Origin of the sequence: Brevundimonas aveniformis DSM 17977 (assembly GCF_000428765.1) — a bacterium.
GTDB classification, from domain to species: Bacteria; Pseudomonadota; Alphaproteobacteria; order Caulobacterales; family Caulobacteraceae; genus Brevundimonas; species Brevundimonas aveniformis.
On sequence record NZ_AUAO01000003.1, the window covers coordinates 502,804 to 556,005 of the forward strand.

Annotated in this window: 44 protein-coding genes and 1 tRNA gene (1 of these 45 only partly in view); 20 read left to right on the forward strand and 25 right to left on the reverse strand. The window is 64.4% G+C overall.

Going from position 1 to position 53,202, the window contains the following annotated elements:
* Positions 1-238, forward strand: the 3' portion of a protein-coding gene (locus tag G391_RS0111015; protein ID WP_029087565.1) for a DUF3597 domain-containing protein. 182 nt of this gene lie to the left of the window's left edge; only the last 238 of its 420 coding nucleotides appear in the window; its start codon lies off the left edge, out of view; it ends in the stop codon at positions 236-238.
* Positions 239-258: 20 nt separating this feature from the next.
* Here the strand turns inward: G391_RS0111015 and G391_RS0111020 are convergent, their stop codons facing one another.
* Positions 259-1,092 carry a hypothetical protein gene (locus tag G391_RS0111020; protein WP_029087566.1) on the reverse strand — a complete coding sequence of 278 codons (834 nt, stop codon included), beginning with the start codon at positions 1,090-1,092 and terminating at the stop codon, positions 259-261.
* A gap of 82 nt (positions 1,093-1,174) precedes the next feature.
* Between G391_RS0111020 and G391_RS0111025 the strand changes: the two genes are divergently transcribed.
* Positions 1,175-2,584 (forward strand): SLC13 family permease, encoded by a 1,410-nt coding sequence (locus tag G391_RS0111025; RefSeq protein WP_029087567.1) that lies wholly within the window; start codon positions 1,175-1,177, stop codon positions 2,582-2,584.
* Here G391_RS0111025 and thiS read toward each other — a convergent pair.
* The gene (thiS, locus tag G391_RS0111030) at positions 2,581-2,778 is read right to left on the reverse strand and encodes a sulfur carrier protein ThiS (protein ID WP_029087568.1); all 198 of its coding nucleotides are present in this window, start codon (positions 2,776-2,778) and stop codon (positions 2,581-2,583) included. The two genes, G391_RS0111025 and thiS, sit on opposite strands and share 4 nt — an antisense overlap.
* A gap of 68 nt (positions 2,779-2,846) precedes the next feature.
* Between thiS and G391_RS0111035 the strand changes: the two genes are divergently transcribed.
* The 4 genes from G391_RS0111035 to aat are packed head-to-tail and all read left to right on the forward strand — an operon-like array spanning position 2,847 to position 5,834.
* Positions 2,847-3,296 carry a type II 3-dehydroquinate dehydratase gene (locus tag G391_RS0111035; RefSeq protein WP_029087569.1) on the forward strand — a complete coding sequence of 150 codons (450 nt, stop codon included), beginning with the start codon at positions 2,847-2,849 and terminating at the stop codon, positions 3,294-3,296.
* 22 nt (positions 3,297-3,318) lie between these two features.
* On the forward strand, positions 3,319-3,840 hold the full coding sequence (accB, locus tag G391_RS0111040) for an acetyl-CoA carboxylase biotin carboxyl carrier protein (protein ID WP_029087570.1): 522 nt from the start codon (positions 3,319-3,321) through the stop codon (positions 3,838-3,840).
* A 9-nt stretch (positions 3,841-3,849) separates the two neighbouring features.
* Positions 3,850-5,193 carry an acetyl-CoA carboxylase biotin carboxylase subunit gene (gene accC / locus G391_RS0111045; RefSeq protein ID WP_029087571.1) on the forward strand — a complete coding sequence of 448 codons (1,344 nt, stop codon included), beginning with the start codon at positions 3,850-3,852 and terminating at the stop codon, positions 5,191-5,193.
* A 44-nt stretch (positions 5,194-5,237) separates the two neighbouring features.
* Positions 5,238-5,834: a leucyl/phenylalanyl-tRNA--protein transferase gene (gene aat, locus G391_RS0111050; RefSeq protein ID WP_245572095.1), complete on the forward strand. Its 597-nt coding sequence runs from the start codon at positions 5,238-5,240 to the stop codon at positions 5,832-5,834.
* On the opposite strand, the gene G391_RS0111055 is transcribed toward aat, so the two are convergent.
* Entirely contained in the window at positions 5,783-6,406 is a 624-nt protein-coding gene (locus G391_RS0111055) for a DUF2155 domain-containing protein (protein WP_029087573.1), read from the reverse strand. The genes aat and G391_RS0111055 overlap by 52 nt on opposite strands.
* On the reverse strand, positions 6,403-6,801 hold the full coding sequence (locus tag G391_RS0111060) for an NADH:ubiquinone oxidoreductase subunit NDUFA12 (protein ID WP_211226503.1): 399 nt from the start codon (positions 6,799-6,801) through the stop codon (positions 6,403-6,405). The genes G391_RS0111055 and G391_RS0111060 overlap by 4 nt, the downstream gene beginning before the upstream one ends.
* Before the next feature lie 173 nt (positions 6,802-6,974).
* Here G391_RS0111060 and G391_RS0111065 point away from each other — a divergent pair, with 173 nt between their 5' ends.
* From G391_RS0111065 to G391_RS14665, 3 genes are read left to right on the forward strand one after another with little or no spacing between them, the layout of a single operon-like run.
* Complete coding sequence (locus tag G391_RS0111065; protein WP_029087575.1) at positions 6,975-9,719, forward strand: TSCPD domain-containing protein; 2,745 nt, start codon at positions 6,975-6,977, stop codon at positions 9,717-9,719.
* A 36-nt stretch (positions 9,720-9,755) separates the two neighbouring features.
* Positions 9,756-10,238, forward strand: a complete 483-nt coding sequence (locus G391_RS0111070; RefSeq protein WP_029087576.1) for a pentapeptide repeat-containing protein — start codon at positions 9,756-9,758, stop codon at positions 10,236-10,238.
* A gap of 51 nt (positions 10,239-10,289) precedes the next feature.
* Entirely contained in the window at positions 10,290-11,120 is an 831-nt protein-coding gene (locus G391_RS14665; protein WP_051257310.1) for a pentapeptide repeat-containing protein, read from the forward strand.
* A 198-nt stretch (positions 11,121-11,318) separates the two neighbouring features.
* On the opposite strand, the gene aspS is transcribed toward G391_RS14665, so the two are convergent.
* Entirely contained in the window at positions 11,319-13,160 is a 1,842-nt protein-coding gene (aspS, locus tag G391_RS0111080) for an aspartate--tRNA ligase (protein ID WP_169719107.1), read from the reverse strand.
* A gap of 227 nt (positions 13,161-13,387) precedes the next feature.
* Here aspS and G391_RS0111085 point away from each other — a divergent pair, with 227 nt between their 5' ends.
* Both G391_RS0111085 and G391_RS0111090 read left to right on the forward strand, forming a co-directional pair.
* Positions 13,388-13,597, forward strand: coding sequence for a hypervirulence associated TUDOR domain-containing protein (locus G391_RS0111085; protein ID WP_029087578.1), 210 nt, complete (start codon positions 13,388-13,390; stop codon positions 13,595-13,597).
* Positions 13,597-14,157: a DUF488 domain-containing protein gene (locus G391_RS0111090; RefSeq protein WP_035304291.1), complete on the forward strand. Its 561-nt coding sequence runs from the start codon at positions 13,597-13,599 to the stop codon at positions 14,155-14,157. Before G391_RS0111085 ends, G391_RS0111090 begins: the two co-directional genes overlap by 1 nt.
* Here the strand turns inward: G391_RS0111090 and metH are convergent.
* The 7 genes from metH to G391_RS0111125 are packed head-to-tail and all read right to left on the reverse strand — an operon-like array spanning position 14,139 to position 22,264.
* Complete coding sequence (gene metH / locus G391_RS0111095) at positions 14,139-16,784, reverse strand: methionine synthase (protein ID WP_029087580.1); 2,646 nt, start codon at positions 16,782-16,784, stop codon at positions 14,139-14,141. The genes G391_RS0111090 and metH overlap by 19 nt on opposite strands.
* Before the next feature lies 1 nt (position 16,785).
* Positions 16,786-17,445: a hypothetical protein gene (locus G391_RS15270; RefSeq protein WP_029087581.1), complete on the reverse strand. Its 660-nt coding sequence runs from the start codon at positions 17,443-17,445 to the stop codon at positions 16,786-16,788.
* Positions 17,445-18,521 carry a homocysteine S-methyltransferase family protein gene (locus tag G391_RS0111105; RefSeq protein WP_029087582.1) on the reverse strand — a complete coding sequence of 359 codons (1,077 nt, stop codon included), beginning with the start codon at positions 18,519-18,521 and terminating at the stop codon, positions 17,445-17,447. The genes G391_RS15270 and G391_RS0111105 overlap by 1 nt, the downstream gene beginning before the upstream one ends.
* On the reverse strand, positions 18,518-19,366 hold the full coding sequence (gene bla, locus G391_RS0111110) for a subclass B3 metallo-beta-lactamase (protein WP_029087583.1): 849 nt from the start codon (positions 19,364-19,366) through the stop codon (positions 18,518-18,520). The genes G391_RS0111105 and bla overlap by 4 nt, the downstream gene beginning before the upstream one ends.
* A 17-nt stretch (positions 19,367-19,383) precedes the next feature.
* A complete protein-coding gene (gene metF / locus G391_RS0111115) occupies positions 19,384-20,331 on the reverse strand; it encodes a methylenetetrahydrofolate reductase [NAD(P)H] (RefSeq protein WP_051257312.1) in 948 nt (315 codons plus the stop codon).
* A 1-nt stretch (position 20,332) separates the two neighbouring features.
* Complete coding sequence (locus G391_RS0111120; protein ID WP_029087585.1) at positions 20,333-21,295, reverse strand: ArsR/SmtB family transcription factor; 963 nt, start codon at positions 21,293-21,295, stop codon at positions 20,333-20,335.
* Between the two features lie 39 nt (positions 21,296-21,334).
* Complete coding sequence (locus tag G391_RS0111125) at positions 21,335-22,264, reverse strand: 2-hydroxyacid dehydrogenase (RefSeq protein WP_029087586.1); 930 nt, start codon at positions 22,262-22,264, stop codon at positions 21,335-21,337.
* Between the two features lie 84 nt (positions 22,265-22,348).
* On the opposite strand from G391_RS0111125, the gene G391_RS0111130 reads away from it, so the two are divergent.
* Positions 22,349-24,571: a S9 family peptidase gene (locus tag G391_RS0111130; protein ID WP_029087587.1), complete on the forward strand. Its 2,223-nt coding sequence runs from the start codon at positions 22,349-22,351 to the stop codon at positions 24,569-24,571.
* Between the two features lie 21 nt (positions 24,572-24,592).
* On the opposite strand, the gene sppA is transcribed toward G391_RS0111130, so the two are convergent.
* Positions 24,593-26,377, reverse strand: coding sequence for a signal peptide peptidase SppA (sppA, locus tag G391_RS0111135; protein WP_029087588.1), 1,785 nt, complete (start codon positions 26,375-26,377; stop codon positions 24,593-24,595).
* Between the two features lie 137 nt (positions 26,378-26,514).
* Complete coding sequence (locus G391_RS0111140) at positions 26,515-27,252, reverse strand: SIMPL domain-containing protein (protein ID WP_029087589.1); 738 nt, start codon at positions 27,250-27,252, stop codon at positions 26,515-26,517.
* Positions 27,253-27,415: 163 nt separating this feature from the next.
* On the opposite strand from G391_RS0111140, the gene G391_RS0111145 reads away from it, so the two are divergent.
* Positions 27,416-27,488, forward strand: a tRNA-Ile gene (locus tag G391_RS0111145).
* A gap of 139 nt (positions 27,489-27,627) precedes the next feature.
* Here the strand turns inward: G391_RS0111145 and G391_RS0111150 are convergent.
* Positions 27,628-30,669, reverse strand: coding sequence for a TonB-dependent receptor plug domain-containing protein (locus G391_RS0111150; protein WP_051257313.1), 3,042 nt, complete (start codon positions 30,667-30,669; stop codon positions 27,628-27,630).
* Positions 30,670-30,984: 315 nt separating this feature from the next.
* On the opposite strand from G391_RS0111150, the gene G391_RS15275 reads away from it, so the two are divergent.
* From G391_RS15275 to G391_RS0111165, 3 genes are all read left to right on the forward strand, one after another.
* Entirely contained in the window at positions 30,985-33,015 is a 2,031-nt protein-coding gene (locus G391_RS15275; RefSeq protein WP_169719108.1) for an alpha/beta hydrolase family protein, read from the forward strand.
* A 144-nt stretch (positions 33,016-33,159) separates the two neighbouring features.
* Positions 33,160-35,193, forward strand: a complete 2,034-nt coding sequence (locus tag G391_RS14675) for an alpha/beta hydrolase family protein (protein WP_211226494.1) — start codon at positions 33,160-33,162, stop codon at positions 35,191-35,193.
* Positions 35,194-35,321: 128 nt separating this feature from the next.
* Positions 35,322-36,485, forward strand: a complete 1,164-nt coding sequence (locus G391_RS0111165) for an aspartyl/asparaginyl beta-hydroxylase domain-containing protein (RefSeq protein ID WP_084169222.1) — start codon at positions 35,322-35,324, stop codon at positions 36,483-36,485.
* 164 nt (positions 36,486-36,649) lie between these two features.
* Here the strand turns inward: G391_RS0111165 and G391_RS0111170 are convergent, their stop codons facing one another.
* The gene (locus G391_RS0111170) at positions 36,650-39,646 is read right to left on the reverse strand and encodes a TonB-dependent receptor plug domain-containing protein (RefSeq protein ID WP_245572089.1); all 2,997 of its coding nucleotides are present in this window, start codon (positions 39,644-39,646) and stop codon (positions 36,650-36,652) included.
* A 300-nt stretch (positions 39,647-39,946) separates the two neighbouring features.
* Between G391_RS0111170 and G391_RS0111175 the strand changes: the two genes are divergently transcribed.
* The gene (locus G391_RS0111175) at positions 39,947-40,465 is read left to right on the forward strand and encodes a hypothetical protein (RefSeq protein ID WP_029087593.1); all 519 of its coding nucleotides are present in this window, start codon (positions 39,947-39,949) and stop codon (positions 40,463-40,465) included.
* Positions 40,462-40,857 carry a protein tyrosine phosphatase family protein gene (locus G391_RS0111180; protein ID WP_029087594.1) on the forward strand — a complete coding sequence of 132 codons (396 nt, stop codon included), beginning with the start codon at positions 40,462-40,464 and terminating at the stop codon, positions 40,855-40,857. Before G391_RS0111175 ends, G391_RS0111180 begins: the two co-directional genes overlap by 4 nt.
* Here G391_RS0111180 and G391_RS15720 read toward each other — a convergent pair.
* Positions 40,854-41,003, reverse strand: a complete 150-nt coding sequence (locus tag G391_RS15720) for a hypothetical protein (protein ID WP_169719109.1) — start codon at positions 41,001-41,003, stop codon at positions 40,854-40,856. The genes G391_RS0111180 and G391_RS15720 overlap by 4 nt on opposite strands.
* 59 nt (positions 41,004-41,062) lie before the next feature.
* Here G391_RS15720 and G391_RS15470 point away from each other — a divergent pair, with 59 nt between their 5' ends.
* A complete protein-coding gene (locus G391_RS15470; protein ID WP_084169235.1) occupies positions 41,063-41,971 on the forward strand; it encodes an MBL fold metallo-hydrolase in 909 nt (302 codons plus the stop codon).
* Here the strand turns inward: G391_RS15470 and G391_RS15285 are convergent.
* The 8 genes from G391_RS15285 to G391_RS0111230 form a co-directional block, all read right to left on the reverse strand.
* Positions 41,861-43,015 carry a M48 family metallopeptidase gene (locus tag G391_RS15285; RefSeq protein WP_051257317.1) on the reverse strand — a complete coding sequence of 385 codons (1,155 nt, stop codon included), beginning with the start codon at positions 43,013-43,015 and terminating at the stop codon, positions 41,861-41,863. The two genes, G391_RS15470 and G391_RS15285, sit on opposite strands and share 111 nt — an antisense overlap.
* A 9-nt stretch (positions 43,016-43,024) precedes the next feature.
* Positions 43,025-44,275, reverse strand: a complete 1,251-nt coding sequence (locus G391_RS15290; RefSeq protein ID WP_156893938.1) for a DUF898 family protein — start codon at positions 44,273-44,275, stop codon at positions 43,025-43,027.
* A 76-nt stretch (positions 44,276-44,351) separates the two neighbouring features.
* Positions 44,352-45,119, reverse strand: a complete 768-nt coding sequence (locus G391_RS0111205) for a DUF1499 domain-containing protein (protein ID WP_084169223.1) — start codon at positions 45,117-45,119, stop codon at positions 44,352-44,354.
* 40 nt (positions 45,120-45,159) lie between these two features.
* Positions 45,160-46,662: a DUF389 domain-containing protein gene (locus tag G391_RS14690; protein ID WP_051257319.1), complete on the reverse strand. Its 1,503-nt coding sequence runs from the start codon at positions 46,660-46,662 to the stop codon at positions 45,160-45,162.
* A gap of 56 nt (positions 46,663-46,718) precedes the next feature.
* On the reverse strand, positions 46,719-48,347 hold the full coding sequence (locus tag G391_RS0111215) for a long-chain-fatty-acid--CoA ligase (protein ID WP_029087597.1): 1,629 nt from the start codon (positions 48,345-48,347) through the stop codon (positions 46,719-46,721).
* 161 nt (positions 48,348-48,508) lie between these two features.
* Entirely contained in the window at positions 48,509-48,748 is a 240-nt protein-coding gene (locus G391_RS0111220; RefSeq protein ID WP_029087598.1) for a hypothetical protein, read from the reverse strand.
* A 6-nt stretch (positions 48,749-48,754) separates the two neighbouring features.
* Positions 48,755-49,822, reverse strand: coding sequence for a DUF2332 domain-containing protein (locus G391_RS0111225; RefSeq protein WP_029087599.1), 1,068 nt, complete (start codon positions 49,820-49,822; stop codon positions 48,755-48,757).
* Positions 49,819-50,520 (reverse strand): RlmE family RNA methyltransferase, encoded by a 702-nt coding sequence (locus G391_RS0111230; protein ID WP_029087600.1) that lies wholly within the window; start codon positions 50,518-50,520, stop codon positions 49,819-49,821. Before G391_RS0111230 ends, G391_RS0111225 begins: the two co-directional genes overlap by 4 nt.
* 206 nt (positions 50,521-50,726) lie before the next feature.
* On the opposite strand from G391_RS0111230, the gene parE reads away from it, so the two are divergent.
* Positions 50,727-52,790: a DNA topoisomerase IV subunit B gene (gene parE, locus G391_RS0111235; protein ID WP_029087601.1), complete on the forward strand. Its 2,064-nt coding sequence runs from the start codon at positions 50,727-50,729 to the stop codon at positions 52,788-52,790.
* The last annotated feature ends 412 nt before the right edge of the window (positions 52,791-53,202 follow it).

Consider the following 53,202-nt stretch of genomic DNA (forward strand, 5'->3'; position numbering starts at 1 on the left):
CCTGACCAAGAAGGCCGAGGCCAAGGGCGAACCGCTGAACTGGAAGACCTCCATCGTCGATCTGATGAAGACGCTGGACATCGATTCCAGCCTCGAGAACCGCAAGGCGCTCGCCGACGAGCTGGGCTACACCGGCGACAAGTCCGACTCGGCCAGCATGAATATCTGGCTGCACCGGCAGGTTATGAACAAGATTGCCGAGAACGGGGGCAAGGTCCCTGCCGATCTGATCGACTAGGACAGGTGACGGCGGGGTGGTCAGCCGCCCCGCCACTCACTCAGGGCTTCGCCTGAAGGCGATTCCAGCGCCACCCGGTCAAGCTGGACAGCCGCCACACAGACCGGTGCCGCGTCCGGTCCGGCAGCGCGACAGCGAAAAGCCTGACCACCCGGAAATCCGACGACGCGCCCCTCCAATCGCAAGCGCAATCCTTCGCTCGGCCACTGGGCCGGAGCCTCGTTGTCGCCCCGCAGCGCATGGGCGTAGGCACGCCCGTTGCGACGATCAAGGCGGGAGCCTTCTTGAGAATGGACGATCGCCAGGCCGACCGTCTGGCCCGTCGGGGCCGCTGCCGCGCTTTGCAGCGGGTCCGAACGCACCACGGGGCACGCTTCCGTCTCCAGCCAGGGACGGGTCAGCCAGATGCCCTCGACCTCTTCCCAATTGCCGTTGGCCCCCGTGATCAGGGCTGAGTCCGTCCAGTTGCCCGGCGTCAGGCTGAACTGAATGACCGTCCGGTCCCCGTTCCAGGCCACGCGGGCCAGCCCGTCAGCCGCTTCGGCTGGAAGGCCGGCAGCCGGTCCGCTGCACCCGACTGGATTCACGATGGAAAAGGTTCGACCAACCAGGGCATCAACGCCTTCCGGGGCCGTGCCGGATGCATAGTCTGAGCCCGCGCGGCGGGCCGCATCAAGCAGGTTGGCACGCGTCAGGGCCGTCGCAGCCGGCGTCGGGATTTGGGCAGTCGCCGGCGTTTCGATGGGTTGAGCCGGCGGGGCGGGCTCCTCGGCATTGCGCGGACACCCACTGACCATCAGGCCCAATGCCACCGCTGCAAGGGTGCGTCCCAAGATCACAACCGAGTTAGACATGGGGATCACCCTAGCATGACGCGCGTTCAAAAGGCTATGCAATCTCAACGAGATCGCCCTTGGGCGCCGCTATCGGAACCTGATGACCTTTGATCAGATCATAGCCCTCTTGGTGCTGGTCGGCGTTGTCGGCGTCCTCATCCATGGGCGTCTTCGCGCCGATGTGGTGGCCCTGTCCGGCGCAGCGGCCCTGCTTATCCTGGGCGTGGTCCGTCCTGTCGAAGTTCAAAGCGCCTTCGCTAGTCCGGCCGTCATCGCCCTGGCCGGCCTGTTCGTCATCGCCTACGCCATCGAGTTGTCGGGCCTGCTTGGCCTGATGATCCGCCAGGCCACCAAGCTGGCGGTCCGCTTCGGGGCCACCGGGGTCTGGATGGTCATGGGCATGTGCGGAATGCTCGGCGGCTTCCTTAACAACACCCCGGTCGTCGTTCTGGCCGCACCCGTCATTCGCGATGTCGCCAAGACCCTCAAGCTGTCGCCCAAACGGTTCCTCATGCCGCTAAGCCACATCTCGGTCATGGGCGGCCTGATGACCCTGATCGGAACCTCGACCAACCTTCTGGTCAACGACATGGCCAGAAACGCGGGCCAGCCGGTCTTCTCCCTGTTCGAGATAACCCCCGTCGGCGTCAGCATCGCCCTGATCGGCACCCTTTGGCTGTACTTCGTGGGCGCGCGCCAGCTTGGCCGGATTGTCGCGACCGACGAAGCCGAACAGGCCCGACTCGCCGCAGAGGAAGAAGAACGCAGGCAACAGGCGCAGAAGCAGGCCGAGCAGCGACGTCGCCGGCTGCGCTTCCGGTTTCCGCGCTTTGGGGAAGCGCGCAATCAGGAGGACGGGTCGGGCGACGCCCATCTGGGCGATGTCGAACTGTTCAGTGCTGCCGACCGACCGTTCGAGTTGCGGCGAGCCCTGATCTCCGCCGGCGTCTTTGTTCTGGTGGTCGCGTGCGCCGGACTGGGCCTGGCCCCCATCGCTGCGGCGGCCTTTGCCGGGGCTGTGGCGTTGATCCTGCTGAAGGTGATCACGCCGGAAGAAGCCTATGCCGGCCTGCGCCCTGAAATTCTGCTTCTGATCGCCGGCATGGTCGTCGTCGGCGTGGCCATCGAGGTCACCGGCCTGGCGGATGCCGGGGCCCAGGCCCTGATCCACGTGCTTGAGCCGTTTGGGCCACTGGCGGCTCTGATTGTGCTGTACGGCGTGACCTTGTTTGCCACCGAGCTGCTGTCGAACGCGACGGTCGCCGTCTTGATCACCCCGATTGCGGTGGCTCTGGCCGAGAGCCTGGGGGTCGATCCGCGCCCCTTCCTGGTGGCGGTGATGATGGCCGCCTCTGCCGCCTTTGCCACGCCCTTCGGCTACCAGACCAATGTGCTGGTCTATCAAATGGGGGGCTATTCCTACATGGACTTCGTCAAGATTGGCGTGCCGCTCAACCTCATCACCTGGGCCACAGCGATGGTGGTGATCCCCATCGTCTTTCCGTTCTAGCCGCCGCCGACGAACTGGACGATCTCGATTCGGTCGCCCGGCTCGATCAGTGTCTGGCCATGCAGGGATCGCGGCGTCAGGGCCAAATTGTGCTCAACGGCCACCTTTGCCGGGTCCAGCCCAAGTGCCTTTACCAGGTCGGCGATGGTGGCCGCCTCGGTCGTGTGCGGTTCACCGTTTAGTGTGATGTCCATCAGCGGCTTGTGACCCTGACGGCCCGGCGATACAAGGGCCGCCGAATTGACGGTCCGCTCGGAGCCTCATGGCCAGACCCCTGTATGTGCTGAACGGCCCCAATCTCAACCGGCTCGGAACCCGCGAGCCCGAGATTTACGGGTCCGACACCCTGGCCGATATCGAGCAGGCGTGCGTGCGCGTCGCTGGTGCCAGGCCGGTAGTCTTCCGTCAGACCAACCATGAGGGCGAGCTGATCGACTGGATCCACGAGGCCGGTGACCGGGGTTGCGCCCTGGTCTTGAATCCGGCGGGGTTTGGGCACACGTCCGTCGCCCTGCTCGATGCACTGAGGTCGATTTCGATTCCCGTGATCGAGTGCCATCTTTCGAACCCGGCGGCGCGCGAAGAGTTCCGTCAGGTATCCTTTGTATCGCCGGCTGCGACCGGCGTAGTTTCCGGCTTCGGGCCGGCGTCTTATGAGATGGCTGTCGAAGCGGCGCTTCGTCTGGTCGGCTCAGCGCCGTCGAAGTCCTAAAGTCCAAGAGAGGGAGACGCCCATGCCGGCGCCCAAGACCCCGAGCAAGACCGCCTCGAGCGACACCGATGCCAAGCTGGTTCGCGAACTGGCCGATATCCTGAATGACACCTCCTTGACGGAGATCGAGGTCGAACGTTCCGGCCTCAAGATCCGCGTGTCGAGGACGGTAACCGCCGGTACCACCGTCCAGCCGATGCACTTCGCGGCCCCACCCGCTGTCGCCGTGCCGGCCGCCGCAGCCGCCGCACCCCTCGCCGCCGTGGCCCAGCCCATGTCGTCTGATCCGGCCGGCCCCGCCCCGGAAGTGGGCGAAACCGTACCCTCGCCCATGGTCGGCACTGTCTATCTTCAGGCGACCCCCGGAGCCGACCCATTCGTCAAGCCGGGCGATAACGTCAAGAAGGGCCAAACCCTCCTGATCATCGAGGCGATGAAGACCATGAACCCGATCTCTGCGCCGCGCGACGGCAAGGTTCTGAGCATCCTCGTCGGCGACGCCCAGCCGGTCGAGTTCGGCGAAGCCCTGCTGGTTCTCGAATAGGACGGGACCATGTTCGACAAGGTCCTCATCGCCAATCGGGGCGAGATCGCGCTTCGCATCCATCGCGCCTGCAAGGAGATGGGCATCTCCACGGTCGCCGTTCACTCCGAAGCCGACCGCTCGGCCATGCATGTGCGCCTGGCCGATGAAAGCGTCTGCATCGGCCCGGCCCCTGCGGCCCGGTCGTATCTGAACATCCCCTCGATCATTGCGGCGGCCGAGATCACCGGAGCCCAGGCGATCCACCCCGGCTACGGCTTCCTGTCGGAGAACGCCAAGTTCGCTGAGATCGTGAAGGCCCACGGCATGACCTTCATCGGCCCGACGGCCGATCACATCCGCATCATGGGCGACAAGATTTCGGCCAAGCAGACGGCCAAGGACGCCGGCATCCCGGTCGTCCCCGGTTCTGACGGTGAAGTCGAGACGGTCGAGCAGGCCATCGAGGCGGCGAAAACCATCGGCTTCCCCCTGATCGTCAAGGCGGCTGCCGGTGGCGGCGGGCGGGGCATGAAGGTCGCCCTGACCGAAGACAATCTGGTCGAGGCGGTACAGACCGCTCAGACCGAAGCCCTGGCCGCCTTTGGCAACGGCGCGGTCTATATGGAACGCTACCTCCAAAAACCGCGTCACATCGAGATCCAGGTCATCGCCGACAGCCACGGCAATGTCGTGCATCTGGGAGAACGCGACTGTTCGCTCCAGCGTCGCCACCAGAAGGTGCTCGAGGAAGCCCCCTCTCCGGCCCTGTCGGCCGAGGGCCGCGCCAAGATCGGCAAAACCGTCACCGACGCCATCCAGAAGATCGGCTATCTGGGTGTCGGCACCATCGAGTTCCTCTGGGAAGACGGCGAGTTCTATTTCATCGAAATGAACACCCGCCTGCAGGTCGAACACCCGGTCACGGAGATGATCACGGGCGTCGATCTGGTCCGCGAACAGATCCGCATTGCCGCCGGCGAGCCCTTGAGCTTCACCCAAGAAGACATCGTCTTTGAAGGGCATTCCATTGAATGCCGGATCAATGCCGAGAACCCGGTGACCTTCACCCCTTCGCCGGGGCTGGTGAACGATTTTCACGCTCCGGGCGGCCTGGGCGTACGTCTGGATAGCGCCCTCTACGCCGGCTATTCGATCCCGCCCTATTACGACAGCCTGATCGGCAAGCTGATCGTCCACGGTCGCGACCGTGAGGAGTGCATCGCGCGTCTCAAGCGCAGTCTGGGCGAAATGGTAGTCGGCGGCATCGACACCACGGTTCCCCTGTTCCAGAAGTTGCTGGCCGAGCCGGATATCCTGTCCGGCGACTACGACATCCACTGGCTGGAAAAGTGGGCCGCTCGTCAGACCTGACCATCGAGGGGCTGTTGGGGGCCTACGCCATTGGCGTCTTCCCCATGGCCGAGGGTCGCGACGACCCCGTGCTGTTCTTTGTGGATCCCGCCCTGCGCGGGATCATCCCGCTTGAGGCCCTGACCCTTCCGCGACGGCTGGGCCGCACCGTTCGGTCCGATCATTTCGAGGTGCGTGTCGATACGGCCTTCGAGGCGGTGCTGGATGCCTGTGCCGCCCCTGGGGTCGGTGATCGCAGCGATACCTGGATCAACCCGGAAATCCGCCGCCTCTATCTCGAGCTACATGCCGCCGGCTTCGCTCACAGCGTCGAATGCTGGCGCGAAGGGCACCTCGCGGGAGGGCTGTATGGCGTCGCCCTGGGGGCCGCCTTCTTTGGGGAAAGCATGGTGTCCTTCGAGCGCGATGCCTCCAAGGTCGCGCTGGTCCACCTGATCGCCCGGCTTCGGATCGGTGGATACCGGCTGCTGGACGCGCAGTTCCTCACGCCCCACCTGACCAGCCTCGGGGCCATCGAAATCACACGCGATGACTATCAGCGGCGACTACGGAGCGCCGTTGAGCTGGATGCCGATTTCGGGCGGATGCCCTATGCGTCTGATGGGGCCTCAGCCTGGCAGGAAACAACCCAGGCATCATAGAGCGGATGCTCCAGCGGGCTCAGCGCCGGCGACGAAGCAAACATCCAACCCTGATAAACCCGCCGCGGCTCCACAGCTCCGTCGCGCGCGCGCGGCTGCGAGAAGATTTCCAGATAGGCGACCGAATCCGGCATCGGCTCGTCGGCCGCCGTCCGCTCGCAGGCCCGCACACGGAAGACCAGACCGCGCCAGCGGCGCTGTTGACCGACCGGCACTGCAAAACGGATGGACACGGCGGTCACCTTGTCCAGCGCCTGGATGATCGCGACCCCCTGACGTGGGCGCGACAAGGGGTCGGCCAGTTCCGGCATCGGATTACCAACCGGCATGCCGCCATCAACGCGCGGAGCCGGTGTGGCGGGAGCTGCCGCCGCATTTTCTGCAGGTGCCTCGTCCTCGCTGACAGCGTCGGGCGTAACCGGCGGCGGCGTCGCCGGAGCCTGAGGTTGCGGCGGCGGGATCACCGCCCCGATGGGATCGGCCGGGGGAATCGGAGCCGGTGTCGCCGTCGCTAGGCCGGCGGCTGCGATGGCGGCAAGCGCGCTGATCGTGAACCAGCGGGCGCGCTTCATTCCGGGCTCCATGCCTCATAGTCACCGGTCGCCGCCGGACGCTCTCCGGTGCGGGCCAGCGATCCCGGCGGACGCCAGGCCATCGGCGTGCCCGTCAGGTTGGGCAGATAGTCCTTTTCCCAGGCTCGCCGCGGCAGCGGGGCCTCGGTCGGGGGCTCGTCAAAGGTGTAGTGAAGCCAGCCGTGCCAGTCCGGCGAGACCTTGGACGCCTCGGCATAGCCGTTGAACACGACCCAACGGCGCTTGCGCCCGTCGTAGCTGATGTTGTCGCGGCTCTCGTAATAGATGTTGCCGAATTCGTCCTCTCCGACCTTGCGGCCGCGCTTGGCGATCGTGAAACGGGTTCCGATTGTGGCACCGTTCCACCAGGTGAGCAGAGACTTGAACACGGGCATTTCCGATTGACGACGAACCCGCAACTTATAGAGCGCGTGTCGGGTGGCGTCCATGGCCAGCCCTACATCAGGACAGGCAACATCTTGTGGGTTATTCGCCGCGCAACCCCCATATCTATTGGCGTGAGCGAATCGGGGGGCTAAACTCCTGTCAACTGTGACGGAGGCACGACTTGCGGCTCGAATCCCGCTTCGCCGTATCGGAACGACAGCCGGCCCTGACGGGTCGCCTGATCGAGCGTGCCGGGGAATGGATCCGGGTCACCGCGCCCACCGACTGGACAACAGCGCGGATCGACGCCTGGCTCGACTGGGCCGATGGCCTGCCCACGGACTATCCGGCACAATCTACGCCTCGGCTACCCAGCCCGGATGCCCCGCTCAACGGGGCGCTGTTCCGATATGCCCATCGGCTCGCGGCCTGGGGACGTGCCACGGGGGCGCTCCAGGACGAAGCCAGCGCCACCGCCTTTGTCGACGAGATAACCGCCACCCTGTTGCTCGGCATGGCCGCTCCCGGCGGGCTGTGTCAGGACGGCTACAGAATTCACCCGACGGCCGACGACCAGCTAGGCCCGGCAACTGACGCAGCCCCCGGTTCGCTCGCGGCCCCTGACCTCGAGCGCCAGCTCGACACGCGCCGGCACGCGCGCCTGTCCACCGGCCTGACTGCGGTGGCCCAGGCCCGTCTCGAAGCGGTGTTTGCCGCGACGCTACGCTGCGACGGCGCGACCTCCAGCTGTCGCGACCCGAACCAGAACTCCAGCCTGGCACGGACCATTCGCGCTGCCCAGGACGCCGGACTGGACGACGCGGCGATCCAGCTGGCGCTCAATGGCTCCATCGACGCAGCCCAGGCGGCCAACGAATGGCTCGTGCTGGCCGAACGGGCCGAAGTCGCCGCCGGCTCCCGCCCTGCCCAGCTTGTTGCCGAGGCACCCGGTCTGCGGCTGGCCTTCTCGCCGGTCGATGCCGAGGCCGTCCTGCTGGCGGAAGCGGCCCCGATTGTCGGTCTGGATGCTCGCCAGATTGACCTGGTCGACCTGGTGGCGCTGGCCCGTGTCTGGACCCTCGCCCTGGAAATCGAATCCGCCTGCGGCTTCTGCGCATCCGGCCTGCTGGCGCGTCGCCGACATGACGCCCGGCCGCTGGCGCTTGTCCTTTGCGGCCTCGGAGATCGAATGCGCGCCGAAGGGCTCGCCTACGACAGTGATGCGGCACGCCTCCAGGCTGCGACCTGGGTTGCCACTCTGGATTCAGCGGCCCTGATCGCCTCCGCCGAACTAGCCTCACAGGTGTCGCCCTGTCGCGACTGGGCCGCAGAAGGCCCCGCTGCGCTTTCGAGCCTGGATCGCAAGCGCCTTGCTGCTGATCGGATCGACCCGACGGCGGCGAAACTCTACGCCCGCGCCCTGAAGCTCGCGCGCAAGTCAGGCCTGCGGAACCTCCAGGTCACCGCACTGGACATCGATGCGGAAACGCGACTGCGGCTGGCCATGCCCAGTGACGGCATCCAGCCTGCGTCTGGCTTGACCGGCGTGGTCGAGACGTCGGACGGCGAGGTTGAGCGCGTGCTCCATCCAGACGTAGCGCGTGCGCTCCATATGCTGGACGCTGATGTCGAGGCCGCCGAGCGGCACCTGCTGGGACGCCGCACACTCGCCGACGCTCCAGGCATCGACCTTGAAGGGCTGCGGGCCTTTGGCTTCACGGACATCGAACTGAAGTCCATCGAGATGGAGTTGGACCAAGCCTCGAACCTGGCGGAGGCCTTTTCCCCTTCGGTGCTCGGGGCCGGTTTCGTCGAGGATGCTCTTGGCGTCGAAGCTGAGCTGGCGGGACAGGCCGGATTCTGTCTGTTGAGCCATCTCGGTGTGCCGAGCCACCAGATCGAACAGGCTGCCGACTATGCGCTGGGGGCCTCCGACCTGACGGAATGGAGCGGGCTGACCGACGCCATTTCCGCCGCCCTCGCCCCCCCAGGGCTGGAGGCCGAACTGGCGTTGACCACCGCCGTCGAGATCTTCTCGGGGGCACCTCGCCGCCTCACGCTTTACGCCGGTTGGGACGCCGCCACCGATGACCTCACCCGTCTGCAATCGACGGCGGCCCTGGCTGGAATCCGAGCCGTCCGGGTCGAGCGGGCATCGCCCCCCGACGGACTGGTGCTTTTCGACCTGAACCAGCCCGAGACGCACGCACCCGCGACCGTCGAGCCCGCGCCGAGGCGCGCCGAAAGCCTGCCCGCCCAGCGGCCTCAGCGCCGCAAGCTGCCGGACCGCCGCAAGGGCTATATTCAGAAAGCCGCCGTCGGAGGACACAAGGTCTATCTGCACACCGGTGAGTACGAGGACGGCGAGATCGGGGAAATCTTCATCGACATGCACAAGGAAGGTGCCGCCTTCCGAAGCCTGATGAACAATTTCGCCATCTCAGTCTCGATCGGGCTTCAGTACGGCGTGCCGCTGGAGGAATTTGTCGACGCCTTCGTCTACACCCGGTTCGAGCCATCGGGCGCGGTCACCGGCAATGACTCCATCCGCTCGGCGACGTCCATTCTCGACTATGTGTTTCGTGAGCTGGCTGTCAGCTACCAGGGGCGTTCCGACCTGGCCAATGCCCGACCGACACTGCCGACAGATGATGGCCTCGATCCCGATGCGGAAGAAGCCCCTACCCCAGCCACACGCTTCATCTCGAAGGGTCTGATGCGGGGGGGGGCCCCTGACAATCTTGTCGTAGTCCCGTTCGGGCGGCGCGATACGGATGCCGAGGCCGCCTCCTTCAGCCAGCCGCCCGTCGCTGATGTTTGCCCGGCCTGTGGCGATGCCGCGCTTCAGATGAAAGGCGGGGCCTTCGTCTGTGACACGTGCGGCATTGCTCCCACCGAAGCGGACCTGTCGACCAGCCAGGCCTGAATCTTGCATGGTAAATCGGGTCACGGAGCCCTCACCATGCGCACTCTCCTGTTTGCCGCCGCCCTGATCAGCCTGGCGGCGCCCGCCGCCGCCCAGAATGCCGGCCAAATTGCCTCGGCCCAACGGGGCGCGTCCTGCCCGGGTTGCAATCTCTTTCAGGCGGACCTGACGGGCGTGGAGGCGCGCGGGCGCAACTTTTCCGGGGCGCGTCTGCGCCAGGCCTGGTTGACCGCCTCGGTGCTCAATGCCGCCAATTTCTCACGCGCCGATCTGCGCGACGTGGATGCCTATGGCGGTGTCTTTTCCCAGGCCAGCTTCAGTGGTGCGAACCTGACCAACTCATCGTGGGTCGGGGCCTATCTTGAGGGGGCCAACTTCAGTGGTGCTGACCTTACGGGGGCCAATTTCTCCGGTGCCCAGATGCGCGGCGCGCGGGGTCTTACTCAACGCCAGTTGAATGCCGCGTGCGGCGACGGCTCCACCGAGCTGCCGGGATCTCTGTCCATCCCAAGCTGCTGAGTGCCGGACCTTACCGCGATTTAAGTGGTTCCGGCCCGCCAAATGAATGACATGGGGCCCATGACGGTCTTTGAGCGCCCCTTCCTGCGACTGGCACCTGCTGCAACTGCAGCGGCCCTGGCGGTGTTCGGAGCCTCGACGGCCGTGGCCGCCAGCCAGATCGGATTTCAGGATCGTGACGTCTCTCGCGTGATTTCGATCAGCGGTTCATGCGTGCGTTGCGAGCTGTCGGGTCGTCGCCTGGCGGGGGCCAATTTTGTCGGGGCCAACTTCACCCAGGCCACTCTGGTCGGATCAGATTTGCGGGGAGCCAATGTCGTTGGCTCCAATTTTTCCGAGACGAACCTGACCCGGGCCGACCTTCGTGGGGCCGAACTGGTCGGAAGCCGGTTTTCGGGTGCCGCCCTGGTTCAGGCCAGGCTGGACGGGGTTGAGGCTCGCGGGGCTGATTTCAGCAATGCTGATCTTTCACGCGCCAACCTCTCGGGTGCTGAGCTCCTCGGAGCCCGCCTGCGCCGCGCGCGCGCGGTCGATGCCAATTTCGCCGGAGCGGAAATGTCCGCCGCCGAACTGGTCTATGGCGACTTTTCAGGTGCCGATTTCGAGGGTGCCGAACTGAACAGTGCGCGCTTGACCGGAGGGCGCTTCACCCGTGCTGATTTCACCGACGCGGAATTGCTTCGGGCCGATCTGCGCGGTGCTGATCTGTCACAAGCCCGCGGCCTCACCCAGTCCCAGATCAACTCAGCCTGTTCGGACAGTTCAACGCGCCTGCCGGATGGCCTGACGGCTCGCAGCTGTGGCGGTGGTCGAGGGGGTGCGCCGCGCCCGGTCGCTCCACCCCGACCGTTCTTCACCGTCGTGGCGACTGACGTCGACTAGATTCAATCGACGTTCAAAGATCCGTCATTCCCGGCCTTGTGCCGGGAACCCATCACCTCGTTGAATATCCAGTCGTTCTGATGTCGGAACAGCCGCCATCGTCTTGCCCGGCCGGTGGTGATGGATGGCCGGGACAAGCCCGACCATGACGAGTGTGTTTGTATTTAAACTAATAATCGATCTGAATGTCGATTAGACCTAGACCTTGATCGGCGGGACTGTGCGAATGTGCACGTCCTTGAGCTGACGCTCCTCGGCTCGCGTCGGCGCATTCATCAGCAAATCTTCGCCCTGCTGATTCAGCGGGAAGGCAATGACTTCGCGAATGGCGGTTTCGCCGGCCAGCAGCATGACGATGCGGTCGATGCCGGGGGCCAGGCCACCATGCGGCGGTGCGCCGTAACGGAAGGCGTTGAGCATGCCGCCGAATTGATCCTCGACGACCGAGGCATCATAGCCGGCGATGTTGAAGGCCTTGAGCATGATCTCGGCCTTGTGGTTTCGGATCGCCCCCGAGCACAGCTCATAGCCGTTGCAGACAATGTCGTACTGATAGGCGCGGATGGTCAGCGGATCCTGCGTCTCCAGGGCCTCCAGACCGCCCTGCGGCATCGAGAACGGGTTGTGCGAGAAGTCGACCTTCTTCTCCTCCTCCGACCACTCGAACATCGGGAAGTCGACGATCCAGCAGAACTTGAACTGGTTCTCGTCGATCAGCTTCAGCTCGGTGCCGACCCGGGTGCGGGCCAGACCTGCGAACTTGGCGAACGCCGCTGGATTGCCCGCCGTGAAGAAGGCAGCGTCGCCCTGACCCAGACCCAGCGAGGCCATCAGAGCCTCGGTCGGCTCCTGTCCCAAGTTCTTGGCGATGGGGCCGCCCCAGGCATTCTGGTCGTCGGACCAGAAGATGTAGCCGAGGCCCGGCTGGCCTTCGCCCTGGGCCCAGGAGTTCATGCGGTCGCAGAAGGCGCGGCTGCCCCCGGTCGGGGCCGGGATGGCCCAGACCGCGTTCTTGTCGTCCGCCCCCAGGATCTTGGCGAACAGACCGAAGCCGCCGTCACGGAAGTGGTCCGAAACGACCTGCATCTTGATCGGGTTTCGCGTGTCCGGCTTGTCGGTGCCGTACCAGGCCATCGACTGCGCAAACGTCAGGCGCTCGAAGCCGGCATGCTCGAACGACTGCCTGAAGTCATTGGTGAAGGTGTGCGTGCTGGTGATCGACGAGACGGGCTTGCCGTCTGCAAACTCTTCGAAGACGCCATGCATGACGGGTTCGATGGCCGCGAAGACATCCTCCTGGGTCACGAAGCTCATCTCGACGTCGAGTTGGTAGAATTCCAGCGAGCGGTCCGCGCGCAGGTCCTCGTCCCGGAAACAGGGAGCGATCTGGAAATAGCGGTCGAAGCCTGAAACCATCAGCAGCTGTTTAAATTGCTGAGGGGCCTGCGGCAGGGCGTAGAACTTCTCGGGGTGCAGACGCGACGGGACCAGAAAGTCGCGCGCGCCTTCGGGCGATGAGGCTGTCAGGATCGGGGTTTGATACTCAAGGAAGCCCTGATCGACCATGCGGCGGCGGATCGACGAAATCACCTTTGAGCGCAGGACGATGTTCTTGTGCAGGCGCTCGCGCCGCAGATCGAGGAAGCGGTTCGCCAGGCGGATTTCCTCGGGGTACTCCTGATCGCCAAAGACCGGCATCGGCAGTTCGGCGGCCTCTGACAGCACCTCGACGCCCGTGACGCGCACCTCGACCTCGCCGGTCGGCAAGTTGGGGTTGATGGTTCCGGCCTCGCGCAGAACCACCTCGCCATCGACACAGATGACGCTTTCGGCGCGCAGGCGCTCGACAACCGCAAATCCCGGAGACTCCGGATGCAGGACCAACTGGGTCAGGCCGTAGTGGTCGCGCAGATCGACGAACAACAGGCCGCCGTGGTCGCGCTTGCGATGGACCCACCCGGACAGACGGACGTTCGATCCGGCATCGGAGGATCGCAGATCACCGCAGGTGTGGGTACGATAGGCGTGCATGGCTGTCATTTCGGCTGGTTCTGAGGGGCCGTCCGGCCCCGAATTCGGGAGGCGCGTAAAGGGCCTGATCCCCCGGCAAAGTCAAGGCTGGACCCCACGAGCCCCCTGGGCTTTCCAGAACACAACCGCCCTCCCTTACCGTGCACCTGGCCCCGTCGCTGAACCTCGTGAGGCAGGCATGACGCTCACCGAATTGTCGGGCATGATGACGACCGCACTGAAGCCGGGAGCCCGCCATGGCAACCTTCGCCATCGGAGATCACGTCAGTTGGAACTCTGAGGCCGGACGGGTCAGCGGTCGCATCGTCCGGATTCGCGAGGCGGATTTCGCCTACAAGGGCTACACGCACCATGCGACGCCCGACGACCCTCAGTATGAGATCAAGAGCGACAAGACCGATCACGTTGCCGCTCACAAGGGTGCGGCTCTGACGCTGATCCCCTGATGGCGAAAGGATTCGCCACTATCGGCCATTCGGACCGAACCGTCGAAACCATCGAAGAGATGCTGGTCGGCACCGGGATCGAATTGCTGGTCGATGTCCGAAGTTTCCCGCGATCTCGGCACAATCCGGCGTTCAACATCGATACCCTTCCGGCCCGGCTGAAGGCGCTCGACATCGACTACGTTCACATGGCCGATCTGGGTGGACGCCGACCTCGCCAGCCGGAGGTGCCCGAAGCGGTCAATGCCCTGTGGCAGGTACAGGCGTTTCACAACTATGCCGACTATGCTCTCGGCCCGGTCTACGGCGCGGCCTTCGACCAGCTAAGCCGGCTTGGGAACACGCGGCGGGTGGCCCTGATGTGCGCCGAGGCCATGTGGTGGCGCTGCCACCGGCGCATCATAGCCGACTATCTGATGCTGAACGGCCAGGCGGTTGCCCACCTGATGGAGCCGGGCAAGAGCGTTCAGGCCAGCCCGACACTCGGGGCGATGTTGAGGCCCGATGGCAAGGTGATCTATCCGCCGACAGAAACGGACCGTCAGCCTGCTGGATCGTAGTTGAGGATCGGCGAGAGCCAGCGTTCCATGACGGCCAGGTCCATGCCCTTGCGCGCGGCATAGTCCTCGACCTGATCGCGGTCGATCTTGCCGACGCCGAAATAGTGGCTGCCGGGATGGCCGAAATAGAGGCCACTGACCGACGCGGGCGGGGTCATGGCGAAGCTCTCGGTCAGGGCCATACCGGCGTTCTCGCCCGCGTTCAGCAGGCGGAACAGGGTGGCCTTTTCGGTGTGGTCCGGCTGCGCCGGATAGCCGGGGGCCGGGCGGATGCCCTGGTATTTTTCGGCGATCAGATCGTCGATGGTGGTCTGTTCGTCCGCGGCATAGCCCCACAGTTCGGTGCGGACCTTCTTGTGCAGAGCTTCGGCGAAGGCTTCGGCCAGGCGGTCAGCGAGCGCGGTCGAGAGGATGGCGGAATAGTCGTCGCCCGTCGCCTTGAACTCGGCTGCCTTTTCCAGCTCGCCGTGGCCGGCGGTGACGGCGAAGGCGCCGATGTAATCCGGGCCGTCCTCTGACACGAAGTCGCTCATGGCCAGGTTGGGCTTGCCGTTGGCCTTCTTGATCTGTTGGCGCAGGGTGTGGAACCGGGCCAGCTCCTCGGTGCGGCCCTCGTCCGTCCAGACGACGATGTCGTCGCCGACCGCATTGGCGGGCCAGAAACCCACGACGCCACGGGCCGTGAACCACTTTTCCGCGATGATCCGTTTCAGCATTTCTTGCGCGTCGCCGAACAGGTCGCGGGCGGCCTCGCCCACCACCTCGTCCTCAAGGATCAGCGGATAACGGCCGATCAGCTCCCAGCTGGCGAAGAAGGGCGTCCAGTCGATGTGGTCGGCGAGGTCCTGGAGATCCCAGCTGCTGAAGGTACGCACGCCCAGGAACGACGGCGCGGGGGCCGGGGTCTGATCGTCCTCCGACCGCCAGCGGTTGTCGCGGGCGTCGGCGAGGGTGGCGCGGGCCTTGGTTTCCTGGCTGCGGGCGTATTGTTCGCGGATCTTGACGTAGTCGGCTCGCGTGGCGGCCTCGTTCTTCTCGCGATCGGTGGGCGAGAGCAGGCCGGCGACGACGCCGACGGCGCGCGAGGCGTCGATGACATAGGTGGTGGAGCCGCGTTTATAGGCCGGTTCGACCTTGACGGCGGTGTGGGTGCGGCTGGTGGTGGCCCCGCCGATCAACAGCGGAATGTCAAAGCCGCGCCGCTCCATCTCGGAGGCGACGAAGACCATCTCATCGAGGCTGGGCGTGATCAGGCCCGACAGGCCGATGATGTTGCAGTTGTTGGTGACGGCCTCATCCAGAATGCGGTCGGCCGGGACCATGACGCCCAGGTCCACGACCTCATAGTTGTTACATTGCAGGACCACGCCGACGATGTTCTTGCCGATGTCGTGGACGTCGCCCTTGACCGTGGCCATCAGAATCTTGCCGTTCGAGGTGCGCGGCTGACCTTCCTTTTCGGCCTCCATGAAGGGTTCGAGATAGGCGACCGCTTGCTTCATCACCCGGGCAGACTTGACCACCTGCGGCAGGAACATCTTGCCCGAGCCGAACAGGTCGCCGACCACGTTCATGCCGTCCATCAGGGGGCCTTCGATGACGTGGAGCGGGCGTTCGCAGGCCGCCCTCGCCTCCTCCGTATCGGCCTCGATGAACTCGGTGATGCCGTGAACCAGGGCGTGCTCGATCCGCTTGGCCACGGGAGCTTCGCGCCAGGTCAAGTCGACGACGCGGGCGGCGCCTTTCTCGCCCTTGTAGTCCGGGGCCATGTCGACCAGGCGCTCGGTATTGGAGACATTGGTGCGCTGGGGCCGGTTGAGGATGACATCCTCGACGGCCTCCCTCAGCTTCGGGTCGATGTCGTCATAGACCGGCAGATCGCCCGCATTGACGATACCCATGTCCATGCCGGCGTTGATGGCGTGATAGAGGAACACGCTGTGGATGGCGCGGCGCACCGGCTCATTGCCACGGAAGCTGAACGAGACGTTCGACACGCCGCCCGAGACGCGGGCGTAGGGCAAGGTCTGTTTGATCACCCGCGTCGCCTCGATGAAGTCGACGGCGTAGTTGTCGTGCTCCTCGATCCCGGTGGCCACGGCGAAGATGTTGGGGTCGAAGATGATGTCCTCGGGCGGGAAGCCGACCTCATTGACCAGGATGTTGTAGGCGCGGGTGCAGATCTCGATCTTGCGGGCGGCGGTGTCGGCCTGACCCACCTCGTCAAAGGCCATGACCACCACGGCGGCACCGTAGCGCAGGCATTTGACCGCCTGTTCGCGGAACTCGGCCTCTCCGGCTTTCATCGAGATGGAGTTGACGATGGGCTTGCCCTGAACGCACTTCAGGCCCGCCTCAATGACCTCCCATTTGGACGAGTCGATCATCACCGGCACGCGGGCGATGTCCGGCTCGGCGGCGATCAGATTGAGGAAGGTCCGCATGGCGACGACGCCGTCCAGCAGACCTTCGTCCATGTTGATGTCGATGACGGCGGCCCCTGCCTCGACCTGCTGACGCGCGACATCGAGCGCAGCGGCATAGTCGCCCGCCACCACCAGCTTGCGAAACCTGGCCGAGCCGGTGACGTTGGTGCGTTCACCGACGTTGATGAAGGTGGGACGCATTTTACTTGAGGGCCCAAACTTTTGAACGCCGATAGGCTTTCTGCTTCGTCTCCAGAAGCGACGTGATTTCTTGATGTCGCTTGGGTCGGTCTGGATCGTCGAAAATCTCGAACCCACACCCAGCCTTCCATGAGTGCGGAACCGCTGCCAAGGCCTCGAAGAAACTACACGCCTCGGTCTGTCCCCTGAGCATTCGCTTCTTTGCCACCGACACGAAGGCTTCAGAAGCAGACAGCGCTAACTTCTTGCCCTTTGGCCCGTAGTAGCTGAGCGCAAAAGGCCCGTGGATGTTGTCGTGAGTGTAAATCAACCAGTTCGCATAAATTTCTATGGGAAGCAGGCCGGCGCGGAACATCTCCCACTGGTTGATTTGGAGATTCCAATACTGGCTGTAGAAATTGTAGATCGCTTCAATGTTAACTGATCGATCCCCGTGGTCAAAACGGGAGTTGAGCATTCTTCGAAGTTCAGAAATCACCCTAAACCGTTCGGTGAAATCGAGAAAAACTTCGAACGCAGCTTCTCGCCGCGTGCCTTGGAGTTGCTGAACGATTTGCCAGCCGGCCACAATGACCGCCAGCAAGGCGATTGGCATCGAGAAGGTCGTTGCCACGTTGGCCGCGTCTGACCAGTCATTCACTGCAAGAAAGCGACAGGTCATCACGCCACCAGCTCGAACGGTTCCAGCCCTGACAACCGCATCGCTACAGGCCGTTCCGGGATCGCGCGCGGCGTGACGCCCGCAACTTCCTCGGCCACATGGCGGATGTGATCCGGCGTGGTGCCGCAGCAGCCGCCGACGATGTTGACGAGGCCGGACCTGGCCCATTCCTCCAGGAAGTGGGCGGTCTCGTGCGGCTGTTCGTCATACTGGCCCATGGCGTTGGGCAGGCCGGCGTTGGGGTAGGCACTCACCAGCGTATCGGCGACACGGCTCAGGTCGGCGATGTGTGGACGCATCAGCTCGGCCCCCAGCGCACAGTTGAAGCCGACGGCGAACGGCTTGGCGTGGCGGATGGAGTTCCAGAAGGCCTCGGCCGTCTGACCCGACAGGGTGCGGCCCGACCGGTCGGTGATGGTGCCCGAGATCCACAGCGGCAGGGGATCATACCCCTCATCTTCCAGGTCCAGGATGGCCTTGATCGCGGCCTTGGCGTTCAGGGTGTCGAAGACGGTCTCGACCAGGAACAGGTCGACGCCACCTTCATGCAGGGCGCGGGCCTGCTGCTTGTAGGCGTCATAGACCTCGTCAAAGGAAACCGCGCGGTAGCCGGGATCATTGACGTCCGGGCTGATGGACAAGGTGCGGTTGGTCGGCCCCATGGCCCCGGCGACAAAGCGCGGCTTGTGCGGCTCCTTCTCGGTCCAGCGATCGGCCACCGCGCGGGCGATCCGGGCCCCTTCGAAGTTCAGATCATTGACCGCATCCTCCAGCCCATAGTCGGCCTGGGCGATCGTCGTGGCGGAAAAGGTATTGGTCTCGGTGATGTCGGCGCCGGCGGCGAAGTAGGCGTCGTGCAGGCTGGTGACCAGGTCCGGCCGGGTCAGGATCAGGAGGTCGTTGTTGCCCTTCTGGGGATGATTGTGCGCGGCGAACCGCTCTCCCCGGAAGTCTTCTTCCGACAGATCCTCGCGCTGGATCATCACGCCCCAGGCGCCGTCCAGCACGAGGATGCGCTCGCGGGCGGCGGCCTTCAGGGCGGCGATCCGAGCCTGCCTCGGAGTCGGTTCGGTCATGGCTGGGCGTCTCTGGTCTGCCGCTCCAGACCCGCCTCGAAGGCCTGCCTGAAGGTCTCGGTAATGGCACCAAGGGCCGAGGGATCGACGAAGGCCTCGTCGTCGCCCGCCATCAGGCGCTCGCGGCGTTCAAAGAGATCAGCGATATCAGGATGGTTGGCCAGGACGACGTCGGCCTCGATCTGCGCGAGGCGCTCGAAGGTCTGACGGTAGTCGTCCACGATGTTAGGGTACTCGCTGTTGCCAACCAGAAGGTTGCCCCCGATGGACGCGCTGCAGAAAAAGAGGACCGTCAGGTTCCGGCCTCGATCCTCAACCGGCAGGCTCCAGTTCGTGCATCCGGCCGTGTGCCCTGGCGTGACGATGGCCGTGAGGCGCACACCTCCCAGCTCAACGACCTGCCCATCAGCGACGATCTCATCCACGCGGACCGGCGGGAACCACCAGGTCCCGTAGTTGGTGAGGCCGTGATGCCGACCCCTCTCCAAGGCGCCACGGTCGCCCTCGCTGGCCATGATTCTGGCTCCCGTCACGGCCTGGATCTCTGACAGGCCTCCAGCGTGGTCGAGGTGAGCGTGCGTGTTCAAGAGGATACGAACGTCCGCCGGATCGAATCCCAGATCGCGAATCGACTGGATGATCCGCGGTGCGGACTCGGGCAGACCCCCGTCGATCAAGATGTGTCCTTCGGGCGTCGTGATCAGATAGGCCCCCAGCCCTGCGACACCGACGAAATGTACATTCCCAACAACTGTGAATGGCTGAACGGCGCGATTCCATTCAACGCGGGTGTCCGCTTCAGTTTGGGCAAGGGCGGGTGTGCTCGCGAATAGCAGAACCGTCATCAAGAGAGCGCAGCGGATCAACATTTTTCATCTATCCGGGTCTCGCGCACACCGAGCACCCGACAGATCGCATAGACCAGATCGGCGCGGTTGAGCGTGTAGAAGTGGAAGTCGGAAAAACCTTCTTCCTGGAGGCGGGCGCAGGTCTCGGCGGCGACGGAAGCCGCGAGAAGGCGTCGGGTGTCCGGGTCGTCATCCAGCCCGTCGAAATGGGCCGCCAGCCAGCTCGGCACCGCTGCGCCGCAGGCGCCCGACATCCGCTGCAGGCCCTTGAAATTCGACACCGGCATGATGCCGGGGATTAGCGGGATTTCGATACCGGCGGCGCGGACCTGGTCGCGAAAGCGCAGGAAGGCGTCCATGTCGAAGAAGAACTGGCTGATAGCGCGCGTAGCGCCGGCGTCGACCTTGGCCTTGAGCACATCCAGATCGTGTTCGATCGACGGGCTTTCGGGGTGTTTCTCGGGATAGGCGCCGACGGTGATGTCGAAGCCGCCGACGCGGCTGATGGCGGCGGCCAGCTCGGTGGCGTTGGCATAGCCGTCGGGGCGCGGCTGGTAGACGCCGCCGATGCCTGAACCGCCGGGCGGATCTCCACGCAGGGCGACGATGTGATTGACGCCGGCGGCCTTGTAATCAGCAATGACCTCATCGATCTCGTCGCGGCTGGCCTCGACGCAGGTCAGGTGCGCGGCAGGCTTGAGGTCGGTCTCGGCCAGAATGCGGCTGACGGTGCGGTGCGTACGTTCGCGCGTCGAGCCCCCTGCCCCGTAGGTCACCGAGACGAAGGCGGGATCGAGGGGGGCCAGTCGCTGGATCGCCGCCCACAGATTCTCCTCGGCCTGGTCGGTCTTGGGGGGGAAGAATTCAAACGAGACGCGGACAGGATTTGGGTTGTCCCCGGCCCGGGCGACGGGGCCAAGCGGCGACAGCAACAGGGCGCGAGCTTCGGCTAAAGTAGCCATGTCAGGCGCTCCTTTGCTGGGCGACATCGGGCCGATCGGCGCTCCAGATCGTAACAGTCAGCCCATCGTGATCCGGCGGCAGGGCGATGGATGCCGAACTGATCAGACCCGCATCCGCGACCCAGCGCCCGATCTCGGCATCCGAAAACCCCAGGCGTCGATGCTGATGATCAATTCGCAGGTTCTCATGATCGTGGGGGGCAAAGTCGACGATGAGCAGCCGTCCTCCGGGTGCGACCAGTCGAGCGGCTTCAGCGACGGCCGCCACGGGATCGGTCAGATAGTGCAAAACCTGATGCACGATCACCAGGTCGGCGCTCTCGTCGGGCAGACGGGTTCCAAAGATGTCCCCATGCCGAAGCTCGACCTTTTCGAGGCCGGCCTGGGTCACATTGCGCCGGGCAATGTTCAGCATCTGCTGGCTGAGATCCAGGCCCAAGGCCGAATCGGCCCGCTTGCCCAACAGGGCCAGCATCCGACCAGAGCCGGTTCCAAGGTCGACGATTCGGTTGAACGGGCCGGGTCCGGCCGCCTGATCAATCGCGGCCTCCACGGCGGCCTCCGAGACGTACAGTGACCGGATTTCGTCCCATTGCGGGGCCACGCGCTCGAAGTAGGCCATGGCCTGGGTATCGCGCTCCGCCCTCACCTCGGCCAGTCGCGCCGCATCTCGATCATCTGCGGTGTCTTCCAGCAGATCGAGGATGGCATCCGTCAGATGACGCACCGATCCCGAGGCCGGCAGCCGATAGAAGACCCAGGCCCCATCCGGGAATCGCTCGATCAGTCCCGCCTCAGCCATCAGCTTCAGGTGACGCGACACGCGCGGCTGGCTCTGGTCGAGAATGCGCGCCAGTTCCATCACCGACAGCTCTTCAACCGCCAACAAAGACAGAATGCGCAGCCGCGTCGGCTCGCCGGCGGCACGCAAGGCTTCAACAACAGCGTCGGAACTGAGGCTCATACGTTCATATAAAGATATCTTTATATGATTATTTCAAGCTCAAACTGTCAGGGGGGTCTTCAAAGGCTCACCTGAAAAATGGGCGGTGAGGTTCCCCAGCAGCAGGGCCAGCATGCCCTGGACGGCCTCACGAGTCGCCCCGGCGGTATGGGGCGTCAGCACGGTGTTGGGGACACCGGCCCAACGCTCGGGGTCCGTTGGCTCGACCTCAAAGACGTCCAGGGCGGCCTGGCCCAGACGGCCTGATTGCAAGGCCGCGATCATGGCGGCCTCGTCGATCAACTGACCCCGTGCCACATTGACCAGCAGACCCTGCGGCCCCAAGGCCTCGATGACCGCCTGGGAAATCAGGCCGCGATTGCTGTCGTCGGCCTTGCAGGCCACAACGAGGATGTCGCTGTCTTTCGCCAGATCGAGCAGGCTGTCGACGCGGGGCCATTGAAGCTCCGGCTTGGGGCGCGGCCCCCACCAGGACACGGTCATCCGCAGCGCCTCGCAACGTGGAGCCAACGCCTGTCCGATGCTGCCCATACCGACGATGCCGACCCGTTGGTTGCGCAGCGACTGGGTCAGGATACGAAAATCAGGCGTCCAATGCCCGGCCCGCAATTCACGATCCCCGCGCGGAATCTCCCGCCGGGCCGCCAGGATGAGGCCGAGGGCATGATCCGCGACGTCCTCATGGTTGACCGCCGGCGCATGCGTCACGGCCAGCCCGCGGGCCTGGCACCATTCCACATCGATGCCGTCATGGCCGGCGGTGAAACAGGCAATCAGTCCAAGTCCACTCAGGCTTTCGACCAGGCCCTTGTCGAGCGGATAGGCCCCGTCGACGATCAGGGCTCCGATCTGGCTCGCCGCCTCGGACGGGGGACCTTCCCATAGCCGATAGACGTCATAGCTGCCTTCAAGAAAGCCTCCCAATGGGTGCAGGTGGGACTGAGCGATCAGGACAGCGGGACGGGACATAGCCCTTCTATATCGCCACCCAAGGACGGACACGAGGCCCTCCCGGCCTAGCGGTGAACGGTCAGTCGCGCTAGCGTCCCGCGCATGAAAGCATCCCTGCTCGTCGCGGCCTCGACCGTCGCCCTGATCGCCCTCGCCTCGCCCGCCTCCGCCCAGGAGCACCTGACCCCCGAGCGCGTCTTCGCCAATCCCAGCCTGAACGGCCCAACGGCCCGCGCTGTCACCCTGTCGCCCGACGGCGAACTGGTAGCCTATCTTCTTCCGCGCCAGGATGACGTCGACGTGCTGGACCTGTGGGCCGCACCGGTCGAGGGGGGCGAGCCGTTCCGCCTGGTGGATGCGCGCGCGCTGGTCCCTGATGCCGGCGACCTGTCCGAGGCAGAAGTCGCCCGCCGGGAACGCATGCGGATCAGCCAACGCGGCGTGGTCGAATACGCCTGGGACGACCAGGGCCGGTTTATCCTGACGCCGCTCGAGGGCGACGTTTTCCTGGCCAATCGCGAGGACGGGTCTGTTCGGCGCCTGACCGAAACGGAGGCGGACGAGATCGACGCCAAGGTTTCGCCTCAGGGCAACTATGTCTCATGGGTCCGCGATCAGGATCTGGTGGTCTATGACCTGACCAACAGCCGCGAAATCCCGATCACCTATGACGGCGAAGGGACGACCACCTGGGCCACCGCCGAATTCATCGCCCAGGAAGAAATGGATCGCGACACCGGCTATTGGTGGAGCCCCAACGAACGCTTCATCGCCATGACCCGCGTGGACGAAAGCGGCGTCGATATTATCCCGCGCCTCGACATTCAGGGCTCAGGCGCAACAACGATCGAGCAACGCTATCCTCGCGCGGGTCGACCCAATGCCGTGGTCCAGGTCTGGGTCCACGACATGGACGTGGGCGATCGTCGCCAGGTCGATCTCGGCACGAACGACGACATCTATGTGGCGCGGGTCAATTGGTCCAAGGACAGCCGCACCCTCTATGTCCAACGCCAGTCACGCGATCAGCGGACACTGGAACTGCTGGCGGTCAACCCGCGGACGGGCGAGAGCCGCGTCATCCTGACCGAGACGAATGATCACTGGGTCGACCTGACCCATGACTTCACCCCCCTGAGTGACGGCGGTTTCCTGTGGAGCTCGGACCGGGACGGCAACCTGCATCTGTATCGTTACGCGGCCGACGGCACGCTGATCAATCAGGTGACCCAGGGCGACTGGCCCGTCCGCGGCGTCGAGCGCGTCGACGAAGAGACCGGCCTGGTCTGGTTTGCCGCCTCGATTGACGACCCGACCCAGCAGCACCTCTATGTGACGGCTCTGGACGGCACCGGTGAACCTCAACAGGTCACACATGGCCAGGGTTGGTGGTCGATCGACGTTGGCGAAGGCGGAGTCTTCGTCGGCAACTATTCGGACCCATCAACGCCGCCGAATACGGCCCTTTACGACGCAGGCGGCGAACGGTTGCGCTGGCTTGAGGCCAATGCCCTGGATGAAAGCCATCCCTACTGGCCCTATGTCGGTCGCCACACCACTCCGACCTATGGAACGATCCGGGCCGAGGACGGCTCGGACCTCTGGTACCAGATCCTGACCCCGCCGGACTTTGACCCCACGCACCGCTACCCGGCGATTATCGAGGTCTATGGGGGACCCGGCGTTCAGCGCGTCACCCGCACCTGGCAGTCCCTGGCGTCGCGGCTGTACCTCGAGGCCGGCTATGTCGTCTTCCGCCTCGACAATCGCGGCTCGTCCAATCGCTCGGCAGGTTTCCAGACGGCGCTGGACCGTCACCTCGGTACGGTCGAGGTCGACGATCAGCTCACCGGCCTGGAGTGGCTGCGCAGTCAGCCCTTCGTTGACCCCGAGCGTGTCGGTGTTACCGGCTGGAGCTACGGCGGCTTCATGACCCTGATGATGATGACCGACCCGCGCTTCAATCTCGCGGCCGGGGCCTCGGGGGCTCCCGTGAGCGAGTGGAGCCTGTACGACACCCACTACACCGAACGCTTCATGGGCACGCCGGAAGGAAATGCCGAAGGCTATGCGGCGTCTGATGTGCTGAACCGACTGGAGAATCTCGAAGGTCGCCTGCTGATCATGCACGGCATGGCCGATGACAATGTCATCTTCGAGCACGCCACGCGGGTCATCAACGGTCTTCAGGAACGCTCGCAACCCTTTGAAATGATGCTCTGGCCCGGCCAGCGCCACGGCGTGCGCGGCAACCCGCGTCAGCTGCTGCAATGGCGGACGTGGCTGGACTTCTTCGGGCGAGAGTTGGGTTCCGGGGAGAACTAACCTCCCCGGCCATCTCATAGCTTAGAGCGGCTCGTCGGCGAGGACGTGCGAACCCTCGGCGCGGGCGCGGGCGGTTTGAACCTCGCGCACCGCCGCCTGAACGTCCGGGTCATTGGCCAGCGCCCCCAGGGTGATCAGCGCGCGCGCCGCCTCGGCACCCCCGCCAAAGGCCAGACCGAGCTGCTCCCAGAAACCCTGCTGGGCCGGGAAGCGGCGCAGTTGCACGTCGGCATCCTCGTCGATTTCGGCCAGCACCTTGGCGCGCTGGACTGCCTCGTGGAAACCGCCCAGCTCATCGACCAGACCCAGGCGAAGCGCCTCGCTCCCGGTCCAGACCCGACCGCGCGCGATCTCGCGGACCCGCTCGATCGGCAGCTCACGGCCGCGCGACACACGCTGGATAAAGCCGTCGTAGATCTGATCCATCCAGCCTGAGAAGGCGGCGCGATCCGCCGCCGAAAACTCGTCCGCCGGCGAGAACAGATTGGCCGTCTCGCCACCGACCGACAGCGAGCGAATGTCGACGCCAAACCGAGCCAGCGCCTCCGACAGGACGAATTTGCCACCGAACACGCCGATGGAGCCGGTCAGGGTCGTCGGCTGAGCCACGATGTGGCTGGCTTCCGAGCTGATCCAGTAGCCGCCCGAGGCGGCATAGGCCCCCATCGACACCACGACCGGCTTGCCGGCGGCAACGGCGGCGCGCACTGCGGCCAGGATCTGTTCAGATGCCACATCCGAGCCCCCGGGCGATGAAACGCGGAAGACGATGGCCTTCACGTCCTCATCCTCGATGGCGTCATAGATGGCCTCGGCCGTGCGATCCGAATAGATGGTCGAGGCGTCGCCGAACGGGCTGGCGCTGCCGCCGGTACCGGTAACGATCGGGCCTTCCGCCTCAATCACCGCAATGACGGGTCCGCGATGGCGGCGGGTATCGGGCTGAGCGGCATAGGATGCGAAACTGATGGTTTCGGCGCCCTCTCCGGCGCGGGTCAGGGCGCGCTGTTCGGCCTCTTCGACCTGGCCGAGACGATCAACCAGACCGCGTTCCCGAGCGGCTTCACCCATGGCCGGGCCGGCTTCCAGGGCCTGCTGCAGGACGGCGCGGTCCATGTCGCGGTCACGCGCCGCATTGGCCACGGCGGACAGATAGACCGAGTTCATCCAGCCCAGGGTCGCTTCGCGGTGGGCCGCCGTATAGTCGCTTTGCAGGAAGGGGTTCACGGCATTCTTGAACTCATATCGCTGCTCGAACTGGGGCTCGACCCCATAACGCTCAAAGGCCCGGGCGAAGAAGATCTCTTCGGTCTGGAGGCCGGCGGCCTGAAGCGCGGCATTGCCCTGGAGCCAGAATTCATCGGCAGCAGCCCCGACCATGTAGGACGAGACAACCGCGCCCGACTGCATCATGCCCTGGCTATGGGCGATGACCGGCTTGCCGGCACGGCGGAAACGGCTGATCGCTTGGCGGATCTCATCGGCGGCAGCCGGGCTCATTCCGGCCTCGGGCAGGCGCACGAACAGGGCGCGCACATCGTCATCGTCCTGGGCACGATCCAGCACATCGACAATCCCCATCACCGACAGGCCGGAACCCGAGAACATGGCGAAAGGATTTTGCGGGGCCTGGTCCGTCACGCCCCCCCGAAGGTCCAGCTCGATGACGACAGGGCCGCTCGGTCCGCTGGCGCTTGGCGAGGTTACCGCCGAAACCATGGCCCCCGTCAAAAAGACGACCGGCAACGCCACAAAGATGAGCAGGGCGACGAAGACCGCCGCCACGGTTACCCAGAACTGTTTCATCGGATCGACCACCCCAGAGCCGCAAGCTGCGGCATTCCCGCATCGGGTATAGGGACGCAGTCCTCACCGTCAAATGAAGACGCCGTAAGGGAGAAGGGCCTGGTTGGATCTCAGCCGCCAGGCTCTCCCTCCAGAGGCTACTGGGCGACGTCGTAGACGCCGGTGACGTCGATCCGCACGACCAGTTCGCCACCCTGAACCGGCGTAGAGCCGCCCGCCATGTCCATGGCCTCGGCCCGGGCGTACATGACCGGCGGCTGGGGCGCATAGCCTCCCCCCTCACTCAGGGCCCGAAGACCGACCAGGCGCATACCCGTCGCCTCAGCATAGAGCTGCGCCTTGGCCTGAAGGGCACGGACAGCGGCGCGGCGGGCCTGATCCTCGGCGGCGCGCGGGTCACTCAAGCCGAAGTTGACGCCGTTGATCTGATTGGCCCCGGCGGCCACCACCGCATCGATAGCCCGACCCAGATTGTCCAGGTCATGGACCTGAATCGTCACCTGGTTGGAGGCCTGATAGCCCCTGAGCCGCGGCTGCTCGTTCTGGGGATAGTCGTAGACGGCATTCAGGTTCAGTCCCGAGGTCTGGATGTGACGCTCCTCGATCCCCTGGCGGCGCAGGGCGGCGATGACCTGGTTCATCTGGGCCCGGTTTTGCGCCATGGCGTCCTGGGCCGTCGCGGCCTGCGTCTGCACGCCCGTGGTGATCGTCGCCATGTCGGGCGCGATCCGCACCTCACCAGAGGCCGAAAGGTTGAACGTCGGGCTGGGCTGCATCTGGGCGTGATGATCCGTTAGAGTTTGGGCCTGGGCAACCGCAGGCATGGCGACGGCCAGGGTGAGGGCCAGGGCGGAGGCGCGCAAGAGAGCTTTCATCTGGGTATTCCCTTCGTTGGGGTGATCGACCGCTCGCTGGTCTAGCGGAGCGTTGATGAATGAACGCCCCAACCGTCGATCAGGCTCCGTGCAGCCTGATGGCGCAATCACGGCCCTTTGACGGCGCACATGTCCGCCTGCTACGGGCGAGGACCGCCTCGGCGGGCCCGTAGCTCAATGGTTAGAGCCGACCGCTCATAACGGTCTGGTTGCAGGTTCGAGTCCTGCCGGGCCTACCGGAGGTCCCCTCCAGGCATTGCGATCGAACGGACCGTCAGCGCGGCATGGCACCCAGCGTCTTGTCCGTCGCGCAAAGAAAAGGGGCGGTGAGTTGCCTCGCCGCCCCAATCCCTAGTCGTTGCAATCGTCGGTCGACTAGAACCGGCGGGTGACGTTGACCCAGCCGCTGCGACCAATCAGACCGTCGTTGCCCGGGACACCATAAGAGGTATGGCCCTGGCGGTACTGACCCGCCGAAGCGTGCGGGTTGTATTCGTCGAACACGTTACGGATACCCGCCTGGAAGGTCCAGTCGTCCATCCGGTAGCTGAGCGACATGTTATGGAACACCGTCATCTCCGTGTACTGCTTGTAGTACACGCAGTAGTTGCCCGCCGCCGCGCAGTTGGCGGAGCCGATACCAGCACCGAGATCGGCGTAGCGCGAGTTGGCGAACACGTCCCCGCCGAAGGCTTCGGTGTCCGAAGCCTTGCCGAAGATGTTCATGCCCCAGAAGGCCGTCCAGTCGCCGCGTTCAAAGATGAAGTTCAGGTTGGCGGTGAAGTCCGGCTCCGTCGTTTCGCCGTTGTTGTCCTGCGGCAGCGAGCCGTCGAGCAGGGCAACCACGTCTTCAAACTGCCAGGTCGCCTGACCGGCGACCGTCAGGTCACCGAAGCTGAACTCATGGTTGTAGCGGACGTTGAGGTCCAAACCACGGTTCGTCTGGCTGTTCACGTTCCGGTACTGGTTGTCGATCGTCAGGATGCGGCCCGTGCCGGGGCTGCGGGTGAAGAACGTACAGAACGGGTTCGTTGCGAACTCAGCCGCCGGCACAGCGTAACACTGGGCGACAACCGACGCCGACAGACCCAGAACGGCATCCTCGATTAGGATGTCGAAGTAGTCCACCGCCACCGACAGGTCGATGAAGGAGGGCGTCCAGATCACACCGACCGTAAAGGCTTCAGCCGTTTCCGGCTCAAGCACGCCGAAGCCACCCCGGCTCGTGACGGTCGCGGAAGAACCGCCCGACGGGAACGCGGGATCAACCACGGGCGGAAGATCACCCGGATCGAGGAAGTCGCCGTCGCTGTTGCGGTCGATGCCGGTCGCACAGTTGGTCGGGATCGACGGATGCGAGCTGTCGCCCCAGTTAATGCAGGGGTCGACCGCAAGCTGGCTCAGGAAGCCCGTCTGGTTAGCCAGATACAGTTCGTACAGTGCCGGGGCGCGGAAGCCCGTGCCGTAAGTGCCCCGCAGACGCCAGGCCGGCGTGATCTGCCAGTTCAGGCCGACCTTGTAGGTCGAGTTCGAACCGTAGGAGTCGTAGTCCGAGAAACGGCCCGACAGGTTCAAGGTCAGATCGTCGATACCCGTGAAGCCGCGGATCAACGGGATCTCAAGTTCACCGAACACTTCACGAACCGTGTCGTCGCCCTCGGTATGGCCGGCAGAGGTCGAACCCCAATAGTTGCCAAGCTGAGCCTGCGCACCCGGAAGGTCGTCAATCGACTCGTGACGGATGTGGAAGCCGAAGGCCGCACCGACCGTACCCGCCGGCATCTCGAACAGGTCACCGTTGATCACACCTTCAAGATACATGTGTTCATAGACGGTGTTCCCGGTTTCCGAACCGAACAGGAACGCACGCTCGGCGTCGTTGAAATCGCCGCGCAGAATGCGTTCGGATGTCCAGTTCACCCCACCCGGAAGCTGCGCGCAGCTGTAACCGGACAGGTTGGGAAGGTCGGGGCCGGTATAACAGGCATCAGCCAAGCCAGCGCCTGGTGCCATGCCGGTCACTGCGACAACGCGGTCGTTGTAGATGAACGATCCGGTATAGTCGCCGTCCGAGCGGGAGTACTGGCCGTACAGATCCCATTCCCACCCATGGAAGAGGTCGCCGCGGATGCCGACGACACCACGCCAGTAGTCGACCTGTTGGTCCTGATCCGAATAGAGCGGCGTGATCGGCAGAATGGTGGAGCCGAAGAAGAAGCCGTTCGTGTCAGGGCGGCGGGCCCCCGGATAGCCAACCCAGACGGTCGGGAAGAACTGGCGAACGCTGTCCTGCTCGGAACGACGCTGATTGTACAGGAACTCACCATAGATTTCGGTGGTCGGGGTCAGATCAAAACCACCCGAAGCGGTCAGAGTGTAACGATCAACCGGGCTGATGACGGTCGCACGCTCCGTCAGCGGATGGCGACCATCGTAGTAGGAGTAGGTGCCCGGGTAACCTGGGCGTCCCTGCCGGGCCATGCCCGCGACGAACGAGTTGTTGCCCGACACTAGGTAGTTGTAGCCCGGGCGCTCATAGATCAGATCCATCGTGGCCGTGCTCGCCGCCGAACCCTGAACGCGGAGCGCCTGGGCAAAGATGTTGTAGCACTGATAGCTGCCCGAAACCTGATCGATATGATCGATCCGCTCCATCGTGACCGGATTGAACAAGTAGTCCGACGTACAGTTCGTGCCCTCACGATCACCACGGGTCAGCGAGCTCTGGCCGTAGTAGTCGAAACCAGCCTGGAAGTAACCACGATCAAAGGTCGTGCCCCAGCCAACACTGTAGCGCTGGAAGGTGATGTCGCCCGCTTCCGGATAACGATAGAAGGCCGAAACCTCCAGACCGTCCAGGTTGGTGCGGGTGATGTAGTTCACAACGCCGGCGATGGCATCCGAACCGTAAATCGTCGAAGCCGAGTCGGTCAGGACTTCGGTGCGCTCCATGAGCGAAGCGGGGATGACGTTCAGGTCAACGGCCTGAACCTGGCCACGCGTACCGGCCGGACCGGCGCGACGGCCGTTCAGCAGGAACAGGGTACGGTTCGCACCCAGGCCGCGCAGCGAGATCGAGTTCACGCCGGGGCCGCCTTCGATCACGAAGCCGGTCAGGGTGTTGTCAAGCTGGAACGAGCCCGACGCCGCCGTCGTCTGCTGAAGCAGTTCGGCAGTATCGACCATGCCCTCAAGCGTCGCCTGCTCGCCCGTGATCACCTGGATCGGGGCCGATGAGCTGAACTCGTCGCGACGGATGCGCGAACCGGTGACGACAACCTCGGCCACTTCCTCGGCGTCATCATCGTCATCTTGCTGATTGGCGGGCTGCTGCTGCGCCATGGCCAGAGACGGTACGGCCATCGCGAGCCCCGCGATAAACGTCGTCGCCAGCAAAAACTTCTTGTCGAACGCCATAGAGAACTTCCCCCGGTCGGCGGTTGATAAAGACGAACGCCAAGGCGTCCGATGGAGAGCACTCCTCCCCGATCTTGGCGACCCTAGCAACTTTCCGCCTAGGTCCAAGACCTTCGACACAGGTGCGCGCGCTTTCCGACACCACCGTAACGCATTCGCCACAGTTGGGGCACGTTTCGGTCACGATCCATGACAGGCACCGCCGGTTCCGCGTCCTGATAAAATCCAAAGGGGTATTCATTTTGCCGGATGCCCAGGGTTGTGATTTATTGCGGGGCGTCAACACTGGGCGGGATGTCGGAGGATCTGATCGCTATGAAATTGCTGACGCTGGTGGCATCCACCACACTCGTCATCGGGGCCTGGAACGGCCCTGCATTGGCCCAGGACAGACCGCTCCCTACGGCAGAGGCCTTCGCGCGGGAGGAGGCCATGATGTCGGCCAGCCTGTCGCCGGACGGTGAACACCTCGCCGCGCTGGTTTCCGTCAACGGCGGGCCGCACCGACTGATGATCTGGACGACTGGCGACCTTGATTCCCCGCCGGTCGTCATCGGGTCGGACGAACGCGAAGAGATGGTGGGTGTGTCCTTTATCAAGAACAACCGACTGTTCGTGACCACACAGCAATGGACGACGAACACGGGCTTCGGTCGAATTCGCGGAGGCTATGCGCACCGCACCCGCGTCATCGATCTGGATGGCGATGTGATTCCCACGCCTGATTTCCCCGGGCGCCCGGACGACCCCACTCTCACGGCATTCTGGGGGCTGGGAAGTATGGTGTCGTCCCTCCCGAATGATGATGAAGACATCCTCATCCAGCCTTGGATCAACGGTGATGTCTATCGGTACAACACGCGACGCGGGACGTACCGGCGTGAACGGCGAGGATCCGACGAATTCAGCGCGGCCCAAACTGACCTGAACGGTCTGCCTCGGGCGCGAACACAGTTCAACTATGACAGTGGGGCGGCCTATTTCGCGCATTGGCTGATCAACCCACAAACCGGAGCTCTCGAGGAGCACTTTCGCTCCTACGCCCGCGATCGCGATCCCTTGAGCATCGCCGCCTTCACCAACGATCCGAATATCATTCTGGTCAGAGGGGCGCGGGGGCAGCCCCGCGATGCGATCTGGGAATACAACATTGCCACACGCACCTTTGCGGATGAGCCCGCATTTGCGCATCCCCTCTTTGACGCGGGACGCGTGATACAGTCGGTGCGGCCTTCCGACTATGGGGAAATCATCGGCTTCACCTATCTGGCCGATCGCTCCACTGTCCACTGGGTCGATCCGGAAATGGGTTCGATACAGACACAGGTCCGAGGCGCCCTTGGCGTCGAGGTGGAGCCCGTCAACTGGACCGATATCGAGACGAATCGCCGGGTCCGCTTCTCGGCTCCCGTGGACGACGACATCGATATCGCCGATGCTTCAAATGACCGAACAACTCTGCTGCTCGTTCGCTCTGGTCCGGGCCAGCCGCCGGAGTATTACCTTATGGTCGATGGTCGTGTCAGACTCCTCGCGCGCACCTATCCCGACATCGATCCGACCCAGCTCGGCGACACGCGATTGATCCAATATGCCGCGCGTGATGGCCTTATGATACCGGCGATCCTGACCACCCCCCCATTGGAGCGTTTTGGATCGGGCCCCTACCCCACCATCGTAACGCCGCACGGGGGGCCATGGGCACGTGACGACATGGACTGGGACCCCACAGGCTGGGCCCAGTATTTCGCCGCTCGTGGATATGCGGTCATACAGCCCCAATACCGGGGCTCGGAGGGCTGGGGCCAGCGGCTGTGGCGCGCAGGGGACAGCCAATGGGGCCTGGCCATGCAGGACGACCTCGACGACGGTGTTCGCTATCTCATCGCTCAGGGAATTGCGGCCCCCGACAGGGTCGCGATCCACGGCTACTCCTACGGAGGCTATGCCGCGATGATGGCTGCTGTTCGGCCCAACGGCCTCTATCAGTGTGCGGTCGCCGGTGCCGGGCCGGCCAGCCTGAATGAACTCCGACAGCGAACCTACGACAATCGCTACCTTCGCGAATTCCAGCATCCGACGATCGCCGGGATCGACCCCATCGACCACATCGAAGAGATTTCAATCCCCATCTACCTCTACACTGGGGACACAGATGCCACGGTCTATCCTCACGAATCCCAGGCCCTCTATGATCGACTGATTGCCGCCGGCAAGCCGGCTCAGATCCGTATCCTCGAGCGGATGCAGCACGGCCTCTATTCGTGGACGCCCGAGAATACGGCCGCCATGCTGACGACAACAGAAGACTACCTTCGCAACGCGTGCGGGCCGGGCGGCCTCTGACCTTCCCCTGATGGGGCTCCTCTATCGGCCTGCGGGGGTGCCACCTCGGACATTGCCGATTTGTCAGTCGTGCGCGTTCGTGCAACGGCTATATGGCTTGTGGGAATCTCTCACCGCCCGCCAATTCAACTCAAGAGCGAGATGATGCGCTTTAGTCCAAAAATACTTGCCGCAGCAGCGGCCCTGTCGATGGCCGCCGTCGCCCCTGCTACGGTCGTTCTGGCCCAGACCCCTACCCCGCCGCCGGCCAGCGCCTGGGCGCGCGAAGCGGCCATGGCCTCCGTGACCTTGTCGCCCGATGGGCAGCACATGGCAGCCATCATTTCGCCGGATGGTCGCCAACGCGCCATTGCCATCTGGGATTTGAACAACTTGAACGCCGAGCCGTTCCTCGTTGGTACGGACGCGCGCTCGGAGTTCATCAGCGTCCAGTTCGTCAAGAACGACCGACTGTTCGTCAGGACCCAGCAGCTTTCTGAATACAATCCCTTTTCGGGCTCGCCTGAACAAACCTACCGCTATCGCACCCAGATGATCGACATGGAGGGCAATGCGATCCGCACCCCTCAATGGGATGGACTGAATGAACGCCAGCAAGCCTATGTTGGATTTGGTCAGCTCCTCAGCACCCTGCCTCAGGACCCGACCGACATCCTGGTCCAGGGCCCTCGGGGCGACGTTTACCGTCTCAACACGTCGACCGGGGCTATCAGTCGGGCCGAACGAGGGTCCGACCGATTCCAGAGCGTTGTCGCGGATCTGAACGGTGAAATCCGTGGGCGTGAGGAGTTTATCCTGGAAGGTGGCCAAGCCTATTTCGGCATTCAGCTCAAGGACCCGACGACCGGCCAGTGGGCTGAACATTTCAGGTGGTCAGCGCGTGATCGGGAACCCGTCTCGATCGTCGGCTTCACCAATGACCCGAACACGGTTCTGATTCAGTCGACCCAGGGTCGGGACCATGCGGCGATCTATGAGTACAATATTTCGACGCGCCAACTGGGTGAGCCGGCCTTTGCTCACCCGTTCTTCGATGCGACGGGTGTCATCCGGTCGCGCGACCCCGCTCACTATGGCGAAATCCTCGGCTTCAGCTACGGGGCCGAACGCGGTCGCGTCTATTGGCTGGATTCAAACCTTGAACAGGCCGAAGCGACGCTTCGAGCTGCCCTTGGGGTTCAGACCGAATCGGTCAGCTGGGTCGATATCGCCTCGGGCCAACGCGGGCGATTCACGACCGGAGATGGTGCTGATATCGAAATCACCAGTTGGTCCAATGATCTCAGCGAGATGGTGGTCGTAAAATCCGGCCCAAGCCAGCCGCCTGAGTACTATCTGATCCAGAATGGGCGCGCACGTCTGCTTGGGCGGGCCTATCCCGAGATGGATCTGAGCGCTTTGGGTGAGACACATCTGATCCAGTACGCCGCACGTGACGGCCTCATGATTCCGGCGTTCCTGACGACGCCGAACCCGGCCATTTTCGGCAATGGGCCGTACCCGACCATCGTAACGCCTCACGGTGGCCCCTGGGCGCGTGACGATCTGGACTGGGATTCAACCGGCTGGACCCAGTATTTCGCCTCACGAGGCTATGTCGTGTTGCAGCCTCAGTATCGCGGCTCAGAGGGCTGGGGTCAGCGTCTGTGGCGTGCTGGTGACAGCGAATGGGGTGGGCGTATGCAGGACGACAAGGACGACGGTGTCCGTTACCTGATTGAGCGCGGCATTGCCGATCCCAATCGCGTCGCCATGCACGGCTACTCGTACGGTGGCTACGCCGCGATGGTTGCGGCGGTCCGGCCCAATGGCCTTTATCAATGTGCCGTCGCGGGTGCGGGTCCGTCGTCGCTGAACGACATCCGCCAGGACACTTACAACAACCGCTTCATTCGCGAGTTCCAACACCCGCACCTGAACGGCATGAGCCCCATCGACCACATCAGCGAAATCTCGATCCCGATCTACCTGTACACGGGCGACCGGGATACGCGGGTCGAACCGGCGGAATCGGAACGCCTGTACGCTGCGCTACGCAATGCAGGTAAGCCGGTTACGCTGCGGATCCTGCCGGACATGGAGCACACGGGGAACACGTGGACGCCGGCCAACATCGAGGCCGTCCTGACCTCGGTTGAATCCTATCTCCGAACCGAATGCGGACCGGGTGGCCTGTAGGTCAAACACCTGGAATCAGAACTGGAGAGGCGGGACGGCAACGTCCCGCCTTTTCTTTTCGAGTGGTGTGTATTGGGGCCACCCCGCTAAGGTGACGAGCGCGCCAACGGACGATTGAGGATTCCCCCATGCAAGGCCGGTCCCCGGAAGAGCTGATCCAGGCTGCCGAGCGGGCGATGGGCGCACGGGATCCGGCAGCGGCCCTGGCTTTGGTGCGCCAGGCGGAGGCGGCAGGGCCGGCCACTGAGCGAACGCGCATGTTGGCCGCGGCGGCGCTGCGTGCCACGGGCGACCTCACCGGAGCCGTGAACGCGCTGGATGATGTGCTGGCTGAACAGCCCTATCACTTTGTGGCCCTGCTATCGAAGGGGGCCATCCTGGACCAGGCGGGCGGGCGCGGTGCCGCCCTCGACGTCTATCGCAACGCGATCAAGATCGCCCCGCCCGAGGATCGCATCCCGCCGGCGGCGGCCCGCCAGCTGGAAGCCGCGCGCCAGATCGTGGATCAGGCGAGCCATCGCCTTCGAGAGCACCTCGCCGGCTCGGTCGCGCACCTAAGGAACGATCTGAAAGCTGAGGATCTCGCACGCTTTGACGAAGCCGTGGACATTCTGTCGGGGGTCAAGCGCGCCTATGTCCATGAGCCGCTGTTCTTCAACTATCCAAGATTGCCGGCCATCCCCTTTTTCGACCGTCGTTACTTTCCGTGGCTTGAAGAGCTGGAGGCCGCCGGCCCAGTGATCGAAGCCGAGATGCACGGGGCCCTGAAGACGGCGACCGAGGCGGAACTCGCCCCCTATATCCAGTATCCGAAGGGAGCCCCGGTCAACCAATGGGGTGAGTTGAACCACTCACGGCGCTGGTCTTCCTATTTTCTGTGGCGTGATGGTCAACGGCAGGACGCCGCCTGTGCACAGTGTCCTGGGACCGCCGAGGTCCTCGGTCGCCTGCCGATGTGTGATCAAGCCGGATTTGCGCCGACAGCCATGTTTTCGGCGCTCGAAGCCAAGACGCACATTCCTCCCCATACGGGATCAAGCAACAGCCGGCTGCTCGTGCACCTTCCGCTGCTTCTGCCTGGACCGGCCAGATTCCGGGTCGGCAATGAAACCCGCGAATGGAAGATGGGTGAGGCGTGGGTCTTCGATGACACGATCGAGCACGAGGCCTGGAATGACGCCGATTCCTTGCGGGTCATCCTGATCTTTGACGTCTGGAACCCTCTGATCAGCGAGACCGAACGCCCGCTCATCAATGCCATGCTGGCGGCCAGCAACACCTTCGTTCCTTAGCGCCGCCTACCCAGCCAGATCACGCGGCACAACCTTGATGCCGTGAGCACGAGGGGCATTTCGCGCGCCCGGTGTGGTCGGGTGGCCAGTCTCCCTGCGAAACGAAAAAGGGCGGCGAAGCCGAAGCCTCGCCGCCCAATTTTCCGACTTCCGTCAGACCGGACTTAGAAGTCCTGGGTCAGACCGAAGAAGAAGTAACGGCCCATCGCATCGTAGGTCTGCGGATAGGTGTTGTTGTTACCCGTGGTGCCGACCGAGTAGGACAGCGGCGGGTCGTTGTCGAGCACGTTGTTCACACCGAACCGGAGGCGCGTGGTGTCACGCACTTGCCAGAAGCCGGCGAGATCGAAGTAGTTCTCGGCGTCGAAGTCACGGTCCAGGCGCGGTCCGCTGGTCAGTTCACCAGTCAGAGGAGCCAGGGCTGCGATCTCAACCGCACCGATGTAGCGCCACGTACCGGAGACCTCGAAAGCCCACGGGCTTTCCCAGGACACGCGCATACGGTGACGCCATTCAGGGTTCGGCGTACCGCAGACGGCACCATAGTAACCCGCACAGTCAAACGCCGGCAGGCCGAGGCCGCTGTCCTGAATGTGCTCACGCAGCCAGGTACCCGCGAAGTTGACGCTCATCCGACCGAAGTCTTCCATGCCCAAGCTGTCGAGGTTGAAACCATAGTTGGCGTTCACGTCCACACCCGAGGTCGTCAGACCCCCGATGTTGGTGTTCAGGTCGGTGACCACGCCGTCACCGTTCCACAGCGAACCGTTGGCCGAGTTCCGGCTGATCTGGCCACATGCCGACGTGTTGTTGGCGTAGAAGCAGGCCAGGGTCACGAACAGCGGGTTCCGCGGCGAGATCAGATCCTCAACCTCGATGTTGTAGTAGTCCACCGACAGGTTGAAGCCCGGGATAAAGTCCGGCGTGAACACGAAACCGACGGTGTAGGTATCGGCCTGTTCCGGGTCCAGAGTCGGCATACCGCCCTGGATCCAGTTGTACTGGCCAGCCGGGCTGGTCAGGAAGCCACCGGCAGCTTGGCCAGGCGTCACCTGCCACGGGTTCAAGCCCTGACAGTTGGCAGCCGGAGCCGTGCCGTCGCCGTTCGGGTCGGTCAGGTCACAGGGATCGTCATCCATGTCGTACAGGTTGAAGCCCTGGGCCTGGAACAGCTCGATGATGTTCGGAGCCCGGACCGCGTGCTGGAAGCTACCGCGGAAGCGCAGCGACGGAACCGGAGCCCAGTCGGCGCCGAACTTGTAGGTGTTAGCTTCACCGCCGAGTTCATAGTCCGAGTAACGGAAGGCGAGATCCACCGACAGCTGGTCGGCCCAAGCCTGACCTTCAGCCAGCGGAACCTGGGCTTCGAAGAACAGATCGTAGTTGTCGTTCACACCCTCGAGGCCGATCGTGGGACCGCCCTGACCGGCACCATCGCCCGAAGCGAAGGCGGCGTCGGTGGTGCTGGAGATCGTGTCACGGCGATACTCGGCACCGAGAGCCACCTGCACGCCACGCGAAGCCCAGGGGCTCTGCATGCCGTAACCACCCAGGTCACCCGTGATGGCACCCTGAATGATCTGCTGCGTCGTGCGGCCCGTCTGGATCAGCGGGATCTGCAGGTAATCAAGCTGGGCTTGCGTTACGCCACCGATCGAGAACACGTCGTAAGGAACGCAGTTCGGGTCGGTGCCGTTGACCACCGAACGGCAGGTCGGGGTGCCGGCAACGTCAATAACGTCCAGGGCACGGGCCAGGCGGGAAACCGAGAAGTCATTGCGATAGACGCGCGACAGCTCGACCTGCGAGTACTGGGCGAAGACGTCGTACGACCAGAAGTCGTTGATCGGGCCGCGAACGCCGCCGACCATGCGGTACGACTGATAGCCGAGGTCGTCCTGACGACCGCCACCTTCAACGTTACGACGACCGATGTAGAGGGTCGTGCTGTTGCCGGCCAGGATATCCGCCGCCGAACACCCGATGGCCGTGGCCTGGGCGTTCGTCATCAACGGGTTGTCGCAGTTGATGGTCGAGTTGTTGAAGAACGAGCCCGACGGCGCGATCTGAGCGATCGACGAATAGTCGGTGAACATCATGTCCGCATACAGCTCGGCATGATCGTTCAGTTCATACGACGCAAATGCACCGAACGAATAACGCTCATCGGGACGCTGGAAGTAGTTCAGCGGGCCGAAGTTGTAGGCGTGTGCAGCCGTGCTGTACGGAATGAAGTTCCCGGTGATCGGGTCCAGCGTGTAGTTATAGGTCGCGAAGTCCGTGAAACGGGCCGGGGCCGTGGTCGACGAACCACCGCAGGTGAAATTGCCACCCGCTTCACCGCCAAGCGAACAGGACGAATAGTCGCGCTCGCCGCCAATGATGTAGTCGTTGTTACGATACGACAGATAGCCGGTGATGTTGGCACGGCCATCGTCAGATCCGGTGCCGATAACCAGGGTCACGTCACGGCTGTAGCCGTCCATGACGTTGTCGGCCGGCAGGCGGAACTGCGACGGGTTGGTCGTGCCACGCGTCGCAATCACATTGCGCAGGTTGCCCGGGCCGTCATAGTCATTGTTATGCTGGTAGAAGCCGTACTGCATATCCAGCTGAACGCCCTGGAAATTGCGGCGCATGATGAAGTTCACAACGCCGGCCAGCGCGTCCGAACCGTAAACGGCCGAGGCACCACCGGTCAGGACTTCAACCCGCTCAACGAGCTGACCCGGGATCTGGTTCAGGTCCGAGGCGGCGTCGTTCGGCGAGCCGTAGCCCAGTCGGCGACCATCGACCAGGACCAGGGTGCGGTTTTCGCCGCCCGAGAAGGCCGTGCCGAGGTTACGCAGCGACACCGTCGCCGTACCCGTTGCGCCGTTAGAAACCGTCGAGTTCTGCGCGGCGAAGGCCTGCGGCAGTTGCGTCACCAGGTCCTCGACGCGGGTCACGCCCGCGACATCAATGTCTTCGCCCGTGACCTGGGTCACCGGGCTGGTGGTTACGAGGTTCGGCTGCGGAATGCGCGAACCGGTGATGACGATTTCGGCGACATCGTCCGGCTGGCTCTGGGCCAGAGCCGGCGTGGCGGCAAAGGCCGACACGGCAACGCCTGCAATCATCGTGGAGGCCAACAGGCGCTCACGAACGGTTTGAATCTTCAAAGGTCTACCTCCTGAGCCCGGCGTCGAAGTCCGTCGGATGACGACCCTCCCCCCGCCTAAGCGATTTGCAACCCAACAGGCGGACACCTGTCGGGATCGTTTCAGTTACGATTCTGTGGCGAGTCTGGTCAACATGAATGCTAGGTTTTGCCTTGTTCTGCTGGCGCGTGTCTCAATCTCGCCACAGGTGCGACAACCGTGCGACAGGACGATTTTTCGCGCGCTCATTGAATGGCCATTGCATGGCTCGCGAGCCGCGCGAATATGGTAGGCCGATCCCGGCGCGTAAGGAGCACCCCGATGAAGCAGTGGTATTTGGCCGGCGTCCTGATGGCCGTTTCCGGGGGCCCGGCGCTAGCTCAGGACGATCAGAGGGCTCCCGTGCTGGAACAGCTGGCGGCCTGCCGGGCTCAGCCCGATCCCGGACTGCGTCTGGCTTGCTACGATGCCGCCGCCGCCGCCCTCGATAGCGCCGAGCGTTCCGGCGACGTTGTCGTCCTGGATCGCGCCCAGATGCAGGAGACACGGCGCAGCCTGTTCGGGTTCTCGGTGCCCAGCCTCGACATCTTCGGCGGCGCTCGTGAGGGCGAAGAGGAGGTGATCGACAATGTGTCCTATGTCGTGCGCTCCGCCCGTGAGGCCCGCCAGGGCGAATGGGTCTTCGTCATGGAGGACGGCTCCATCTGGCGTCAGATCGACGGACGTATGTGGGGTCGGCCCCGTGCCGGTGAACCGGCCGTCGTCCGGCGCGCAGCCCTCGGCAGCTTCTTCCTGAACGTAGGTGATGCCCCGGCCATTCGGGTTCGGCGCGAACAGTGAATCGTTTCCTCGACGAACGCGTCTCGGTGTCCGGTCAGGTTGCACCGAGTCAGGTTGCTGATCTGGCCGCCGACGGGGTCACGGTCCTCATCTGCAATCGCCCCGACCATGAGGAGCCGGGCCAGCCGACCCTGGCTGAGATGGCCGGGGCCGCCGAGGCCGCCGGCATTCGTTTCGTCGCCCGCCCCTTTCAGGGACGCCCGGGGCCGGATGCCGTTGAGGTCATGGCGGAGATATTGGGTTCGGGGGAACGAGCCCATGCCTTCTGTCGCTCGGGCATGAGATCCGCCGCAACCTGGGCGCTGGCCGAGGTTCAACGGGGTCGACCAGTGGATGAGGTTCTGGCCGCTGGCCGGGCCGCCGGTTACGATCTGGCCGGGCTGTTCACCTAGTGCGAGACGGCCACGCGGACTGAATAGGGGGCCGGCTCGGGCGTACAGGACGCGACAGCAAAGACCTGTGCCGCCATGAGACACAACAGGGCCGCAGCGACGCGCTGGAGCCGATTTGAAACAGCAAGGGCGGCTGCAAGGGCCATGACCGGCGATCTCCAAAGGTTTACGAGACGTAAACGCAAGCCTCTTGCCGAGTGAGATCGTGATCCCGTTTGTCCGCGAATTTGAGTTTGCCTATGGCCGCTGCGACGCCGTCGCCCCGCAGATCCGCCGCGTGGTGGCCGAGAACCCTGGCCCGTTCACCTTCACGGGGACCGGAACCTACATCGTCGGCGAAGGGACGGTTGCGGTCATTGACCCCGGCCCTCGGCTGGAGCCGCACCTTTCGGCCCTTATGGCCGCCCTCGCAGGGGAAACGGTCAGCCACATTCTGGTGACCCATACCCACGCCGATCATGCCCCGCTGGCCCGGCCTCTGGCGGACGCCTTGGGTGGCGTCCCTATCCTCGCCGCCGAACCGCCAATCCTCGGCCAGGACCTGGCTGATACCGGTGAAGAGGGCTTCGATCTGGACTTCAGCCCCGATCAGGTCCTGACGGACGGGGACCGGATCGAAGGGCCCGGCTGGACACTCGAGGCCGTGGCCACGCCGGGGCATACTTCCAATCATCTGGCGTTCGCCCTGCCCGAACAGAACGCCCTGTTCAGCGGCGATCACATCATGGGCTGGTCGACCACGGTGGTGATCCCGCCCGACGGGGACATGGACGCCTACCTCGATAGTCTGGAGCGGGTCCGCCAGGGCGGCTTTGCGACCCTTTGGCCGACGCACGGCCCTCCCATCACCGACGTCGCGCCATTCCTGGTCGCGTACCGGGATCACCGGCTCGCCCGCGAGGCTCAGATCGTGGGCCGGCTCGAGGCGGGTGATCAAACCATCGCCGAGATCGTTCCGGTCCTCTACGCCGCGGTTGATCGACGCCTTTGGCCGGCAGCCGGCCTATCGGTCCTTGCCCACCTCATCCGGCTGTCCCGGCATGGGATCGTTCGGGGGACGTCGACCGGGAATGCGGATCTCCCAGGGTTGGCCAGCCGATTCAGCCTGGTCTGACGCACAGGCGCGACGCAGGGCCTGCCAATCCGTGTCGTTCATGGCGGGTGCCCCCTCGCGCTCCGCCGCTCGAGCTGCCGCGATGCGTCGGTCGGTATTGGGATGGGTCATCCACCATTCGGAGACTTCATCAACCTGTTCCGGGGCATCCAATTCCTCCTCGGCCATACGCTCGAAGAAGTCACCCATACCGCGCGAGGACATCCCCGCCGCATGGAGATAGGCGCGGCCGTGTTCGTCGGCCTCGGTTTCAGCCGCTCGCCCAAAACTCAGTTCAGAGGCCTGACCGGCCAGGAGCACGGCCTGCTGTCCCGCGCCGGTACCGCCCCCGACGACGAGATCCAGCAGCATCCCGGCCCCGAGGCTGCGCCACACACCTTGCATGACGTGGCGGCGTTCGACGTGGGCAATCTCGTGGGCCAGAACACCGGCCACCTCATCCGGCGTCTCGGCGGCTTCGATCAGATCGCCGGTCACCAGAACATGCCCGCCGGGCAAGGCGAAGGCGTTGATCATCGGCGCGTGAACGGCCCGTGCCTGGATCGGGAAAGGTGATTGGGTCTGGTCGGCCAGTTGATCCGCCAGCCGCTGGAGGGCGGCCTGGCCCGCCTCGCCTTCGCAGGCTGGAAAAATACCTGAAAGCTGGGCGTTGTAGTTCTCGCCCATGCGCGCCTCGTAGTCGATCGGGGTCGCGCGCGCCAAAGGTCCAGAGGCCATCGGTATGCCGACAAAGACCAGCAGCCCCGTCGCCACCGCCGCAACCACCAGACCGATGACGAGCGCCCCGCCACCGGCGGCAGAATGGCGCCGGACCTGACGCTGTCCGGCTGTCAGCTGTCGCCACTCGGATGTCGCCAGGACCAGCCGCGCGTCCGAGCGGCGGCGCGACACGCGCGCTTGGTCCCGGTCGATGTCCACCGCCAGTTCAGTCGCTGGCCAGGCATGCGTCTGGCCGGCGGTTTCGATCACCAGGGTTGTGCCGTCGAACCGCACCTCGGCCGCATGCGAGGTGGCGTCGGTCCCGTCGTAGAAGCGACCTTGCATGTCTGCCCCCTAGATCAGCGAGAAGCCAAAGGCATCGGCCAGACCTTCGGCCGTGCGCGGCCCTGGCGGGGCCTGATGTGCCTCATCAAGGCGGGCCGTTCCCGTCGAACGCATCCGCGTGACCAGATACTTCGCCGAGCGCGCCTGTATCAGCGGCATCAACAGTCCCAGACTGAGGACGAGAATCACAATGTTCGTGCAGGTAAGCCACCACAGGGACAGGGCCCCCGCCTTCATGTCGAACTGGGCATCATCCAGGCTGATACCAGCGGTGACCGAGCGCAGCACCGCAGCATCGTAGGGCGACCAAACCAGCGCAATGAACGGCAGGAGCAACAGCAAGGTGCCGTAGAACGCCAGCACCACCCAAACCGTCATGGGCACGGGTGCCGCCTTCGCCGGATCGCTGGCCTCAGCCTGCTGCGCCATCTCGTGCGCGAAACTGCTCCAGACGTCCCCGCTTGTCGCCGCCACCGCGACAAACCCGATGATCGTCAGGACGATCAGGCCAAGAGTCCCGAACCAACCCAACGCAAAGGGACCGTACAGGCCCACCGATTCTGATCTTGCCTGGTTCCAGCGAAAGGGCCGATCCCCAAAACGCATATGGTTCCAGACCTGCTCGGCCAGTAGTCGCGCGAACACCGGCTGGATCCAGCCGAAGGTCATGCCGTTGGCGATCTGCATTCCCATCCACATCAGGCCGTAGGTCGGAGCCGAGCCGAACAGCACAAAGCGGATGCCACGCCAGGTCGTCCGACTGGCCATGTAGCGAAACGCGGTGAACATCCCGAAACCCCATAGCCAGAAGCCAAAGAGGTACAGCGGCAACAGCAGCAGGCTGAACTGTTCGTCCAGAAACTGAACCGCAAAGACGAACGCCAGGAAGGGCACACCCAGCATCACCGAGGCCAGCAGAAACCCGAAAAAGAGCTCTTTGCCCCGACCGGTGTATTCAAACGCCTCGTCGTTCACCCGCACGCTACGCCAGACCCGGCGGCGCACCTCGGTCTTCCCCCAGAACCGATACAGCGTCAGGGTCACAATATTCAGCAAGCCGTTGATCAGGCTTATTTTGAAGAAGTCCCGTGTTCTCAGGGTCGTGGAAAAGACAATCGACTGCCCGCCACCGCCTCCCGCCTGAGCCGCGTCGCCCATCGGGGTATCCAGGATGTCGCCAGGGCCTGCACCTGCGGCGGCCTGGGTGACGGGCACGGCACCCCCCGGCACCCCGTTCGCATGGTCGTTGTTGTCAGACACAAAATACCCCCAAGATACGACAACCCCCGGTAGGTATCTGGCACGCGGGATCGACCGGCAACAAGCCGAGATGACCCTATTCGGAAAGACGCGCGACGACCCTTGCAGCCAGGCCACAGGTATCGCCCAGATCGGTCAGGCCGATCCGCTCAGCCACGCGAATGTCGGTCGCGCCCGGCTCGATCCGAACGACAACATCACGGGCGCGGCCAAAGAAGTTGCTTCTCTGGGTTCCCTCGACCCGCCATGGACTTTCGCCGATCACGACAACCCCTTCGGCTTCCAGCGCCGCGATCACCGCTTCGGGTTCAACCAGTCTCGGCACCGTGCGGGCCTGCGGACAGACTTCACTGTTGATTTCGGAAACCGGTCGGCCCGCCCAGACGGCCCAGGCTGGCCGAACATCGCCGATCGACCCACTGACCACGGGGTCACCCGTCACCGGCCACGCCTCGTCGCCCCGGGCCGTCCGAATGAGATGACTGAACCCCAGCGGCCGGCTCCAGTCCGTCGCCGTTTCATGGATGGGAGGCAGGCTGTCAGCGCGCTGCTGGACGGTCAGAATCCCGGTAAACGTGGCCGCCGGCAGGATCAATCCAGCCAACAGCCAGGGCCACGCCTGGCGAAGGTTCCGCACCGACAGGGCGGCCAGCACCAAACCCAGGACGGTACCCAGAATCGACAGCCACCAGGCCAGCGGCTGGATCAGGAACCCCAGGGCTGTGTCAAAGCTGATCCAGCCGATGTCTGATCCCATGGCGGCGAATAGGACCACCAACGGAGCCGAAGCCCCCATCAGCGCGGATATCCAGCGCAAGGGCGACAATGAGCGAGAACTAGCCATGCCTGACCCTGAGGCTTCCTGTGGCCCGACTCAAGAGCCCCTATTCGGCCAAGGCAATTCTCGCGCGATTGCTGTCGCCGCGCTGGCATAGGCTGGACGAAGACTCGGCGGTAACGCCCGCAGCCGTCAGTTCGGCCAGGAAGCTCTCACCGGTGTCGGGACCGCGCTCCTCGCCCTCGGCCGGGTCCGGTGCCGGCTCGGGGCTGCAAATGCTGATCAGAGGCTCGGCGCGCCAGCGCGCCAGCGCCCAGACGGCCAGGCCGCGCGACGCCGGGTCCCCAAGATCCACCGGCTCCAACCTTTGCAGCGGCGGGATAACCCGGATGGCGACGTCCGGGAACCGGGCGCTGAGCCCTCGCTCCAGGGCCACGGTTCCGCGCAGATCCAGGCCGGAATTTCGGCGTGGCTGAATGACGGCGACCCGCTGGGCTCCGTCGTACAGGACGGCTTCGGTTTCAAACGGCACGGCTTCAATCAACCGGTTGCGCATCTGCGTTGCCGGATCGGGCGTCGCCTGATTGGCCTGCAGGGCGCGCGCGGACGCTTCAGGGTCCGCCACGGCGATCTGATCGAGGGTGACCTGAACCGGCAAATGCAGGGCGGCTTCCAGCCAACTGGTCAACTGAGACTGGGCCGTGGGCACAATCTCTCGCGTACTGACCAGCACCGACACCGTCACTTCTTCGCCGTCTGAGCGCGTTTCCAGCTGGGTGATACGGGAATCCGCGCCCTTGAAGATCTCGCCCACGGCCAGTCGCGTCTCGGCGCTGACCCGGCTCTCCTGGGCGATGGCGCGCAGGGACAGCGCCAGTGGTGCGCTCATCAGAAGCAGAACGGCGACCACGGCGATGCCGCGCCAGCGACCTCCGACAGTTGCCAATTTGGGCCTGAAACCAAACAACCCGGCGGTCAGCGTCGCCGCCAGGGCAATGGCAACAAGGTTGGTCAGGAACAGATAGAAGGCCCCGCCCGCGATATGCAGATCCCCGGTCCCCAGGCCGAATCCGACGGTGGCAATGGGCGGCATCAAGGCTGTAGCAATGGCCACGCCAATCACCGTGTCGCCCCGTTGGCGGATCACACCATACGCCCCGGCCAGGCCGGAGAAGACGGCGATCAACAGGTCAAAAAAGTTGGGCCGCGTCCGCGCCAGAATCTCGCTGGTCGGCTCCTTGAGCGGCGACACCGCCGTCAGGATAATCGCCACCAACAACGCCACGCCGACGCCGACCGCGATGGCCTTCACAGCGCGCTGCATCTCGTCGAGATCCAGCAGCGCAATTGAAAAGCCCAGGGCGACAATCGGGCCCATCATCGGCGACACCAACATGGCCCCGATGACCACTGCCGGCGAATTGAGCATCAGCCCCAGCACCGCAATGGCCGCCGACATCACGGTCATGGTGATGTAGCGACTGTCCAGTCCGCCGTTGTCGTAAACGGTCTGGGCAATGTCATCGTAGGCGACGCCCTTGCGGACGCGCGAAAGGGCCAGCCGCGTCAGGCCTGCCGTGGAACGCTTACGCGGTGCGGTATCGCTCATCGAAGAATATCCGAGGCCAGAGGGATCGACTCAGAGCCCCTATTGGCTGGAGGCGATCAGGCTGCGGGCAGGCGATAATCCTTGAACTGGTCGCGCACCACCTTTTTGTCGATCTTGCCGGTCGCGCCCAGCGGGATGTCATCGACGAAGGCCACCGCATCCGGCATCCACCACTTGGCGATCTTGCCTTGCAGGAAGTCCAGGAACTCTTGTGGCTCTCCGCTTTGGCCGGGCTTGAGCTTGAGCACCAGAAGCGGTCGCTCATCCCATTTCGGATGCGGAACCCCGATCACAGCCGCCAGTTCGACCTTGGGATGGCCCACGGCAATGTTCTCGATGTCGATGGACGAAATCCACTCGCCGCCGGACTTGATCACGTCCTTGGCGCGGTCGGTGATCTGCATGAAGCCATAGGTGTCGATGGTGGCCACGTCGCCGGTGTCGAAGAAGCCCTCGTTGTCGAGGATCTCCCCCCCCTCACCCTTGAAATATGCGCCGGCGATGGTCGGCCCCTTGACCATCAGGCGGCCGTAGGTCGTCCCGTCGTGCGGCATTTCCTGGCCGGCGTAGTTCTTCAGGGTCAGTTCGACGCCCAGCGGCGGCATCCCCTGCTTGACCCGCCACTTCATGCCCTCGTCATAGGGCAGGGCCGCCAGTTCGGGCGTCAGGCGCGACAGGGTGCCGACCGGCGATGTCTCCGTCATGCCCCAGCCCTGGAATACTTCCACGCCAAACTCGTCGTGGAAGGCCCGGATCAGGCTTTCGGGCACGGCCGAGCCGCCGATCAGCACCTTCTTCACCGTCGACAGCTTCAGATTGTTCTCGCGCATATAGCCGAGCAGGCCCTGCCAGACGGTCGGCACGGCGGCCGAGAAGGTGACCCTTTCGGTTTCCAGCAACTCATAGATGGACGCGCCGTCCATCTGCGATCCCGGCATCACCAGTTTCGACCCGGCGGCCGGCCCCGAGAAGGCGATACCCCAGGCGTTGGCGTGGAACATCGGCACCACCGGCAAGATCACATCCGCCGGCGTCGCGGCCATGATCGTCGCCTGCATGGTGATCAGGGTGTGCAGGAAGTTCGACCGGTGGGAATACAGCACGCCCTTCGGGTTTCCGGTGGTACCCGACGTGTAGCAAAGGCCGGCGGCGGTGTTCTCGTCGAAATTACCCCAATCGCATTGGGTCGACTGCTCGCCCACCACCTGCTCGTAGCATTCAGCGTTCGGCAGCTTGGTCGCCGGCATGGTCCATTCGTCGGTCATCACCACGACGCGCTCGACCGTGGGACAATGCGCCAGAATGGCCTCCAGCAACGGCACGAACGTCAGGTCCGTGAAGATGATCTTATCTTCGGCGTGGTTGATGATGTAGATCAGTTGTTCGGGGAACAGACGCGGGTTCAAGGTGTGGCACACTGCGCCGATACCCATGACGCCGTACCAGACTTCCATGTGACGGCCGGTGTTCCAGGCCAGGGTCGCGACGCGATCCCCGACCCCGATTCCCCAGCCCTTGAGGGCATTTGACACCTGCTTGGCGCGGTCGTGGATTTCACCGTAGGTCGTCCGCACGATCGGCCCTTCGACCGAGCGCGTCACCACCTCACGATGGGGATGCCAGTTCTTCGCATGGTCCAGGATTTTATCGACCGTCAGCGGCCAGTCCTGCATCAGGCCCTGCATGGCCCCTCCTCCGTCACTCAACCTTGATCGACGCCTCTGACAACGGGCGTTTAGGTCACGCTACGCAACTGCCTGACGATAAGCAACGTGACGCAAGGGAAGCAGATGCCTCAGCGTCGGGCCTGGACAACGAGACTCAACGGCGTCGCCGGCTACCTCCTCTATGGGGGTATCCACCGCTTCTTTGCGCCGAGCCGGTCCAGTCCATCGGCACGCTGGTCGACGCGGGCCCCGAAATCGTCCGTAGCGCCATCCGTAGCGCCGTCCGTAGCGCCGTCCGCGCCCTGCTGCATGATCCCTTTCAGGTCGACCACCTGACCCTTCAGGGCGATCGCGCTCCCGACGACGCCGAGGGCCTTCACACCTAGGCCGGCCCGGCCCTCGGCGCACAAGGTCGCCAACCCACGTCAGGTCGGCGCGCCAAACCACTCCAGGGCAAAGCCGTGCGGATGCCCGCGTGCCAGCCTGTGCGTCGTCCCGCCTGGCCAGGTGGTCAGGCTCAGCTCGGCCCAGCGTCGTCCTTCGGCATCGGGGGCCGACGCCGCCTCATAGGCAAGCCAGGCGAGCGGGGCCTTGTCGGTTGCCTGCGCCGCGACCGCCTCCAGGTGCGCCCGCACCCGCGCCTGTCCTTCCGGCGGGAAATACTGGAGGGCGATGGTGTGCATCACCACCCGGCATACACCGACGACCGGCGCGAGGGTCAGCACCCGCTCCAGCCAGGCCACCCCGTCCTCGGCCGCCAGGTCAGGCGGGTACGCTCGCGCGATCTTCAGGGCCGCCTCCAGGCGGTCCAGACGTTCCCGCTGGTCCGCCCAGACAAAGGCCGTCAGCCGCCGCGCCGTCTCCGGCTTTGTCGGATCAAGCGGATTGAGGTCCACGCCCTGCCGCGCAACGACGTCGACGCGACCCGCCGGCGGTGCCGGGCCTGTCCAGCGCGGCGACAGCTGGACCTGGGACGCCGCATCGCCTGCCGCGATACCGCCGAGATCAAATCCGTATCGGTCCAGATTGAGGTTCAGCCCCGCGCTCGACCCCAGCTCAAACAGCTCGAACGGCAATCCAAACCGGTCCGCCGGCACCAGCAGCCCCGCCATCAACGGCCCTGAGCGCCCCACCTCATTGGTCTGAGGCGGCGACGTCAGCCAGTCGAGGACAAAGTCGACCTCCGCCGCGAACGCCACCACAATCGCCGTCCACAGGACCTCGTCATCGGGCGTCGGATGCGGCGGCCAGACACCGGCGTTTGGTCCGTCGTCCCGCGCCAATGCGTGCAGCGCGCCGCATAGCCTCAAAGGCAGCGCGTCGGCATTGGCCCTGGGGTCACCCGCCCAATCCAGGACGCGCCGGCCCACCGTTGTGGTTCGGTCCAGCCGCTCGGCGATCAGGTCGCAGACCTGGGCGGTGAACGACGAATCCAGTCCCCGGCAGACCCCCGCCTGCTGACGAAAGGCGTCGCGGACGGCGGCCTCGGTCATTTCTTCCCGAGCGCCGCCAGATAGACCTCGGACGATCCCTTGCGGCTGGCTTCGGGTTTGATGAACTTCACCTCGCGGAACTCGGCCCTCAGCGTCTCCAGAACCCCGCCGGCGTCACCGCCCTGGAAGTTCTTGGTCACGAAGCTACCGCCGGGCTTGAGCGTTCGGATGGCAAACTCCGCCGCCGCTTCGATCAGGGCAATGATCTTGAGGTGGTCCGTCTGGCGGTGGCCGACCGTGTTGTGCGCCATATCCGACAACACCAGATCGGGGCCACCGCCCAGCGCGTCGATAAGCTGTTGGTCGACGCCGGGATCGGTGAAATCCGCCTGGATCAGGATCGCGCCTGGAATTGGATCGACCGGCAACAGGTCCACGCCGACCACCGCCGACGCCCCCTGTTTCAGCGCCACCTGAACCCAGCCGCCGGGCGCACAGCCCAGGTCGACCACCCGGCTGCCGGGCCGGATCAGCCGCAGCTTCTCGTCCATCTCGATCAGCTTGAAGGCCGCCCGCGATCGCCAGCCCTCGGCGCGCGCCTTCTCGGACCATTTGTCGGCCAGTTGCCGCTTGATCCACTGCTGGCTGGACAGGCTCTTCTTGTCCGCCGTCTTGATCTTCTGGCCCATGCCACGGCCAGCCGCCGTTCCGCCTGAAGGCGGTCGGACCATGCGTCGGCGTTCGTTATCGTCGCTCATAGTGCCGGTCATACGCTGTGGCGCGCCGCAGGGCCAAGGTTGGTTCATCGCAAAGGCCACAAAGGCGACACGACGCCGTCGATTCCTTCCTCTCACATGGTGATCTTTGTGGAAGCGTTGTGAACTTTGTGATGAGCCTGGCTTGCCGCCGCCCTATCTAAGGGGGATATCGGCTCCCCGTCCGAATCCCTCTCTTATCTCTGGCGATGTCCGCCTTGCCCGATCTTTTCGACAACCTGCCGCAATCTCCCGAGCCCAAGGGCGAGACTGCGACCCCGCCGGCTGAGAAGCCGCAAGCCTTGTCGCGCCCCGACCCCGCACCGCCGTCTGCGCCCAAGCCGGGCGACTACGGTGCCGACGCCATCGAGGTGCTCGAAGGCCTGGAGCCGGTCCGCAAGCGTCCCGGCATGTACATCGGCGGCACCGACGAGCGGGCGTTGCATCATCTGTTCGCCGAGGTGCTGGACAACGCCATGGACGAGGCCGTGGCCCGCCATGCCAAGTCGATCACGGTCGAGCTCGGTGCCGACGGCTTCCTCGCCGTCACCGACGATGGCCGGGGCATTCCGGTCGATCCGCACCCACGCCACCCGGACAAGTCGGCGCTCGAGGTGGTGATGACTGTGCTCCACTCGGGCGGCAAGTTCTCGGGCAAGGCCTATGAGACGTCCGGCGGCCTGCACGGCGTCGGCGTGTCGGTCGTCAACGCCCTGTCCGAACATCTCGAGGCCACCGTCTGGCGCGACGGTTTTGAGCATCAACAGCGATTCTCGCGCGGCCTGCCGCTCGGCAAGCTGGAGACACTCGGCCCCTCGCGGCGCAAGGGCACCCGCATCCGCTTCAAGCCCGACGATCAGATCTTCGGAACCGGGGCCGCCTTCAAGCCAGCGCGCCTGTACCGGATGGCCCGCTCCAAGGCCTATCTGTTCCGGGGCGTCACCATTGAATGGCGCTGCGATCCCGAAATCGCCGGCGACACCCCGCCCAGGGCCACCTTCCACTTCCCCAACGGCCTGGCCGACTATCTGGCTGAGCGCATCGGCGAGCAGGAAACCGTCACCCCCGCCTTCTTCGGCCGTATCGAGCGCAAGGGCGACGCCGGGGCCGTCGAATGGGCCGTCACCTGGTCCCCCGCCGGCTTCGGCGACCACGACAGCTTCATCCAGTCCTATTGCAACACCGTGCCGACGCCGGACGGCGGCACGCACGAGGCCGGCTTCCGCGCCGCCCTGTCCAAGGGGCTGAAGGCCTATGCCGAACTGGTCGGCGAAAAACGCGCCGGCATCCTGACCGCCGAAGACACCGTCTCGGCCGCCGGTGCCCTCGTCTCCGTCTTCATCAAGAACCCGGAGTTCCAGGGCCAGACGAAAGACCGCCTGTCCTCCTCCGAGGCCCAGCGTCTGGTCGAGAACGCCCTGCGCGACCCGTTCGACCACTGGCTGACGGAAAGCCCGGCCCGCGCCAACGCCCTGCTCGCCTTCGTCATCGACCGGGCCGAAGAGCGCCTCAAGCGCCGCAAAGACAAGGAGGTCGCTCGCGCCTCGGCCACCAAGAAGCTGCGCCTGCCCGGCAAGCTGGCAGACTGCACCCAGAACGCGGCGCAAGGGGCCGAACTCTTCATCGTCGAGGGCGATAGCGCCGGCGGCTCGGCCAAACAGGCGCGCAATCGCGCCAACCAGGCCATCCTGCCCCTGCGCGGCAAGATCCTGAACATCGCCTCGGCCACCGATGACAAGCTGCGCCAGAACCAGGAACTGTCCGACCTGATGCTGGCGCTGGGCGTTCAGGCCGGCAGCCGCTTCCGCCTCGAAGACCTGCGCTACGAGCGCGTCGTCATCATGACCGACGCCGACGTCGACGGCGCCCACATCGCCAGCCTCCTGATCACCTTCTTCTACCGGGCCATGCCCGAGATGGTGAAGGCGGGTCACCTGTTCCTGGCCCTGCCGCCGCTCTACCGCATCAGCCATTCCGGCAAGACCGAATACGCCCGCGACGACGCCCACAAGGACGAGCTTCTGGCCACGGTCTTCAAGGGCAAGAAGCCCGAGATCGGCCGCTTCAAGGGCTTGGGCGAAATGAACCCGTCCCAGCTCAAGGAAACCACCATGGACCCCAAGCGGCGCACCCTCGCCCGCGTCCTGGTGGAACCCGGCCACGAAGGCCAGATCGACGACCGCGTCGAAACCCTCATGGGCAAGAAACCCGAACTCCGCTTCCGCTACATCCAGGAACACGCCGCCTTCGCGGCGGAGGATCTCGACGTCTAGGTCAACAGCCTCTCTCCGTGGGAAGGGGCCCCGCCGGCACTCCCCCCCATAAGTTTGTCATCCCGGCCAAGCCGCTTCGCGGCGCAGAGCCGGGACAAGCGCGCCGCTCACTGCGCCATCCGACGCAATCCCGCCCTTGTCCCGGCTCGCCCCCGCTTTCGCGGGGACGTCCGGGATGACAAAGTTGGGGGGATTGCACCCCCTCAACGCCCGCATTCCGCCCGAAAACACCCCTTCCGATCCATCACATCGCAAAAAGCGATCGCAAGTTATCCGCCGGCTTTTCCGTCTCCCCATACTCACACTCGTCTCCACCGCAGGGAGAGGCGCCTCAGGATCCAGGCACTGATGCGGCGGCGGGGATCGGTCGAGCGGGTTCTTTCCGTCGTCCGGCTATGGGTCGATACAAGCC

Coding starts and splice junctions, on each gene's coding strand:
- G391_RS0111085 (WP_029087578.1), top strand. CDS start 13,388: ATGGCAACCTTCGCCATCGGAGATCACGTCAGTTGGAACTCTGAGGCC.
- G391_RS15285 (WP_051257317.1), bottom strand. CDS start 43,015: ATGCAAGGTCGCTTCTACGACGGGACCGACGCCACCTCGCATGCGGCC.
- metH (WP_029087580.1), bottom strand. CDS start 16,784: ATGCGTCCCACCTTCATCAACGTCGGTGAACGCACCAACGTCACCGGC.
- accB (WP_029087570.1), top strand. CDS start 3,319: ATGCCGGCGCCCAAGACCCCGAGCAAGACCGCCTCGAGCGACACCGAT.
- G391_RS0111165 (WP_084169222.1), top strand. CDS start 35,322: ATGCAAGGCCGGTCCCCGGAAGAGCTGATCCAGGCTGCCGAGCGGGCG.
- G391_RS15275 (WP_169719108.1), top strand. CDS start 30,985: ATGAAATTGCTGACGCTGGTGGCATCCACCACACTCGTCATCGGGGCC.
- G391_RS0111225 (WP_029087599.1), bottom strand. CDS start 49,822: ATGACCGAGGCCGCCGTCCGCGACGCCTTTCGTCAGCAGGCGGGGGTC.
- G391_RS0111125 (WP_029087586.1), bottom strand. CDS start 22,264: ATGTCCCGTCCCGCTGTCCTGATCGCTCAGTCCCACCTGCACCCATTG.
- G391_RS15270 (WP_029087581.1), bottom strand. CDS start 17,445: ATGACCTGTCGCTTTCTTGCAGTGAATGACTGGTCAGACGCGGCCAAC.
- parE (WP_029087601.1), top strand. CDS start 50,727: ATGTCCGCCTTGCCCGATCTTTTCGACAACCTGCCGCAATCTCCCGAG.
- G391_RS0111025 (WP_029087567.1), top strand. CDS start 1,175: ATGACCTTTGATCAGATCATAGCCCTCTTGGTGCTGGTCGGCGTTGTC.
- G391_RS0111120 (WP_029087585.1), bottom strand. CDS start 21,295: ATGAGCCTCAGTTCCGACGCTGTTGTTGAAGCCTTGCGTGCCGCCGGC.
- aat (WP_245572095.1), top strand. CDS start 5,238: ATGGCCGAGGGTCGCGACGACCCCGTGCTGTTCTTTGTGGATCCCGCC.
- G391_RS14690 (WP_051257319.1), bottom strand. CDS start 46,662: ATGAGCGATACCGCACCGCGTAAGCGTTCCACGGCAGGCCTGACGCGG.
- G391_RS0111020 (WP_029087566.1), bottom strand. CDS start 1,092: ATGTCTAACTCGGTTGTGATCTTGGGACGCACCCTTGCAGCGGTGGCA.
- G391_RS0111105 (WP_029087582.1), bottom strand. CDS start 18,521: ATGACCGAACCGACTCCGAGGCAGGCTCGGATCGCCGCCCTGAAGGCC.
- accC (WP_029087571.1), top strand. CDS start 3,850: ATGTTCGACAAGGTCCTCATCGCCAATCGGGGCGAGATCGCGCTTCGC.
- G391_RS0111130 (WP_029087587.1), top strand. CDS start 22,349: ATGAAAGCATCCCTGCTCGTCGCGGCCTCGACCGTCGCCCTGATCGCC.
- sppA (WP_029087588.1), bottom strand. CDS start 26,377: ATGAAACAGTTCTGGGTAACCGTGGCGGCGGTCTTCGTCGCCCTGCTC.
- G391_RS0111055 (WP_029087573.1), bottom strand. CDS start 6,406: ATGAAGCGCGCCCGCTGGTTCACGATCAGCGCGCTTGCCGCCATCGCA.
- G391_RS0111205 (WP_084169223.1), bottom strand. CDS start 45,119: ATGGCTAGTTCTCGCTCATTGTCGCCCTTGCGCTGGATATCCGCGCTG.
- G391_RS0111035 (WP_029087569.1), top strand. CDS start 2,847: ATGGCCAGACCCCTGTATGTGCTGAACGGCCCCAATCTCAACCGGCTC.
- G391_RS0111070 (WP_029087576.1), top strand. CDS start 9,756: ATGCGCACTCTCCTGTTTGCCGCCGCCCTGATCAGCCTGGCGGCGCCC.
- G391_RS0111215 (WP_029087597.1), bottom strand. CDS start 48,347: ATGCAGGGCCTGATGCAGGACTGGCCGCTGACGGTCGATAAAATCCTG.
- thiS (WP_029087568.1), bottom strand. CDS start 2,778: ATGGACATCACACTAAACGGTGAACCGCACACGACCGAGGCGGCCACC.
- G391_RS14675 (WP_211226494.1), top strand. CDS start 33,160: ATGCGCTTTAGTCCAAAAATACTTGCCGCAGCAGCGGCCCTGTCGATG.
- G391_RS15720 (WP_169719109.1), bottom strand. CDS start 41,003: ATGGCCCTTGCAGCCGCCCTTGCTGTTTCAAATCGGCTCCAGCGCGTC.
- G391_RS0111090 (WP_035304291.1), top strand. CDS start 13,597: ATGGCGAAAGGATTCGCCACTATCGGCCATTCGGACCGAACCGTCGAA.
- G391_RS0111175 (WP_029087593.1), top strand. CDS start 39,947: ATGAAGCAGTGGTATTTGGCCGGCGTCCTGATGGCCGTTTCCGGGGGC.
- metF (WP_051257312.1), bottom strand. CDS start 20,331: ATGGCTACTTTAGCCGAAGCTCGCGCCCTGTTGCTGTCGCCGCTTGGC.
- aspS (WP_169719107.1), bottom strand. CDS start 13,160: ATGACAGCCATGCACGCCTATCGTACCCACACCTGCGGTGATCTGCGA.
- bla (WP_029087583.1), bottom strand. CDS start 19,366: ATGACGGTTCTGCTATTCGCGAGCACACCCGCCCTTGCCCAAACTGAA.
- G391_RS0111150 (WP_051257313.1), bottom strand. CDS start 30,669: ATGGCGTTCGACAAGAAGTTTTTGCTGGCGACGACGTTTATCGCGGGG.
- G391_RS0111140 (WP_029087589.1), bottom strand. CDS start 27,252: ATGAAAGCTCTCTTGCGCGCCTCCGCCCTGGCCCTCACCCTGGCCGTC.
- G391_RS0111230 (WP_029087600.1), bottom strand. CDS start 50,520: ATGAGCGACGATAACGAACGCCGACGCATGGTCCGACCGCCTTCAGGC.
- G391_RS14665 (WP_051257310.1), top strand. CDS start 10,290: ATGGGGCCCATGACGGTCTTTGAGCGCCCCTTCCTGCGACTGGCACCT.
- G391_RS0111060 (WP_211226503.1), bottom strand. CDS start 6,801: ATGCCCGTGTTCAAGTCTCTGCTCACCTGGTGGAACGGTGCCACAATC.